This window comes from Catalinimonas locisalis (assembly GCF_038039535.1).
Classification (GTDB): Bacteria; Bacteroidota; Bacteroidia; order Cytophagales; family Cyclobacteriaceae; genus Catalinimonas.
Window position 1 is genome coordinate 1 of record NZ_JBBPHP010000006.1, and the last position, 57,671, is coordinate 57,671.

The 57,671-nt window shown below is 40.9% G+C and carries 35 protein-coding genes (1 of these 35 running past the window's edge); 20 read left to right on the plus strand and 15 right to left on the minus strand.

What is annotated here, in order from left to right:
* The 7 genes from WJR50_RS10015 to pta all read left to right on the plus strand — a co-directional run.
* On the plus strand, positions 1-459 hold a 459-nt coding region (locus WJR50_RS10015; RefSeq protein WP_341293126.1), incomplete at its 5' end, for a hypothetical protein.
* 260 nt (positions 460-719) lie between these two features.
* Positions 720-1,163, plus strand: coding sequence for a DUF6799 domain-containing protein (locus WJR50_RS10020; protein ID WP_341293127.1), 444 nt, complete (start codon positions 720-722; stop codon positions 1,161-1,163).
* A 48-nt stretch (positions 1,164-1,211) separates the two neighbouring features.
* The gene (locus WJR50_RS10025; protein ID WP_341293128.1) at positions 1,212-2,093 is read left to right on the plus strand and encodes a hypothetical protein; all 882 of its coding nucleotides are present in this window, start codon (positions 1,212-1,214) and stop codon (positions 2,091-2,093) included.
* A 205-nt stretch (positions 2,094-2,298) separates the two neighbouring features.
* Entirely contained in the window at positions 2,299-3,468 is a 1,170-nt protein-coding gene (locus WJR50_RS10030; RefSeq protein WP_341293129.1) for a hypothetical protein, read from the plus strand.
* Positions 3,469-3,602: 134 nt separating this feature from the next.
* Positions 3,603-4,304: a CHRD domain-containing protein gene (locus WJR50_RS10035; RefSeq protein ID WP_341293130.1), complete on the plus strand. Its 702-nt coding sequence runs from the start codon at positions 3,603-3,605 to the stop codon at positions 4,302-4,304.
* 604 nt (positions 4,305-4,908) lie between these two features.
* Entirely contained in the window at positions 4,909-5,274 is a 366-nt protein-coding gene (locus WJR50_RS10040) for an outer membrane lipoprotein-sorting protein (RefSeq protein WP_341293131.1), read from the plus strand.
* An 87-nt stretch (positions 5,275-5,361) separates the two neighbouring features.
* A complete protein-coding gene (gene pta, locus WJR50_RS10045) occupies positions 5,362-7,494 on the plus strand; it encodes a phosphate acetyltransferase (protein WP_341293132.1) in 2,133 nt (710 codons plus the stop codon).
* A 333-nt stretch (positions 7,495-7,827) separates the two neighbouring features.
* On the opposite strand, the gene WJR50_RS10050 is transcribed toward pta, so the two are convergent.
* On the minus strand, positions 7,828-9,441 hold the full coding sequence (locus WJR50_RS10050; protein WP_341293133.1) for a hypothetical protein: 1,614 nt from the start codon (positions 9,439-9,441) through the stop codon (positions 7,828-7,830).
* Between the two features lie 689 nt (positions 9,442-10,130).
* Between WJR50_RS10050 and WJR50_RS10055 the strand changes: the two genes are divergently transcribed.
* A complete protein-coding gene (locus tag WJR50_RS10055) occupies positions 10,131-10,778 on the plus strand; it encodes a PQLLE family protein (RefSeq protein ID WP_341293134.1) in 648 nt (215 codons plus the stop codon).
* 151 nt (positions 10,779-10,929) lie between these two features.
* Here WJR50_RS10055 and trxA read toward each other — a convergent pair whose 3' ends face one another.
* Together trxA and WJR50_RS10065 are read right to left on the minus strand one after the other, a co-directional pair.
* Positions 10,930-11,250, minus strand: a complete 321-nt coding sequence (trxA, locus tag WJR50_RS10060) for a thioredoxin (RefSeq protein ID WP_341293135.1) — start codon at positions 11,248-11,250, stop codon at positions 10,930-10,932.
* A 107-nt stretch (positions 11,251-11,357) separates the two neighbouring features.
* A complete protein-coding gene (locus WJR50_RS10065; protein ID WP_341293136.1) occupies positions 11,358-11,999 on the minus strand; it encodes a Crp/Fnr family transcriptional regulator in 642 nt (213 codons plus the stop codon).
* A gap of 114 nt (positions 12,000-12,113) precedes the next feature.
* Here WJR50_RS10065 and WJR50_RS10070 point away from each other — a divergent pair, with 114 nt between their 5' ends.
* From WJR50_RS10070 to WJR50_RS10080, 3 genes are read left to right on the plus strand one after another with little or no spacing between them, the layout of a single operon-like run.
* The gene (locus tag WJR50_RS10070; protein ID WP_341293137.1) at positions 12,114-12,323 is read left to right on the plus strand and encodes a YgaP family membrane protein; all 210 of its coding nucleotides are present in this window, start codon (positions 12,114-12,116) and stop codon (positions 12,321-12,323) included.
* Between the two features lie 21 nt (positions 12,324-12,344).
* The gene (locus tag WJR50_RS10075) at positions 12,345-13,541 is read left to right on the plus strand and encodes an NAD(P)/FAD-dependent oxidoreductase (protein ID WP_341293138.1); all 1,197 of its coding nucleotides are present in this window, start codon (positions 12,345-12,347) and stop codon (positions 13,539-13,541) included.
* Between the two features lie 5 nt (positions 13,542-13,546).
* Complete coding sequence (locus WJR50_RS10080) at positions 13,547-14,323, plus strand: DUF1641 domain-containing protein (protein ID WP_341293139.1); 777 nt, start codon at positions 13,547-13,549, stop codon at positions 14,321-14,323.
* Positions 14,324-14,376: 53 nt separating this feature from the next.
* Here WJR50_RS10080 and WJR50_RS10085 read toward each other — a convergent pair whose 3' ends face one another.
* Entirely contained in the window at positions 14,377-15,027 is a 651-nt protein-coding gene (locus WJR50_RS10085) for a bifunctional 4-hydroxy-2-oxoglutarate aldolase/2-dehydro-3-deoxy-phosphogluconate aldolase (RefSeq protein WP_341293140.1), read from the minus strand.
* Positions 15,020-15,955: a 2-dehydro-3-deoxygalactonokinase gene (locus WJR50_RS10090; RefSeq protein ID WP_341293141.1), complete on the minus strand. Its 936-nt coding sequence runs from the start codon at positions 15,953-15,955 to the stop codon at positions 15,020-15,022. The genes WJR50_RS10085 and WJR50_RS10090 overlap by 8 nt, the downstream gene beginning before the upstream one ends.
* Before the next feature lie 128 nt (positions 15,956-16,083).
* On the opposite strand from WJR50_RS10090, the gene WJR50_RS10095 reads away from it, so the two are divergent.
* Complete coding sequence (locus WJR50_RS10095; RefSeq protein ID WP_341293142.1) at positions 16,084-17,292, plus strand: acetate kinase; 1,209 nt, start codon at positions 16,084-16,086, stop codon at positions 17,290-17,292.
* A gap of 75 nt (positions 17,293-17,367) precedes the next feature.
* Here WJR50_RS10095 and WJR50_RS10100 read toward each other — a convergent pair whose 3' ends face one another.
* Complete coding sequence (locus WJR50_RS10100) at positions 17,368-18,930, minus strand: sulfatase family protein (protein WP_341293143.1); 1,563 nt, start codon at positions 18,928-18,930, stop codon at positions 17,368-17,370.
* A gap of 103 nt (positions 18,931-19,033) precedes the next feature.
* Here WJR50_RS10100 and WJR50_RS10105 point away from each other — a divergent pair, with 103 nt between their 5' ends.
* Positions 19,034-19,948, plus strand: coding sequence for a sugar phosphate isomerase/epimerase family protein (locus WJR50_RS10105; protein ID WP_341293144.1), 915 nt, complete (start codon positions 19,034-19,036; stop codon positions 19,946-19,948).
* 4 nt (positions 19,949-19,952) lie between these two features.
* Here WJR50_RS10105 and treF read toward each other — a convergent pair whose 3' ends face one another.
* Together treF and WJR50_RS10115 are read right to left on the minus strand one after the other, a co-directional pair.
* A complete protein-coding gene (gene treF / locus WJR50_RS10110) occupies positions 19,953-21,524 on the minus strand; it encodes an alpha,alpha-trehalase TreF (RefSeq protein ID WP_341293145.1) in 1,572 nt (523 codons plus the stop codon).
* A 150-nt stretch (positions 21,525-21,674) separates the two neighbouring features.
* Positions 21,675-32,246 carry a lectin-like domain-containing protein gene (locus WJR50_RS10115; protein ID WP_341293146.1) on the minus strand — a complete coding sequence of 3,524 codons (10,572 nt, stop codon included), beginning with the start codon at positions 32,244-32,246 and terminating at the stop codon, positions 21,675-21,677.
* A gap of 683 nt (positions 32,247-32,929) precedes the next feature.
* On the opposite strand from WJR50_RS10115, the gene WJR50_RS10120 reads away from it, so the two are divergent.
* Positions 32,930-33,859 (plus strand): PorP/SprF family type IX secretion system membrane protein, encoded by a 930-nt coding sequence (locus WJR50_RS10120; RefSeq protein ID WP_341293147.1) that lies wholly within the window; start codon positions 32,930-32,932, stop codon positions 33,857-33,859.
* A gap of 510 nt (positions 33,860-34,369) precedes the next feature.
* On the opposite strand, the gene WJR50_RS10125 is transcribed toward WJR50_RS10120, so the two are convergent.
* Complete coding sequence (locus WJR50_RS10125; RefSeq protein ID WP_341293148.1) at positions 34,370-42,784, minus strand: T9SS type B sorting domain-containing protein; 8,415 nt, start codon at positions 42,782-42,784, stop codon at positions 34,370-34,372.
* Between the two features lie 147 nt (positions 42,785-42,931).
* Positions 42,932-46,117, minus strand: a complete 3,186-nt coding sequence (locus WJR50_RS10130) for an FG-GAP-like repeat-containing protein (RefSeq protein ID WP_341293149.1) — start codon at positions 46,115-46,117, stop codon at positions 42,932-42,934.
* Positions 46,118-46,316: 199 nt separating this feature from the next.
* On the opposite strand from WJR50_RS10130, the gene WJR50_RS10135 reads away from it, so the two are divergent.
* Positions 46,317-47,114, plus strand: coding sequence for a porin family protein (locus WJR50_RS10135; protein ID WP_341293150.1), 798 nt, complete (start codon positions 46,317-46,319; stop codon positions 47,112-47,114).
* A gap of 16 nt (positions 47,115-47,130) precedes the next feature.
* Here WJR50_RS10135 and WJR50_RS10140 read toward each other — a convergent pair whose 3' ends face one another.
* Positions 47,131-48,426 carry a PorP/SprF family type IX secretion system membrane protein gene (locus tag WJR50_RS10140; protein ID WP_341293151.1) on the minus strand — a complete coding sequence of 432 codons (1,296 nt, stop codon included), beginning with the start codon at positions 48,424-48,426 and terminating at the stop codon, positions 47,131-47,133.
* 204 nt (positions 48,427-48,630) lie between these two features.
* On the opposite strand from WJR50_RS10140, the gene WJR50_RS10145 reads away from it, so the two are divergent.
* Positions 48,631-49,557: a sugar phosphate isomerase/epimerase family protein gene (locus WJR50_RS10145; protein WP_341293152.1), complete on the plus strand. Its 927-nt coding sequence runs from the start codon at positions 48,631-48,633 to the stop codon at positions 49,555-49,557.
* Positions 49,558-49,561: 4 nt separating this feature from the next.
* Here the strand turns inward: WJR50_RS10145 and WJR50_RS10150 are convergent, their stop codons facing one another.
* Complete coding sequence (locus tag WJR50_RS10150) at positions 49,562-50,446, minus strand: polyphosphate kinase 2 family protein (protein WP_341293153.1); 885 nt, start codon at positions 50,444-50,446, stop codon at positions 49,562-49,564.
* Between the two features lie 70 nt (positions 50,447-50,516).
* On the opposite strand from WJR50_RS10150, the gene WJR50_RS10155 reads away from it, so the two are divergent.
* The 3 genes from WJR50_RS10155 to WJR50_RS10165 all read left to right on the plus strand — a co-directional run bounded on the left by WJR50_RS10155 (position 50,517) and on the right by WJR50_RS10165 (position 52,905).
* Positions 50,517-51,608, plus strand: coding sequence for an oxygenase MpaB family protein (locus tag WJR50_RS10155; RefSeq protein ID WP_341293154.1), 1,092 nt, complete (start codon positions 50,517-50,519; stop codon positions 51,606-51,608).
* 176 nt (positions 51,609-51,784) lie between these two features.
* Positions 51,785-52,405 carry a hypothetical protein gene (locus WJR50_RS10160; protein WP_341293155.1) on the plus strand — a complete coding sequence of 207 codons (621 nt, stop codon included), beginning with the start codon at positions 51,785-51,787 and terminating at the stop codon, positions 52,403-52,405.
* Positions 52,406-52,689: 284 nt separating this feature from the next.
* A complete protein-coding gene (locus tag WJR50_RS10165; RefSeq protein WP_341293156.1) occupies positions 52,690-52,905 on the plus strand; it encodes a hypothetical protein in 216 nt (71 codons plus the stop codon).
* Between the two features lie 69 nt (positions 52,906-52,974).
* On the opposite strand, the gene fabD is transcribed toward WJR50_RS10165, so the two are convergent.
* Genes fabD through WJR50_RS10180 form a run of 3 tightly spaced genes read right to left on the minus strand, consistent with a single transcriptional unit; the run spans position 52,975 to position 57,107 of the window.
* Positions 52,975-53,850, minus strand: coding sequence for an ACP S-malonyltransferase (gene fabD, locus WJR50_RS10170; RefSeq protein ID WP_341293157.1), 876 nt, complete (start codon positions 53,848-53,850; stop codon positions 52,975-52,977).
* A gap of 16 nt (positions 53,851-53,866) precedes the next feature.
* The gene (locus tag WJR50_RS10175; protein WP_341293158.1) at positions 53,867-54,295 is read right to left on the minus strand and encodes a thiol-disulfide oxidoreductase DCC family protein; all 429 of its coding nucleotides are present in this window, start codon (positions 54,293-54,295) and stop codon (positions 53,867-53,869) included.
* On the minus strand, positions 54,276-57,107 hold the full coding sequence (locus WJR50_RS10180) for a T9SS type B sorting domain-containing protein (protein WP_341293159.1): 2,832 nt from the start codon (positions 57,105-57,107) through the stop codon (positions 54,276-54,278). The genes WJR50_RS10175 and WJR50_RS10180 overlap by 20 nt, the downstream gene beginning before the upstream one ends.
* Positions 57,108-57,554: 447 nt before the next feature.
* On the opposite strand from WJR50_RS10180, the gene WJR50_RS10185 reads away from it, so the two are divergent.
* On the plus strand, positions 57,555-57,671 hold the 5' portion of the coding sequence (locus WJR50_RS10185; protein ID WP_341293160.1) for a succinate dehydrogenase cytochrome b subunit. Its footprint extends 567 nt past the window's final position; 117 of the gene's 684 nt are visible here — the first part of the coding sequence; it begins with the start codon at positions 57,555-57,557; its stop codon lies off the right edge, out of view.

Consider the following 57,671-nt stretch of genomic DNA (forward strand, 5'->3'; position numbering starts at 1 on the left):
TATCAAGTTACCCACATTTCCACAACTCAACAACAACTGATTCTTCTAAGAATATTCATATGTAACAAACCTAAAGGTATTTCTATGGATGATATTGCTGGAAACTGGATTGCGACATACGCCAGATTTTCTAACAATCAACTCAACCCTCCGATCCAGATCAATGTAGTGGATGAAGGGGGGACAGTGAACCTTGTCATACAGTCCAATGGCAGGTTTACGTTTACTATTTCATTTCCTGGTGAGACCCCGGATGTATCAAAAGGTCAACTTGGGTTTGATGAGGACTATCTGGTAGTTCACTATGATGGTGATGCTGCAGATGATTATGAATATATGGGAATTCAGCTAAGTCAGGATCAGAATACATTAGTAATAAGCGGCCCTGCAGAGTATGATTTCAATGAGGATGGTACTGAGGAACCGGCACAGCTCCGGTTAGAGTTAGTGCGGAACTAGTAATTGCGATATAACTTCTTCTAAAATCCTGTTTGGATGATTTGTGAAAAGTATATGATTAGAGTGGTAAAATATGGAATAGCCAGCCTATGGAGCTTGACGAGGCAGAATATTAGTAAAGCTAACCTTTAAATGCTCAATGTATATTGTACTACTGATTGACTCAGATCATCAAGTACAGTGATATAGGTCAATGCTGTTCACCATTACTTCCTTTAGCTTTATAAAAGTTAACATCATTTCACTAAACAACAGGCATCATGAAAACAATTATGATAATATGTTTGATGGTTTTCTTAACCAGTAGTGTCTTAGTGGCACAAGACAGGCAACAGGATAGAACACAACAGCAAGATCAGGACCGTCTTCATCAGATGGATTATCTGATGCTTCAGGATGGTCAGATGCTGCACGTGCAGGATCAGGAACGGAGCCAATTACGTGAACAGTTAAGGCTATCCAATGGGATAGTGGTAAATCCTGATGGTACTTACCAGCTTAGAAATGGAAAACAAAAGCAACTGCGTGATGGTCAGTGTCTGGCCATGGACGGACAAAAATATCGTTCTCAAGAAAAAATCAGGCGAACCCTGGAGAACAGGGCACAGAGAGAACTACGGCGGCAGGATAGAAATAGGGACACTTCTGCCCAGCATGGACGTCAGCAATCTGGCAACAGGGCCAGGAGCGGAAGGAAAAACTAGGTTGTCATATTGACAACCTAGTTTTACATCATCTCTAAACTTAATGCCATGTTCAAACTAGCATTGTTTGGCATCTTCATTCTATGCTCATTTCCTCTTTCAGCTCAGATTGAGCCTGATAAGATAATTGATTCGACTTCAACTAAAGGAGTGTCATATGCCATACTCAGTATACGGTACGTCAGTGATGCCGTTTTTATGGGGAGAAAAGATTCAGTGGCAGCTCCCTATCTGATCCCTCAGCTCTCCTATTTTCATCGTACCGGATTGTATGTAAGTGGCTCTTTTTCTTATCTCACAGCTGAGGATGAAAGGCGTATTGATTTATACTTACTCAGTGCTGGTTATCAGTTGCAGAAAAGTTCATGGAGCGCTGGTTTGGCTGTAACTCAATATTTTTTCAATGATCAAAGCTATACAATAAAGTCACAGTTTAACACAGATTTATCAGCGTATCTGGGCTATGATCTGTATGTGCTTGAAGTATACGTAGATGGTAGCCTGTACTTTACAGCGAATGAAAGTCCTGACTTGATTCTTGGGACTGAGTTGAGCCGTACCTTTTATGCACTTGAAAGGCGTTTGCAGTTAACGCCTAAAGTATATTTGAATATGGGTACCCAATATTATTATGAGGCTTACTACCAAAATGTACGTCAGCAGAGAAGAGGGAATCAAAATGGTAAAGGACATGGAAGCGGTAATCCTAACTCATCAGTTGCCTCAATAGAAGAGACTAGCAGTTTTAAACTTCAGGATATAGAGTTTAGCATTCCCCTGCGATACACTATAGGTTCTTTTCGTTTCTCGTTTATTCCTACTTTAGCCATTCCTTTTGGAGAAATCACTATTACGGAAGGGCAGGAAACAATCAATGAGAAATTTGAGAATACCTTCTTCTGGTCAGTAGGAGTGGGATACTTATTTTAATACTTAAGCCTAAGGAATAGCTACCCAAGTAGTCGCTACTGGAAGTATTATTCTTCAAAAGAATGATTGTGATTTTGATCATTCTTCTCGCTGATCTAGATCACCTTATCTTTCAATACAAATTGATAGAATTGTCTAGATACTAATACATTCCTCTTAGTATATACCTATAATTAACAATTTATTCAACTTAAAGCTGTCAATCATGATTAGATCAAGATCAATGTTCAGTATGGCTATGGCTTTGACAGTTGTAGCTTTATTCACTCATTGTGAGGATGAATTGCTTACTTCCATTGACCAACCCATTAACATTAATGCCAAAGGTGGAGGTGGTAAAGGAGGGGGTGGCGGTCATGTTGAAGGTGCCGGCAACAACCTATCTTTTCCGGTCATCTGGTCAGAGGGAAGAGAATTAACCCTGAGAGAATTACCTGTTGGTACTACTGATCCGATACTTGATGGTGCATGGTGGTATGTCTGGGGACCAGAGCCGATAGATCCTAGCTCTCCAATTTACAGTTGCGATCCAACTATATCAGATCCATGTTATCCTGAAGGAACTCCTGATGTTTACCAAGCCTATCTACAAAAGGATCCAGACAATATCTGGCAGGCTTTCAATGAGCCAGCAACCAGTGAAGTATATGTGGATGCTATTGACTGGGGCGATAACCTTGAATCTGTGGATTGGAGTATTACCTCTAAAGTACGGACTGAAGTGGTACTGTATGAAAATTTACCCAGTGCAAGTCTTACTCTTCCTGATGTGACTTATCCGGTAACAGAATATGCCATGCAGCATGTGTCAGGATGGGGTACTGATGAAGTACATGGTCTTCAAACTGAACTAAATGGTGATATTGTGGAAGGGCCCGGCAATCGGGCTACAATTTTTTCTCCTCTTGCCAGGTTAACAATCCAGCAACTCACTTCCACAACACCAAACCTGACATGGGATGCTACTACACATTCCTGGACAGGAGATGCAAATTCACCCGTTTTTAATAGTGCAGTGCATGAAGCAGCTGATGGACCTGGTTACTACAATGCGGAAGTGAACGTAAAAGGAAAGATCATTTTCGGCTATACATGGGATGTGAAAAAACTCAGTACAGGACCAGGGGTGTATCGCATCACCTTTAGTTTTGACGAAAGTGGAGGTGGCATCAACCAACTAAATACGTTCTTTGATACTAATACCCAGATTGTTCCGCCTGCAGAAGAAGGAGAAATAGTCGTTGCTGAAGAACCAGGTGGAGGTGGTACAGCCGTTATAGATGTTGACTATAATCTGTCTTACATAGATGTGAGAATAACATCCAGTGGAGGCGGCGGTGGTAAAGGCGGTGGTAAAGGAAAGCCTGCTAGATAAGCCTTAATCACGCCTCATCAGTTACTGGAAAAACGGTTTTAATGGGAGAGTATAGTGTTTCCACTATACTCTCATCCGATTAGATAATCCAAATCTACTAGAATATATTTTTCATTCATCAACCTAAACAAGCCATGAAAAATCTTATGTTATTAGGCTTTTGCCTCACTTTACTGTTTGTTTTATCCTGTCAGGAGGAAGAATCTTTTGATAAAATGTTGGCAGCTCAGGTAGAAATCCAGGCCCATGAACCAGGACCTGGAGAAGGTCAGTGCCTGGATCATCCTCACAAAATGCAAAATCATATCTTTAAAACGCATCTGAATGGTCAGCAGGTAGCACCCCAGCCAGTAGATACCAAAGCCCAGGGGCAAGCAAATTTTAAACTCAGCGATGACTGTAATAAGTTATATTTCAAGCTGATAGTAGCAAATATAGAAAATATAACCGAAGCTCATGTGCATCTGATACCTGGTCCAGCGCATGGAGTAGGGCACGAGTCAGGAGGGGGACATGAAGAGGAAGATGGGCATGATGCTGGTCATTCCACGGGGGATGTGGTGCTTTGGCTTTATCCTGCTGCTGCTCCTGCACAGCTTATCCCAGGGCGTACGAATGGTGTACTGGCTGAAGGAGTACTGACCGAGAGTGATTTAGTAGGTGAACTGGCTGATGAACGCCTGCAGCGTCTGATCAGAGCAATGCATCAGGGCAGGCTTTATGTAGACGTGCATACTCACCAGCATCCTGCTGGAGAAATAAGAGGATCATTTTTATCCCAATCATCCAATGAGGAAGGTGAAAATACAGGTAGCAGTAACTTCAACCTTCAATAATTATTTTTTTATGAGGACTTAATTGTTCCTCTGCTTCTTTGGTGACCCTGATGCCAAACTTTCCATCAATTACAAAGCATTCAAGAATAGCTCAGTTGATTTTATCCTCTCTTAAAGCATGGAGTACCGATGATCACAATTCGCAGTGTTAATGACTTACATCACTATTTTTTTTATAAGAATTTTAAGTAGAGTAAAAAAATGGGCTGAATCGCTAATCCTGCTGACTTTTGAACTTTATGTACTCCACTTAGGAGGCTACTTCCTTATTTGAAATACGTTTAGCTTTAATAGAGACAGCGATAATATGCTTGCTTTAGCAAGCCTACTTGTTACTGTAGTAAAAAAATCTACTTTTCAATTGAAAAGTAATAAAAGATGAAAAGTTTACTGCATGTATTAAGCTCATAATTAACAGTGACTTAGATCATTCATATATTTTACTGCTTATTTTAACCTTACCAGAAGCAGGTTCTCATGTTACGTTTCTGGCTGATCATCTTATTACTGGTAATATTTCTTTTACTGCCTTCTTTTCAGAGTACTCCTTCAAATGCCAAGGTATCATACGTAGGACTGATGAAAGCGAAGAGGAGCTACCTCCATGGCAGAACTTACCATTTCCATTATCGGCCCTTCCTGGTCGCGTGATATGTCGGTTAAAACCTGGTCCAAAGGAACTGAAAACGCTCTCATCCTGATTACCTCGCCGGTACGGAACAAAGGTAAAGTGTTTCTGAAACGTAAAAAAGACATATGGAACTGGATCCCTTCCATTGACAGAAATATTAAACTACCCCCTTCTATGATGATGCAGTGGTGGATGGGTTCTGATTTTACCAATGATGACCTGATCAAGGAATCTTCACTACGTATCAAAAGATCACTAGGGCTGCAACGAGGTAAAGTGACAAGTGGTTCCCCGGGGACGAATTCAAATCTACCAGTCTTCAGCCGGCATGTAGTTTAATGAAAAAGTTTCCAGTCAAAAACTTTATTATCACAGTAAAGAACTTTATTATCACAGTTAACAACTTTTTTATCAACTGACAATACTATGGCAAGCTCAATATACCTGGCAACTTCTGAAGCTCATTGCGGAAAATCACTGATATGTCTGGGCATCATGGAAATGGTGCTGCGCAAAACCAAAAGGGTAGGAGTATTTCGCCCGATCATTAGTGGGAAAAGAAACCATAGAGATAAGAATATTGACCTGCTAATACGGCACTTCAACCTGGATGTATCCTACGAAGAGACTTTTTCTTTTACCAGAAAAGAAGCCAGAAACCTTATCCTGGATGGACAGTATAACAAGCTGCTAAATCAGGTGATTGAGAAGTATAAAGCCCTGGAGAAAAAGTGTGACTTTGTGCTTTGTGAGGGTACGGACTTCAGCGATGAAAGCTCCACTTTTGATTTTGATATTAATGTTGATATTGCCAAAAACCTGGGTTGCCCGGTATTGATACTGGGTAGGGGAGATATGGACCGTGAACTGGAGGAAGTGATCAGTCCGGTGCGCCTGTCTTATGAGCGCTTTGCCGAAAAAGAATGTGATATTCTTGGCGTTATCATTAACCGTGTCAGGTCAGCTTTTGCCCATGAGCTTCTGCTGGAAGTGCGCAATACCATCAAAGACAAAGAACTGCTGGTGTCGGTGATACCTGAAAACATTGTACTGCAAAGTCCCACTATACGGGAAGTAGCGGAGCATCTGGAAGCGGATGTGTTGTATGGTGAAGACCTGATGGAAAAGCAGGCTTACCGCTATTCGGTTGCCGCTATGCAACTGCAAAACTATCTGCCGCACATTACCGAAAACTGTCTGGTCATCACGCCGGGAGATAGGGGGGATATTATATTGAGTGCACTACAGGCCCATCAGTCGCAAAACTATCCACCCATCAGCGGTATACTGATGACCACCAAGCTTTTACCCGAAAACTCTATCAAACGACTGCTGGACGGATTACCCAATCTAGTACCCATTCTTTCTGTTGGGTATAATACCTACAATACAGTGGCTAAGCTGGGTACGCTGACCTCTTACATTACCCCGGATAACCATACTAAAATTACCATCAGTAAAAAGCTGTTTGAGAAGTATGTGGATACTTCTGCCCTTCAGCAGAAGATCAGCAGTGTACGAGCCCGAGGTATTACGCCAAAAATGTTTCAGTACAATCTGGTGCAAAAAGCCAGAGACGCCAAGAAACACATTGTACTGCCCGAAGGCAATGATGAGCGCATACTCAAAGCCGCAGAAATACTGGTGGAGCAGGACATTGTGAAGTTAACCATACTGGGTAAACCAGAGGAAGTCAAAAACCAGATTGCCCGACACGGTGTTCGGATTGATACCGAGCAGGTGCCTATCATCAATCCGGCAGAATCTGATTATCTGGAAGGCTTTATTGACCGTTATGTGGAGATCAGAAAAAGCAAAGGGGCTACTCGCGACAATGCGCGCGATGCCCTGGTAGATGTATCCTACTTTGGTACCATGATGGTGCTGGAAGGTCTGGCCGATGGTATGGTATCCGGTGCCGCCCACACGACTCAGCACACCATTCGCCCGGCATTTCAGCTGATCAAAACCAAGCCTGGTGTGTCTATCGTTTCTTCGGTTTTCTTTATGGCGCTGGAAGACAGGGTGCTGGTCTATGGTGACTGTGCAATTAACCCTAACCCTAATGCCGAGCAACTGGCGGAAATCGCCATATCCTCGGCTGATACCAGTCAGGCCTTTGACATTGAACCCAAAGTAGCGATGCTGTCTTACTCCTCGGGTGAGTCAGGCAAGGGTGAAGAAGTAGAAAAGGTACGCAAGGCTACCCATATCGTGAAAGATAAGCGTCCCGACCTGAAGGTAGAAGGTCCTATACAGTATGATGCTGCGGTAGATAAGGAGGTAGGGACCAAGAAGATGCCTGATTCGGAAGTAGCGGGTAATGCCAGCGTTCTGATCTTTCCTGATTTAAATACCGGAAACAATACATATAAAGCAGTACAAAGAGAAACCGGAGCACTGGCTATCGGCCCGATACTACAGGGCTTGCGTAAACCGGTCAATGACTTAAGCCGGGGCTGTACCGTAGCCGATATTGTGAATACGGTCGTCATCACCGCCATACAGGCACAAAAGATGAGCGTGCCGACCGAGAAGGAAGAGGAGAAGAAGGGATAAAATCTATTTTCTACGCTTTCTCTCCCATGGCCTGTGTCTTCACAGGCCTTTTGTAAAGGGAAGGGAAAATAATTCCTGTCCAGCCCAAACTGATACATGTTTTGCGCCTACAGATAGTGCCTCTTTACCTTATAGAAAATGCTAGGCCTTTCAGGTGGTAAAGATTCCTAACGAAATGACCGACTGTTTAGCTGTAGGATATTGACGTATACTTTTCAAATGAGTCTGATGAAAACGGCATGTTATGATACTAGCGGTAAGAATTAGGATGAATAACTGAAGCTTCCCATCATAAAGAAAGCTTCAGCCTTCAGCAATACTGGTCCGACATTTTTATCTCCTCTTATACTTTTTCCTAAAGAGCTTGATTTCACGCTCTAGATCAGCAAGTGCTTCAGAATAACCATATTTCATCCCTTCAACAAACAATTTATCTGCTTGATCAAGGAATCTCTCATCAGTATCTTCTTGCTTTTTCATAACTTCATCCCGCAACCTGATGAAGCCAGAGCCAATAGCAGTATGGAGAACCAGATCAGAATTGATCCAGTTTTCATAATAGGAATGCTCTTTTTTGCTACCTTTTTCATCAGGCTTCCAGATATTCAGGTCCTGAAACATAGAATCATCAAAATCACTTACAAAATCAATCAGTAATTCTCTCGCAAAAGATGGGCTGAACTTTGATGATAATATTTCTTCTGCTAAGGCACCAATGCTTTTCAAATCTGCTAAATCTATTTCCTCAATTTTTTGAGTTGGGTGATTAAGACTTGCTTCAACCAATTGAGAATTTTGCAGCAGGTCTACCAAAACCCATCTTCTCCAGCACAGTATAAATTTCCGGCGAGTCATCCAGGTTGCGATATTCATATAATACTGACGTATGACTTCAAAGTCTGCCGAATCTAATCCTCCTGGTGCGGCATCTTCACCGTTAAGGTTGATGTTAACAAAATGATGCCAGGTAGAGTCAATTACTATTCTACCTGCATTTGCCTGTCTTCCATCCCATACGGATATGGAAGGAAAACAATGAGGATCAGTTGCATCTTTCCCGCCGGATGTATTGCCTCCTGGTACAAATGATGTGGCAATAATTTGTGTCTTCACACTTGTTCCGTTGACAGTAAAGGAGGTTTCCGGTGAACACTCGCCTTCGTGTGGGTGGTCTGGCATTATGTCAATAATACCTGAGGGTCTTAGACTTTTTTTGATTGATAACAGCGGATGAGGAAGTCCGCTTCCAAAAGTTCTTACCGCGATGGTCTGGGGTACATTATCAGATTGATGATCAAATGTATCTGCACTTGAGTTGCCCGGGCGAGGTTTATTGGTATCGTTTCGCCTTCTTCCACCCATACTTACTTCATTGGCATCATTGGAAGCACCCACTGGGGTGTTATCCCAATGCCTCATATCTTTTACTCTGGGGATTTGATCACAAATAGCCCTACCGAGAGAGCCATGGTCGCCAGTAGCAAATAAACCTCCCCCTCCATTCATATACGCTTCAATCGCCTGGACTTCATCATTACCAATACCACCGAAGCTTGAAATAGCAAATAGCCATATCTGGTCAAAATCATCAAGGTTTACGCTTGTTGCAAAGTTGAAGTTGCTTATGTGGTTGACCACCACTGGGTTAGGGCTCATTGTGATTAATCCTCGGTGGGCAAGTGTTACTTCATAGTCAACAAATGACTGGGCTTCAAGTGCATTAAATGTTGTGAGGAATTCAGATAGGTCAAATCCCTCTGTGCCGAAATTCAAGCCACCATCACATACTATCAGTACTTTTGTTTTACACTTTCGCCACCACCACCATTTTGGAACATATGGTTTCAAAAAATCAGGCTTCAATTGCCTTAATTCCTGAGTTAGCTGAATCCTCTCTTCTCTGCTAAGAAGATGCATTTTTTTAAATTTTTCTTCTAATGATTCCATCTTTCATAGTCTTGTTTAGGGTTAATAATAGGGTTGTTATCATTAGTGAAGAAAACAGTAATAATGTAACCTGCTGACCCATAGCATTATGCAGCGTAATGAACCAGATGAAGCATATTATCGCCACGGATTTATCTGTAAAGGCCAAATCAGGTATGATTTTGTATCTATTTACCGATACTTACACATCTACACTACTATTACGTTTGGGGAGGATACTGAACAGATAGTCTTACCATCAATATCACAAACTGTCATGTGTCTGCTATGCGCTTTGAAGGTGGCTTTCCAAAGCTGACATGTGACCTTAGCAGGGTATTACATAGGCTTGTCAAGCCTGACAATTGGGCTTAAGCTATGCTTACACCCACTTTTCATCTCTTACCAGCCACCTTATTGATGCTTATGCCCCTTTTTCATAACTGACAAATGACCTTCATGTAAGATATGCTGGCTTGTGCATATGGACATGTAATGTTAATGTACGCTATACTCATTTGTTGAATGTGCTTTTACAAACTGTATCCTCTTCAAAGATAGTTTTTAGCGTTATTTACACTGCTTTACTAAATATTGCAGGTGTATTGAATAAGCATAAGTGTACTTATCTTTCGCAATTTGTGGAGGTTAAATTGTTCATAAGCCTTTGCGAATAGAAGGTGTTAATCTACAGTTAAAATTTAAGCAAGATGAATCTGAGATCAGTACAAAATTTAACCCAGGCATCATGGCTGGCCATCCATAATACGGCTAAGGATGCAGATACCGCCAAAAAATTAAGTGCCATTGGCTTTAATGATAAACGATTGCGTGAGATAGAAAATCTTACGAAGATGGTAGAGGATTTGGAAAATACGAAAATCGCCTCTTTCCATGAAGGATTGCGCGTGTCTGAGCAAATAGAAAAAGAAGTGCATGACCTTCGTCCGCTATTTATGGACCATGTGGCGAGCGTTCGTTATGCTTTTCGTCACGAACCAGCATTGTTGCGTACCTTCCTTCCCAAGCCGGTTGCACCTAATAAATGGGGATGGCTGCCCCAGGCCAGGCACATGTATATCCACATTGTACCCTATGCGGAGCAACTGGCTATGTACGGTATTGCATTAGAAGATTTGGAACAGGCCAAAGCCTCGGTAGAAGCCATCATCAGGCTGCGTGAAGACCGTATGCTGAAAAAAGGTATTGCTGAAGACTGTACCGACAGCAGAAACCAGATGGTCAAACAATTGAAAAGTCTATTGAAGGAGTTTCATGCCGCAGCTAAGCTGGCGTTGAAAGACAATCCTCAGAAGCTGGAAGCTTTTGGTATCAGAGTGCGCTCCTTGCAGAAGTGAGTGGCCAATTGAAAATTGGAGATTAAAGGTTGCCAATTACATAGTAAGGAAAGGGGGGAGGTGATCATCCCTCCATTCCATCACAGCCGCATGCTGTAGGTTGACAGTCGCATCAAAGTAGAAACTTGCCGAATACAAACTCAATAATAGCTTAGACCGCTGCTTTCTTCACATGGGTATTGATGATGTGGGCGAGCTGCTGAGCCTGCACCACACCGGATTGCCGCCAGAGGATCTTCCCACTCTGGAATAACATCAGAGTGGGCACTCCCTGTATGCGCAGGTCTCCAGCTATCCTGGGGTTCTTCTCTACATCTACTTTAATGATTTTGACCTGATCTCCCATCATGGAAGACAGCTCTTTCAGAATAGGCTGCATCATTTTGCAGGGACCACACCAGCTGGCATAGAAATCTACCAAAACAGCTTTCTCTCCCTTTATCAGATCTTTAAATTTTATAGGCGTTTCCATAGTATGATCAATTTTTTGGGTACAAGTATACCCATTGGAATACCTTAAGTCAGTGATCTTTGTCACATTGGAGGAAAATATTCATCATAGGCTTTTACGATAAAAAATCAAACTGCCTTTTTGAGCGTTACTTTGTTTCTGCCAAGTGCAATCTTACCATTTCTTTCCAACTGTTTCAGCAGCCGGGAGATTACTTCCCGGGAAGTACCCAGTTCATTGGCAATTTCCTGATGGGTTACATTGAGCTGTCGGGTATTGAGATGGGTAAACTTATCCTCCAGATAGGTGAGTAGCCTCTCGTCCATTCTCCGGAATGCGATATTTTCAATGGTATTCAGTAGTTCCTGAAAACGGTTGGCGTAAGTCCTGCCTACCAGCTCTTTCCACTCACGGTAGGTGTTCGTCCACTCCTCGTGTTTATTCACTGGAATCGCAATCAGCTCGGTAGCATCTTCCGCAATCGCCTTGATCTGGCTGGGCTGGTAGGTACTGCAACAGGTCAGTGACATGGCACAGGTTTCGCCACTTTTGAGGTAATAGAGAAAGACCTCTTTCCCTTCCTCATCTTCTTTAATCACCTTGACCGTACCACTGATGATAAGGGGAACGCTTTTGATATAATTTCCATAATTGATGATGGTGTCGCCGGGGGCAAACTGCATCCTTTTCCCGTACTGTTGTATTTCCCTGAGCAGTTCAGGGTGACTGATATGAAAGACTTGTTTGAACTGCATCAGGTCTATCTCCATAATAAAAATCTGTTGTGTGACTTATGTCACTGTTTTTCATTTTAGGTACTGCTAAATTTAATCAATCCTACAAGGATAAGCAGTTAATGTATCATCAAATAAAAAACAATCGCCATGAAACGCAATATGGGAATTTCTGACAGAGCCATAAGAGTAATAGTCGCATTGTTAATTGTGGTATTAATCTACAGCGGAACGCTTAGCGGAGCCTGGGCCATCGTACTGGGTGCTGTAGGGGGTATTTTCGTACTGACCAGCATCATGGGTTTTTGCCCATTGTATGTACTATTCGGCGTTAATACCTGCCCCGCCAAGAAATCATGACCACCTTAAAAACCTGAAAACATGAGCCATTATCAAATTCTGATCGTAGGAGGAGGAAATGCCGGTATTTCGGTAGCTTCCCAACTGCTACTCAAAGATCAAAACCTCAACATAGGCATCATTGAACCCTCCGAAAAGCACTATTACCAACCAGCCTGGACGCTGGTAGGAGGGGGAGATTATGATGTGATGGATACCGAAAAGACCGAAGCAGAAGTGATGCCGGAGAAAGTAAGCTGGCTGAAAGAAGCAGCCGACAGCTTTGATCCGGAAAACAATAGTGTAACTACCGCTGAGGGTAACACATATACTTATGACTATCTGGTCGTCTGCCCCGGCATACAACTGGACTGGCATAAAGTAGAGGGGCTAAAAGAAACGTTAGGTAAAAATGGTGTATGCAGCAATTACGGTTTTGACAAAGCGCCTTATACCTGGGAATGTGTCAGAAACTTTAAGGAGGGAGGCACTGCATTATTTACCCAACCTTCCACGCCGGTAAAGTGTGGTGGAGCCCCTCAGAAGATCATGTATATGGCCAGTGATCACTTTCAGCGAAGGGGAATACTGAGCAAATCCCATGTGGAGTTCTTCTCCCCGGGAGCTGTTATTTTCGGCGTACAGAAGTATGCCAAAGTATTGCAGGAAGTGGTGGATAACTATGGTATTAAGCTAAACTTCAAGCACGACCTGATCAAAGTAGACGGGCCTAATCAGCAGGCCACTTTTAAGGTCACCGATAAGGATGGTAATGTCACAGAAGAAGTAAGGTCCTTTGATATGATTCACATTACCCCTCCGCAGAGTGCGCCTGATTTTATCAAGAAAAGTCGTCTGGCCAATGAAGCCGGCTGGTTGGACCTTGACAAGTATACTTTGCAGCATGCGAAATACGCCAACATTTTCGGTCTTGGTGATGCCTCCGGTACACCCAATGCCAAAACCGGGGCAGCAGTGCGTAAGCAGGCACCGGTACTGGTGGAGAACTTACTGGCGGTGATGGCCCATAAGAGTCCACAGGGGCATTATAATGGTTATGGCTCCTGTCCGCTGGTCACTGGTAAAGGCAGGTTGGTACTGGCCGAGTTTGATTACAACAACGAGCCTATGGAAAGCTTTCCTTTTGACCAGGCGAAGGAAAGGTTTAGCATGTACCAGCTCAAGAGATACGTTCTGCCCTGGTTGTATTGGAACAAAATTCTAAAAGGCACGGCCTGATTGATATGGAAAGTTCTCATAAAATACAGACAGAAAAGAATGGCAACGCAGCTACTCAAAAACTTAATGAGGAACAAAACGCTAAGGTGCTGAATAATATCTTGCTTCAGTTGGATGCCATACGTGGCAGTATAGAACAGCTTTCTACTGGTATGAAGCAGGCTCCCGGGGTGATGGAAATGGCTACCGATGCTATTGACAATTTAGCTATAAAAGCAAGAGCGAGGGGGATAGATATAGAACAGAGAGGAGAGATGACATTGCAATTAATGGAAAGACTCAGTCAGCCCAAAACCATTGAAAAATTGAATGCCCTGCTTGACCTGAGCGAACAGCTTCCTGACTTTGTAAGTGATGCGGTAAATGTAGTAGATGAAACGATGGCTGAAGCCCATCGCAATGGCATTGATGTGACTCAGCGGAGTAAAGATATGTTGCACTTACTCAGCCGATTATCTTCTCCTAAGATGGTGGAGCAACTTAACGCTATGCTAGACTTTGCTGAACAGGGTACAGATATGCTGGGTATGGGAGCAGATGCGATTGATGATACCATGAACAAGCTACATCAGCAGGGCTTTGATCTTTATACTGCGCTTGAAAATGGACAAAAGATGTTGGTAGCCGCCAACACTGCTTTGCATGAAACCCTGGAAGAATCACCTAAAAAGATAGGAGGAGTATTTGCACTGCTGCGGCAGTTGAATGATAAGGACTTTCAGAAAGTGCTGGCCTTCCTCGCTACTTTTGGAAAGTATTTTGGGAAGCAATTAGGAAAGTAAGACGCTACTTTTTTCGTGGATATCCATATGTAGCCCTATGGCTCTGCCCAGGGCTACATTTTTTTCTGCAGATAGTTTTTATGCTTATCCACAAAAGCATTAAAGTGCTTCTTCAGAGCATCCCAATCATCCTTTGCAATAGCCTCTTTCAGGAAAAGCTGGCTGCCCAAGCCTAATCCGGAGGCACCGGCATCCAGAAAATCAGTGAAGTTGTGTAAATCCACACCTCCCACAGGAATCAGTTTGATCTGATCTAGGGGTGCAAGTACATCTTTGATATATTTTGGTCCCAATAGTCCGGCAGGAAAGAGTTTGACCATTGGGGCACCGGCACTCCAGGCCCGGTAAATTTCGGAAGGAGTAAAAGCACCGGGAAAGATAGGGATGTCGGCTTCATTGCAAGTATGAATTAGTCGCTCATCCAGTATGGGGGTAACAATGAAGGAAGCACCGGCTTGTAGAGCGAGCTGTAAATCTTTGTTGTTGCAAACGGTTCCTGCCCCTACATTTAAGTCAGGAAAAGCTTTACGGATTTGCTTTATCAATTCATCAGCACCTTCGGTATTCATGGTAATCTCCAGAGTTGTGAGGCCACTTTTCTGATAAAGATTTACCACTTTATCAAGCTTAGCAGGAGGCAGCTTACGCAGAATACCCACGATGGGTATATCGTGATATTTTTCCCAGGAAAAAGGCTTACTCATCTGAATGAATTTGTTGTAAAAGTGTATAATGCCCTAATATCGTGGCTTCCTCTGTACTCACCAAAAGTAATTTCTTCTCCGGTAGCAAAGTTTGTATGGCATGCTGGTAATAATCTGCCAGCGGCTGATCTGCACAAAGTACCAGCAGTTCTGTTTTGGTACCTTGTAAGGAAAGCAATTCATTGCCTATCAACAGACCACTCAGAAAAGCATAGTTCTCCTGTGGGTTGGTGTGCTGGAGTATCTGCCGTGCACGGATGGTAAACAGCTCATTGAGCAAAGCAGCAGCAGATTTCTGTACGCCCAGTACAAATGCCTGTTGATGATTTGGGTCTTGAATGTCAACCCCTTCCTTCTGTATAGAATGTCGCAGTATACTGTGCTGCTGAAGCAGAGAAAACAATTCTCCGGTCATAAAGGTATTGAAAGTTATGAGTTGACTATCTTTCAAAAAAACATGCTTGGAATGTGTTCCAGGTAGGATAAAGATGGCTTCTTTTTCGGTAGAAAGTGTTTTTTGTGCTGCACCAATTACCTGAATTTCTTCCCCTCTCATCACATCCTTATCGGTAGCTAATCCGGAAATCAGATAAGTCTCGGTATCCATCCCTGTTAAGCTTTCATAAGGTATCTGTAAATCAGCCAGAGGTAAAGGAAGTTTACCGTATGACAGGTTTCTTATTCCTATGGAGGAGGAGGCCATGCCTGAAATGATACTTACAGGAATAGTTTGCAATCCGGCAGCACTACTAAGCTCATGACAGTGGTGGTTGAACAGTTGTAAATATTCATCCTGCGTCAGTGACTGCTGACCAAAGCCAAGTTTTGGATCGTCAATAGATTGCATGATTTCCAGTGAACTTGTTTTTATCAGCCTCATTCTAAATGCTGAGGTACCCCAATCACAGCTTATAAAAGTGTCAGTCATATTAATTTCTTAGTTAGACTTTTGTTACTTCCTAAATTATGCTTTTTTCATGCACATTACCTTACCATAACATTTCATCATCAGTTTAGATATAATTATACCCAATACTAAAGTTTAAATCATTCATTATGAAACTACTTGTGATCAATACCGGAAGCTCATCCATAAAATACAAACTGTTTGATATGGAAGGGAAAAAAGTGGTGAGTGCCGGATTGGTAGAAAAAATAGGGGAAGAGCAGGGGCATATCAGGCACCAGCGCTTTCTTACGAATAGCAATGCAGAAGAAAAAACGGAAGACTTAGCTATTAAAGATCATCGTGCCGGACTTAAAAGAGTGAGCGAGCTTTTGCAGGATGAACAGGTGGGTGTGATCAGAAATCCAGATGAGATCAAGGCGGTAGGACACAGAGTGGTTCATGGGGGAAGCCGTTTCAGTGAAGCCGTTATCATCAGTGCTGAAGTGAAAGAAGCTATCAAAAGATTAATTCCTCTTGCTCCTTTACACAATCCACCCAATCTGGAAGGCATAGCTGTAGCTGAAGAAGTATTTCCGCAGGCAAAACAAGTTGCAGTATTTGATACGGCTTTTCACCAGAGCATGCCTGACTACGCCTTTCGTTATGCCATTCCTCAGAAATATTATCTGGAGCACCGGATCAGAGTCTATGGTATGCATGGCACCTCCCATCAGTATGTAGCACATCAGGCGGCAACCCATCTGGGAGTGCTTCCTTATAAACTGAATGCTATCAGCATACATCTTGGGAATGGCTGTAGCATGACAGCAATCAAAGCGGGTAAAAGCGTAGATACTTCTATGGGGCTGAGCCCTCTGCCCGGCCTGATGATGGGTACGCGTTCCGGTGACATAGATCCGGCTATTATTTTTTATATGGGTACTAAGCTCAATATGAGTTTTGAAGAAATTGACCGGGAACTCAATAAACAAAGCGGACTCAAAGGTATTGCGGGTGAAAACGATATGAGAACTATCATTGAAAGAGTAGAACAAGGTGATAAAGATGCCTCACTGGCATTGGAAATGTATGCTTACCGTATCAGAAAATATATCGGAGCTTATCTGGCTGTTACCGGACCTCTTGATGCGCTCATCTTTACAGCAGGCGTAGGAGAAAATAGTGCTGTGGTCAGAGAAAAGGCTTGTGAAGGTTTAGAACATCTGGGTATTCGTCTTAATAAAGCCAAAAATCTGCAAAGACAAAAAGGCATACAGGAAATACAGGATGAAGAAAGCACAGTCAAAATACTGGTAGTGCCCACTGATGAAGAACTGTCTATTGCCGAGCAGACGTATCAATTGGTTAGTGAATAGTTAGGGGCGGAAGTCAGAAGCGTGAAGCACGAAGTAGGAAGTAAAAACCCACTTCAGTCTTCCCACTTCCACTTTCTACCTCGCGCTAAGGTTTGCCTGTTTATCAGGAGGCTCGCAGAAAGCGATCAAGCGCCTTTCCACTTCCCAGTCATCCTGAATACTATCGGCTTTGGGATGGGTATTTTCAAACCATTGCAGCATGACTTCCTGCATCTTCCTGAGTTCCTCAGTATATTCAGGATCAGTGTATAGATTAGTAGTTTCATCAGGGTCGTTGACTACATCATACAGCCGGTGAGTAATCCCAGGAGCGGGATACCCGGTTTCATACCCTTGACCTAAATCTCTTTTGCCCGTGGTAAATATATACTTAAAACGCTCTCCTCTCACCATTGCTTTGTTATCTGCCAGAAACTCCGAAAATATATACTCTTTATGCCGATTGGTGTCACCTTTTATGATAGGCATCAGTGATTTACCTTGTAGACCTTCAATAAGAGGGTTTTGCGTAGCTTCCAGGAGGGTAGGCACAAGGTCTACATACTCTGCCATAGCGTCAATTTTCTTTCCTGCTTCCAGTTGGCTGCCTCCCTGCACAATCAAAGGGGCTCGGATGGCCGGTTCCCACATCATATGTTTTTCAAAACGTTTGTGGTCATTGAGCAAGTAACCATGATCTCCGATGTAAATGACCAGTGTGTTTTCACCAAGTCCCAGTGACTCTATTTTATCCAGAATCAAACCTACATTTTTGTCCAGATATTCAACCGAAGTATAGTAAGATGCAATAATACCTTTGCGTTCTTCTTCGGTCAGATCACGAAAAACATCTGGTATCCAGCGGTCATCTTCAGCACTACCCTCTGGAAAAGGGACTTCATCGGGCTTGTATCGGTTTTGGTATTCTACCGGAAAGTTAAAAGGAGAGTGGGGTTCATGGAAGCCAACCCAAAGCAGAAAAGAAGAATCCTGATGTTGTTCTAAAAAATCATTAGCCTGATCCGCATACCAGGTGCCAATGTCATACTCATCATACCGATCACCGGGTAGCATCTCCGAGTTGAGCCAGACCCGAGCAGGATCACGAAAGGGTTTCCAGGGCGGACGTGTGGGGATAGAATCAGGAACTTTAGCCACATCAGCAGTTTCCATATATGCATTGTAATCACTGCGCTCAATTTTGATGTTAAAGCCATGATTCAGCTGGTTATTGAAATGATTTTTGCCGATGATGGCGGAAGTATATCCGTAGTTCTGCAGGTGATCTGCCAGAGTGATCTTTTCTTCCGGAAAAGGCGTAGTAAGCAAAGTAACTCCTGCTGCGTGAGGATAAAGTCCGGTGAGAATTGATTGCCTTGAGGCGCTGCACAAGGGAGCATTGGCATAAGCGCGATTGAATTGCACGCCTCTGCTGGCCATCCTGTCCAGGTTGGGAGTTTTGATAATATCATTGCCATAAGTGCCTAGTACATTCGCAGAATGATCATCCCCAATAATCACCACAATGTTTTGATACTGAATTTCAGCTTGTGCAGGCTGGTTTTCTGCTTGTTGGGTTTGGCAGCTAATCAGAAAAATGCTTATCAGACAAGATATAAAAATGTAGAATAGGGGGCGTAGTCTTAAGGTTGTTTGCATAAATAGCAGAATTTAGTATTTCATTCTGAATCAAAATTTATTAATATACTTAAAAATAAGCATCCTGTACTGTAAGGAGAACTCACAACCTAAAATAACGAGCATGAACAGAAGAGAATTTGTTAAATTAATGCAGGCCGGAACGGGTATTGCATTGATGCCCGATTTTTCAACCCTCATCAAAAAACCTCTTTTCTTTGATATTTCATTGGCCGAATGGTCACTGAGGCAGCCTATCTGGAATGGAGATATGAGCAACCTTGACTTTCCACAGATTGCCAAAGAAAAATACGGAATTTCAGCAGTGGAATATGTAAGCAGTTTTTTTGATGGGCAAGAAGAAGACCAGAATTATCTCAAGGAATTAAATCAAAGAGCTGACGATCAGGGAGTAAAAAATGTACTGATTATGGTGGATTTGTGGGATTATAAAACTGCCAGTCCTGATGTTCAGGAAAGACAAACTGCCATTGATAAACACAAACCCTGGATAGATGCTGCTCAAACGTTGGGTTGTCATGCTATTCGTGTCAATGCCAATGGATACGAAGGCTTGGAACCGGAAGAAGCCGCAGATGTGTTTGCCGATACGCTTGTCAAATTGTCCAATTACGGAAAGCAGGCTGATGTCAAAATTATTGTTGAAAACCACGGAGGCCTTTCTTCCAACGGAAAATGGCTGGCGGGGGTAATGAAAAAGGTTAATCGTGATAATGTTGGTACGCTTCCGGATTTCGGAAATATCAATATATCCGACGATGAGCAGTACGATCGTTATCTGCTGCTTGAAGAACTGATGCCTTATGCCAAAGGAGTAAGCGCTAAAACACTGGATTTTGATAGTAATGGAGAGGAGAGCAATATGGATATCAGCAGGCTGATGCGAATTGTAAAAGACGCAGGTTTTAAGGGGTATGTAGGCATAGAGTTTGGCGGTAAACTGGAAAAAATCGGCAACAAAGACGGGGTGGTCTCTACCAAAAAGTTACTGGAAAAAGTAGGTAGTTCGCTTTCCTAGCGGACTACTCAACCTCCTGCACTGACATCATTTTGAGCAGTACCCCATTGGACCAACCGAAACCGTCCTGTACGGGATATTCCCCTCCTCCGGCTTCCAGGCTGATGTCAGTGACGACATATTTCTCCACCATTTTACCGGTATTCTGATATACCCTGATATTGTTGTCAATCCATCGCTCCGCCAGCATCTGCGCCAGCTTATCCTGATCATAATGAAGTAATCCCTGATAGGCCATCCATTGTAACGGCGCCCAGCCATTGGGTGCGTCCCATTGTTGTTCAGTATTGACTAAAGTGGTTAGTAAACCTCCGGGAGCCATAAAGTCCTTGCCAAGTTTTCTTCCCACTCTAACTGCCTCCTGCTTGCTGGCAATCTCAAAGAACAGGGGATATACTGCGGCGAGTGAAGGCTGATCAATGGTAGATTTTGCCACGAAATCATAATCTAGAAAAAATCTTTGTTGTTTGTCCCAGCAATAGCGACGTATAGCTTCTGCTCTTTGCTCAGCCTTTTGGTTAAAGTCTCTCTGCTTTTGCAGTTGCCCGTCTTCAGCATAGGCTGCTGCCAGCGTTCTTTCCAGATGGTACATCAGACTGTTCAGATCTACCGGAATAATTTCGGTGGTGTGAATTGTTGCAAGGTCTTTTCCATCACGAAGCCAGCGGCTGCTGAAATCCCATCCTGACTCACAGGCAGCCCGTATATTTCTGTACAAATCTTCATTATTACGCTCAATGCTATGGGCCAGTTCATAATCTTCTTTGTATGACTCAGGCCTCGGAGCAGGATTGTCATCCCAATAACGGTTCAGAATGGTGCCATCTTCCAGCCGTACCACTCTGCGATAAGCAGGGGAGCTTTCACTAAGCTCTTCCGCACCATTCATCCAAAATGCATATTCTTTCTCCAGCTGAGGTAAGTACCTTACCAAGGTACTCTCTCCTTCAATATCAGCGAGTAATCTGACCATGAGGGAATAAAAGGGAGGTTGAGAACGGCTGGTGTAGTAAGTCCGGTTGCCGTTGGGAATAAAACCAAGTGTCTCAATCAGAAAAGAAAAATTATCTACCATATTGCGGATCAGAGCATATTCTTCCGACACCTCTAAGCCAAGCATGGTAAAGTAAGAGTCCCAGTAGTAGATTTCCCGGAAGCGTCCGCCGGGCACTACATAAGATTCAGGTAGTAAGATCAATGATCCTTTGATTCTATCCGATGGACTGCGGGTAAGCACCGGCCAGAGCGCATTGATATGTTCTACAATATTATTGGTGGTATCCGTCTGAAAATCTACGGATGGGCTTTTAGGCAATTGAAAGTGTTCCAATACAAAATCTTCCAAATCAAAACCTGCCTTATCTTTCTTTTGCTGATAATCTTCCAGTATTGTTTGTGGCTCATGGAGGGGAATACAATCCGGAAATGTTTTGGAATCCGGAAAGATACCTGCCAGTTGCACATCTTTGAACAACTCACCATACTGCTCAGCCGGATTAACCTGAGCCAATAGGGCAGAGGCAGAGAGTAAGGAAATGAAAAGGAGCCTGATACAGCTTAAAAAAATAGTTTTCATGCTTAGGTAACCCTTAAATTTACATCAAGTTAAAAAAAATATCAATTTCTATGACTATCCCTCATATATCAATAAAAAAGGCTTTCCCATGCTGAGAAAACCTTTTTGAATTGAGTGATATTAATATTGATTTATTATGATTTGAGCAACTTACCAGGTTAATTCAAGATAACCTGTTTTAGGTTTGGAGATATTATCTCTCTTGTCAATAACATAGAAGTAGGTTCCGGTAGGTAAATCTTTACCACCAATATAGAGTCCTCGGTTGCCACGTCCTTCAAAGAAAGTGCTGGTATTATCATAATAGTCAGCTTCATACACCAATGCTCCCGCACGATTGAAAATCTTCACATTATTTGATAGAAAATACTCTAAACAATCAACATGAAAATAGTCGTTATCGCCATCACCATTGGGTGAAACTCCGTTGTATACTTTGATATCAGCTTCTACAGTGACATCTCCCTCTACGATACAACCGTTGGTGCCAAATACAGTATATTTGTAATTCCCTGCATAAAGTTCAGTAAGCTCAAAGCCATTGCCTAAAGATGACTGCATGTTGGAGGCCTGCCATTCTACTCTGTCAATACTTGTGACATCATGGGGAATAATTCTGATTAGTCCGGTATGATCATCACAGACAGATGGTTCAGTCATGACTTCAAATGTAGGAGGAACTGTTTCGTCCCTTATTTCAAAGCTTACCATTGTCGTTTCGCAGCCTGATCTTTTCTCTAAAAGCTTTAAACTATACTCTCCGGCTTCCAGATTTGATAATCTAGTGGCAGGTTCAGGAACTGGCAGGAGGTTTCCTGAAGCATCGTACCAGAAAAACTCAAAATCCTCAATAATACCGGGAATGGTGGCGGTGGCAATACCATCAGGCTGATCGCAGCGCGTTTGATGCGCATTGATAGTAATCTGAGGAGCTTCTACCAGCTTTATTTCTTCTGTAAGCCTATAGCTTGCGGTAGATGTACATCCGGTGACCAGGTTCACCACCTCCACTGTATAAGTTTGTACAGAAAGATTGCTGGCCTGATATGCTTCGCTCACAATCTCTCCCACTTCATCATACCAGGTATACTGGTAAACAGAAGTAGAATCATTCACATAAGCGGACAATTTACCATTGACAAGCTCAGGATCGCAATTGCTCTGAGGTGCATCCTCAATAATAGTGATCTCAGGTTCAGCAGCTTTGTCTAAAAGAGTTACTGTGACAGGCTCCGAAAAACAACTAGGGCTCCAAAGGTCAGTTACCATCACCGTATAATCTCCCGGAGGTACATCTTCCCAGGTCTTTCCAACAAATTCAGGTTTAGGCTTTGCTTGGCTTCCTCTGTACCAGGTAAAGCGGTATCTTTCTCCACTTCTGCCCGTATTCAACTGCCGGCTACTGGCATTGATGACAAATGCTGAAACTGACCCATTATAATCTGCCGGATCACAGTAGATGTTGAGAGAAGTAGAAGCTGAAACTATCGGTATTGATATATTTTCTTCCAGATACAAGGTTTGTATTTTAACACATTGTGTTTCCTGATTGATAACTTCAATGGTGTAGAAACCTGACTCTAAATTCCTGATCACAGGCTCAGTAGCTCCAGCTATCATTGCACTGGCTAAGGCTTCTCTACCATTGTACCATTGATACGTATAGTTGCCTATTGAATAATCAGCTTCGTATACCTCTACTGCCAGGACTCCGTTGGGGGTAGCAGGGTCACAACTGGATTGTACCTGGTAATTAGTAACATCAAGCTGCACATAAGGAAGGCTTGTGCTTTTCTCAATTTTGACCTCTTTAAGTTCTCCTTCAATGTTTAAAGTAACATTCCTGATGCTAATCAGGTATGAACCTTCAGCCAGATTTGAGAAAATCGTATCATTTGCCGGAGCGGTAATGCTGCGGATCACATCATCAGGATATGAGCTGTACAGGATAAATTCAAAATCATCAAGATTAGCAGGATTACCATTTTGCATAAGCCCATCCAGGAAGATTTTTCCATCTGAAAGACAAGATGTAGGGTCAGTGTCCATTGCATAATTTACTTCAGGTGCCTGAATGATTTTATTGATGTAGGCAGAAGCAACCGAAGCACAACCGGTGACTGTATTGGTTACGACCACATAATAATTACCTTCAGCAAGCTGGTCAACCTGAGCAGCATTACTAAATGCAGTGCCGGAAGGATAAGTAGCCGCTGTATACCATGCATATGTATAAGCAAAATTATCAGTAAGAGAATCTAAAGGATTCAATGGATTGACATTTACAGTGGCAGACAAGCTACCAGTCCAAGTGGAAGGATCAGGATTATTGCTAAACTGTTCACTTTGCTTCTGAACAGAAACAATTGGGTTTTTGCTTAGGTCATTGATAGTAAATCCTTTAAGCTGTGATAAGCAATTATTACCGCTGGTACTTACTGCTTGAATAAAGTAATTTCCTTCAGCAAGATTGGTAAATGGATCACTAGGCTTTCCTCTTCCACTGGCGGTAATCAGATTTCTGCCTTCATCATATAGTTGATAGTCGTACACTTCAGGATCGCCAATATTTATCGTACCATTGGAAAGAGTCTCAGTAACGGAATTGACATATACCTGTCCGCCATCACTACAGATCAGTTGATCTGAAGCAATAGCAGTGACCACTATGTTGGTCGTAACTCTAGGAACGTTAAAAGTTAGAATGCTGCTACAGTTGACAGCACGACCATTAAGGTCAATTACTTCAACAGTGTAAACTCCGGCTAAAAGACCTGTTGCTCTAGCTGGATTGGAAGTGTCAATATTAGCAATTGTCAGCTGGTTGGCACCATCCACTATATTTCCTCTGTACCAGATGTAATCAAAGTGCGTAGGGTCAGTATCGTTATCATTCGGACCTCGTGCACTTATGGAGATTGCCCCTGTAGGATTTCCTCCGGCACAGCTAAAATCTTCTTCAACGGCAAGCAGGTTAACTTCAGGTTCTTCGTTCAGGTCAATAATCGTTTCAGCATTTGGATTAGATATCCAGCAGTTGAATGACTTATGACGAGCAACAATTTGATACGAAGCTTCGGTCAAATTCACAAAGGTAGTTTCCACCGCACCATCAATGGTGCTGATATCAGTTCCGCTTGCATCCTGCAACACCAGCATATAATCGCTTAGATTGGCTGGCTGATCTCCATTGATCGGATCATAAACACTTACTGAATTCACTTCAATATTTCCCAGGCCAGAACATGCCAAAGGATCAATCACATTGGTTTGTACGTTAATTTCTTTGACACGGGTAGGCACTTCCATAGTGGTAATATCCGAACAGGCATTCCCATTGCCATTGATATCGGTAACCACAACAGTGTAATATCCGGCAGCTAAGTTTACAGCTTCTGAATTATTCACTCCTGATAAATTGGCGGGCAGAAGAGCATCTGCTGGATTGGTGTTGTTCTGTCCGCTGAACCACTGAAAGCTGAAGTTATTCACGTCAGTATCCCCATCAAAGGGACCATAGCCAGAGGCAATAAGGTGACCAGTAGCCTTGCTGGCATCCCCACAGCTAAAGTCCGGTTGAGACATGCTTAATACGGCAACTGGTGGCACATTCAGGTCGTCAATAGTTTTATTGATAGGCGTAGAAGTCCAACAGTTGAAAGTCTTATGCCTTGCGAGTACCCGATAATTACCTAATGGAATATTGGTAAATGTAGTGCTGATATTACCATCAAGGGTAGTAATTTCAACACCATTTTCATCCTGAAGCACAAGTGTATAATCTGTGAGCACATCAGCTTGTGTACCATTAAAATTGTCAAACACACTGACTGAGTTTACTTCTATATCTCCTTCTCCTCCACAGGCAAAGGGAGGAATAACGGTTGCTGTAAGCTCAATATCTTTGGACTGTGCTGGTACTTCAAAACTTTTTGTTTCTGTACAGCCATTGCCATTTCCATTGAGGTCAGTAACCAATACAGTGTAGTAACCAGCAGGAAGGTTAATCGCCTGCTCACCATAGCTACCATTGATCTGGGAAGGGAGCAATGCATCAGCAGGATTAGTGTTGTCTTGTCCACTAAACCACTGAAAAGAGAAATGACTCTGGTCGGCATCTCCATCAGATGCCCCATAAGCTGAAGCTGTAAGCTGACCGATGGCCTGACTGCTGATACCACAACTGAAATCAGCCTGATTGAGTGCTAATGAAGGGACAGGAGGGAGGCCATTATTGAATATCTCAATTCGCTGAGAAGTTGACAAGCAAGATGTTGTATTGTTTTCTGCCACTAAGAAATAAACTCCATTGTCCAATTCCCGAAAGGGCGTTGCAACTGTACCGTTTCCGGGCCTGCTAAGCGGGTTAAGGTTTTCATCATACAATAAAACAGTGTAGTTACTAAGGCTTACTGTACTGCCGTCTTCAGTGATCTCAACTATATGCGCTGTTCCAAAGTTATTGACATCACAACCATCCCTATCAGTTTTAGCATAGTTGCTGATCTGAATATTTTTAGGAATATTATTCAAAGTGATGGTAGTATCGTAAGTACAGCCTAGTCCTAATCCACTGTTATCAATCACTTCCAAAGTGTAAGTACCGGCGCTGAGTGATGCGGGAGTGCTGCTTCCGGTAAAGAAAGGGGTGCCTGATACAGTGCTTCCGTTATACCAGTTAAGGGTAAAATCGCTGGTTGGGCTACCATCAGAACCAGTAATCGTAGCACTCAATCTGCCTGTTCCACTACTATTGCAGCTATAATCAACATCTTTGGTAATATTCACAGTTGGATCAGCATAATCCTGTCCTATTACTACTAATGAATCTGAAATATAACAATAAGGGCTTATGCCAATTTGCAGCGCGACCAGATATTCTCCAGGCTCCAGATTGTTGAAAGTATGGTTATTACCTAAAAGAGGTATCCACGTAGCATCAGGTATTACTTTAATGGCATTACCTCTGAATAAATTGACACGGTAACTTGTAAGCGGTAAACTTGTAGCCGAAGCGGTAAGGGTAACATCAATGCTGCCATCTTCACTCGCACACTGCGTACTATTATCAGTATCATCAACGGTTAGTATAGGTGGGTCTGCCATTTTCAAGAGAAATCTTTCAGTATATCTACATCCAGTTTCAAGGTCCTCAATTTCAACCACATAGTATCCCGGGCCTAGTAAAGTTCTGCTGGAAGAAAAAGAGCCATCACTTCCATTGGTCACTGCTACGCCAGTAATTTCATAAGTCCAACTGAAAGAGAAGCCGGGACTACCCCCAATGGAGGGGCTGTTGGTATCCGTTTCTACGGAAATAGAAGCGTCTCCATTACCAATTCCTAATAGACCGCAATTGGTAGGTCTAGTATAACTTATATTGATTTCCTTAAGCGGCTTCTGTATCAATGTGATATCAATTGGTGCAGAAGTACACCCGGTCAATTCATCGGTAACAATCGCCTGATAATCCCCAGGACCTAGGTTGGTAAAGGTGACATTTGAAGTGCTGCTTATGCTATTATCATAGCCGCTTAGACCAGTCAATCTGAAAGTATAATTCCGTGTGGCACTCAGATCAGGAGGAATCATTTTAAACCCATTACGCAACGTGAGTTCAATCTCACCATCATAATCCGCCGGTGTACAGGAAGTAACGATGGTTGTACGAACTGTATCTACAATAGGAACTGGGTCAGGGTTGTTATTAAGTGAAATAGTGGAAGTGGTGATACACTGATTGGCATTATCTGTCATCCTCAGCATATAAGTCCCAGATGAAAGACTGCTAACCCTGGTGCCATTATTAGAAATTTTGGCTGCGGGTACGCTGGCTCCTGAGGTATTATTGATAAACCATTCAAAAGTATAGTCAGTAGCGGCACCTGTAAATCCACTGGCCGTAATTGTTCCTGAGGGCAATGATGGACTACAGGATATATTATCCGTTGCACTCAGGTTTACAGTTGGCTTAATACTATGATCTTCAATTGTAAAATTCCTGGGAGCAGACTGACAACCGAAAGGAGAGGTTACGGTGACTCTATAGTTACCGGGAGGGATGTTGTTTAAAGTATTAGAAGTCTCACTTAAGTTCGTGCCGGTAGAAGTATTTCTCCAACGGAAGGTGTAACCCTCAGCATGGGTTAGTCCACCATCTACCGTTACAGCAATAGAGCTTCCCCAGGGGTCTGAGCATCTGTCAGCATGGATGAGAGTAGCAGGGGCATCAATGATAGGCGTTACCTGATTGGAAGTTACATTTCTGTAGGCCACCACGCTACAGGCAGTCGTATTATCGGTGACTAGTACAGTATAAGCTCCGGCAGCTAATCCTTTGGCCGTAGCACCAAAAGTCAGGGGCGTTGCCGTTGAAGCAGCGGCTTTACTCAGGTTACCGCTGAACCATACAAAAGTATAGTCTGCTGAATCCCCATCTGCCAGCGCTCTGAGCTGTCCATTGGGAGGGACAGGTGCACAGGCTCTCTGAGGTTGAAGCTGTGCAGTAGTGACTACAAAAGGATTGGTTACCGGATTGATGGTAAAATTCCTGGGAGCAGACTGACAACCGAAAGGAGAGGTTACGGTGACTCTATAGTTACCGGGAGGGATGTTGTTTAAAGTATTAGAAGTCTCACTTAAGTTCGTGCCGGTAGAAGTATTTCTCCAACGGAAGGTGTAACCCTCAGCATGGGTTAGTCCACCATCTACCGTTACAGCAATAGAGCTTCCCCAGGGGTCTGAGCATCTGTCAGCATGGATGAGAGTAGCAGGGGCATCAATGATAGGCGTTACCTGATTGGAAGTTACATTTCTGTAGGCCACCACGCTACAGGCAGTCGTATTATCGGTAACGAGTACGGTATAAGCTCCGGCAGCTAATCCTTTGGCGGTAGCACCAAAAGTCAGGGGCGTTGCTGTTGAAGCAGCGGCTTTACTCAGGTTACCGCTGAACCATACAAAAGTATAGTCTGCTGAATCCCCATCTGCCAGCGCTCTGAGCTGTCCATTGGGAGGGACAGGTGCACAGGCTCTCTGAGGTTGAAGCTGTGCAGTAGTGACTACAAAAGGATTGGTTACCGGATTGATGGTAAAATTCCTGGGAGCAGACTGACAACCGAAAGGAGAGGTTACGGTGACTCTATAGTTACCGGGAGGGATGTTGTTTAAAGTATTAGAAGTCTCACTTAAGTTCGTGCCGGTAGAAGTATTTCTCCAACGGAAAGTATAACCATCAGCCGTAGTTTTTCCTCCATCAGTGATAACGCTTGCAGAACTGCCCCAGGGGGCTTCGCATCTGTTAGCATGATTAACAGTAAGTGTTTCAATATTTGGGTAAGTCAAATTCTCTACAAGGGTGATATAGGCGAGATTAACACAATTTGTAGAGGTATTTATCGCTCTAACAGTATAATCTCCTGCTGCCATATTATTGGCCGTTGCACCTGTAGCATCAGCAGTAGCAGGTAAATTTGTCAAATTATAATTGCCTAGATACCATTCAAAAGTATAGCCAATTGTATCACGTGCTGTACCTCCCTGGGCAGTTTCATCTACTGAAGCAAAGAGGATTCCATTTGGTAGAGATGTACAGGAAGTCTGAATGTTTAGAACTTCTGCATTGAGTTGAGGGGTATAAGTATTGTCTTGAATTTGAAACGTAATCCCGTTGGACAGACAGCGTGTATTTTTGTGTGCAGCAAATACAGTATAGGTTCCGGCATCAAGCGAGCTTACATTTGCTACATCTCCAATTCCGGCAAGGCTGGTGGTTGTATCAGGGGCACTGACAGTACCACTGTACCAGTAAAAATTATAGTTGGAGGTATTACCAGCAACAGAAAAAGCTGCATTACCACTAGTTCCACACTGGTTGATATCATTTTTACTATCTAAGTTTAGGGAAGGAATCACCTTATTTTCACTAATGTTGGTGTCAACAGTAGTACTGCAACCCGTAACATTATCTGTAACCACTAATCTGTAATTCCCTGTTTCCAAACCATTCACATTCGGCCCGCCGGTATAGGACGGTTTTGCTGGAATTGAATTGTTATGGCCTTTGTACCACCGGAAAGTATAACCGGAAGTAGTTGTACCACCTGCTGTATTTACTAATGCGCTTAAATTACCATTAGGGTTATTAACATCACATGATGACTGGGGGGTAATTGTAAAGCTGACATTTGGTGCGGTAGAGAAATCATTAATTTCAACAGTAACAGGACTGGAACTACAACCCGTTGCCAGATCAGTTGCTATTACACTATATCTACCTGTTCCTAATCCTCCCAAAAGTGCTGTGTTACCGATAGAAATGTTGCTGCCTTCTTCATACCATGTAAAGGAGTAATTTGTAGTGTCTCCGCCCACTGAGGCCTCAACGACTCCTGCATTTGGTGCATTGCAACTGTTTATATGTTGATTCACCTGGGCATTTGCGAGTGGGGCGGATACATTTGAAGTAACCGACATACTTACAAGTGTATCGCAATTGGTTAGTTGATTTCTTATTAAAACAGAATATGAACGTGAAGATAAATTAGTGGCAGTATTGGATATTGAAATTGTATCTCCCGTCAACACGTAATCACTTTCATACCAAACAAAATCGTAACCCGCAGAAATTGTATCTGAACCAGAAATAATTCCTGCCTGTAATGCTCCATTAGGGGTACTACAGGATGTAAAAGGTGCTACCTGCCATATCACAGGTTCAAAAGTAGGAATGACTCTGGTGATAGTGACTTGTATGGGGTCTGTCAAACAACCAGTGATCTTATTTTCTGCCACTACCGTATAGACTCCATCAGCCAGACCCGTTACCAATTGCCCTGTTGCAATAGTAACTCCCGGGTAGTTTGTACCCTCAAACCAATAGAAGTTAAAATCACTGGCGGTAAGTGGAGGATAAGGTGTAGCTGATATATATAGATCATTTATTTCACCGGGAGTTAAAGATTTATCGTATAATCGTGTATCTTCTATAGTACCCTGAAAAAACTCATTAGCCGGGTCATTGCTTCCATTTACAGAATTAGCTTCTGAACCCACCCCAATTCGCCCATAGCGAGTAGCACCGGTACCATATTGCGTACCCAAAGACATTTGAGTGTTCGCTTCCCCATCAATGAATATTCTTAATGTGCCATTATCAAAAACTGCAGTGACAAAGTGCCATTGACCGTCATTGACTGATGTGTTGCTAAGTAAGCTTGCTGGTCCGGCATCAGTTTGCACCGTCCAGTTTAACACACCTGTACCAGCTTCAATACTCAGTTCCCAATACTGCTGATCATCATAGGAAATAATAACTTGTTTAGTGTTAGCACTTGTTCTGATCCACGATGAAGTGGTGACATTGGTATAATTATTAAGGCTATACTTAGGACCTGTCATTGCCAAGTAATCATCAATTCCATCTAGTTGTACTCCCTGGCCCATTTCTGTACTCACAAAAGCAGGATTTCCATAGTCTTTTAATATGCTATTTCCTCCTGCAGGGCTAGAGTCCTGGAAATCGCTATCGTATTCCCAGAGCCCGATTAGCTCATCTGTGGTTGCTGTAGCTGTAGGAGGGTTAATGTCAGCAAAGGCAGAACCGGTGTTAGTTCCTCCATCACAACTTTCATTTGGACTTGTAGCATTTGCGGTAATTTCATAAGGTTGTTGACATAGTACATCAATGGTTACCGTAGCCATATCACATTTTGCATAACATTTTTCTGAAGGCACATCACAGGTTTTGTACATAAATGTATCGGTACCTTCAAAACCTGGATTTGGAGTATATAAAACCTGATCTTGATTGATTACGGATATAGTTCCGTGGGTTGGGTTTTGTGTGATGACTGTTCTGAGCAGATCATCACCATCCGGATCGTTATCATTAGCTGTTACCAGGATGTTTACCGGAGTATCAATCGTAGTTACTACATGATCATCTTGCGCATAGGGTTCTGTATTTCCGCCTAGTAGACAAATAGTTTGTTCGTTTCTGGCACCTCCGGTGGATCCGGTAAAGCCATACCTTACCATATGCTGACCATTGAAGATATCATTAAGGATATCTCCGGTATGCGTGAATACGCGAACTCCTTCAATGAATAGCTTTAGTTCATGATTAATAGGATCCCACGTAATCGTATAATGATAACATTCATCATTCTCAACATTTTGTACTGCATAATGCGAAGCGGGTTTGATAGGCGTACTTCTTACTGTATTCCCCAAATAATCAATAATAGGGCGGTGATTATTCACCAGGTCACCATTATAGACCACGGCAGTATGGTCTTCATTAGGATCATTTGACCCACTGTTTCTCCACGTATCAAATTCAATAGCTACTGAAGGAGTAATTTTGTCTGTGCCTTGCGAGTAATGTTCACTAAATCCAAGGCCACCGCCTTCTTCACCATAGGCACCATCTCCAAGCGTATCTCGGGGGTCGGTATGTATCACGAAAGCAATACCATCAGCACCATTAGAGTCTTTATCTCCCATGTAAATGACAAAATCCAATTGGAAGGGCTTGCTGATATCTTGCTTTTCAGCCCACCAGATGGAGCCGAATTGATTGTTCTGATCAGGAGTGATGGAAAAGCAACGCTGAGATAACTTGATCGCATCTTTTTTAATCAAGAAGGTTTCCTGAGCAAAAGATGCTGTACTAAGTAATAAAACAATACTTAGTAACAGTAATGGTTTGTTCTGCGACATGTTCCTTTGTGGCTTACTTATACTGGGAGTTAATCATACTCCACCACTAAATTGAACATTGGCCTTATTTATTAATAATCACATCATTTACAAATGATACAATGTAAGAATTAACTACAATAAATGATACAAATACTCAAGTGTATAGCTTTTAAACTGAATACATTGATGATAATGGGTCTGGATCAACTATACTATAGAGAGGGGATAGGCATACTCTTACTATTAGAAGAATAATACATCACACTTATTTATAGACCAAAATCAAGGGAGCGGGCGTGTATTTTAATTAATCTATATAGTATAAATATAATTTTTTTTAGGTTTTAGGAGCTTTTTATGTTTTCATACTAATTGTGTAAGTATTTAGCCTTTCCGATAAAAATAACATTCATTTAAATATCTGATAATAAGCATTTTAAATAATTATAGGGTGGTTTTACTAGTAAAAAAAATAGCTATTACTGAGTAATTTTTGAATCATAAAGTAAATTTTTTTGACATTATAATATTAATTCTAGTATTTTATCTATAATTTCTTACATATAACTAATCCAAGATAATATTTGACTTTAATAATATTTTTTTCGTACATTTATCTAAAATTAGTACATAAGTCATATTTATTGTTGTTTGTGTACAAATAAAGATTGTTAAGCAGTAAGAAATTAAAAGCAGAAGCCATGAAGGCAATAATTAAAAATCGTCAGGCAAACAAGTTTATATTAATAGGACTTTTTTTATTAATAGTAATTCATGCAAATGCTCAGCAGAGTCCTATTTATTCTCATTTTATGTTTAACAGATTGGCTATTAACCCAGCATATGCTGGAAGTCAAGACCAGTTAAATATTACTGCACTACACAGAAGACAGTGGGAAAACTTTGATGGTGCTCCTACTACAAGTGCTTTAAGCGCTCATACTTATCTGAAAGAGAAAAATATTGGTATTGGTCTACTTGCCAGCAATGATCAGGTGGGTATCCATACAGATAACAGACTTTATTTAGTGTACGCTTATAAGATTAAAACCAAAATGGGAACTCTTTCCATGGGGTTGCAGGGAGGATTTAGTCGTTTAAGCTCTGATTTTAACAAATTAAATCTGAAAAGTGAGAAGGACGCATTAATGACTGGTTTCAAAAGCGATTTTAACCCCAATTTTGGTACAGGCGTTTACTTCAGTAACCAGAAGTTTTTTGCTGGATTCTCTATTCCCTATTTACTAAATAACAAATTGTCAAGCGCCGATGAAGCCCTTTCTCAGGCTCAAGAATCACGTTATTATTTACTCAGCACTGGAGTAGTACTTGATATTAATCGTGAAATCAAAGTTGTACCCTCAGCACTTTTCAGAGTTCAGGAAGGCAATGCTGTTGGTATGGATATCAATGCTAATGTGGTATTAAGTGACATTCTGACAATCGGAGCTACTTACAGAACAGAGTATGCAGCTTCAGTATTAATGGGGTTAAAAATGAGTGAAAATCTAAGTATGGGTTATTCATACGACTTAAACACCTCAGACATTGGAAAATATTCTGATGGTACGCATGAGTTTATGGTAAACTATCGTATTCCATACTCTAAGCGTTGCCATGCTTACTTTTAGAAAAAGAAATTTGCTTAACAATAATAGAAAAATACCGGCTTCTGGCTGGTATTTTTTTTTGTGAGGTATGAAATGTGTTATCCTTCACAATTGGAGACTTAAATATAGTCTATTATTAACTTATGTGTTTGTGCTGCGATAAATCCTAATCTATTTGAAATAGTTTCTTCAAAAGGAAGATAAGGCTTTGGGGTTACTACTACTTTATTGTATGCTGCATAAAGCTTTAGCTAAGCTCTTCAATAGTGTTTGTATTGCCTAGGTTTCCACTGTTCTAGCTATCAAGCAATTAACTAAAACAGCTTCTGAGTTGACTTTAAAATAATAGTATGAAGAGGCATAGAAATGGTCCCCAGTATACACGATAAATAGTGAAATTATACTGACGACATAGTTGAGTTAATCACTATTAAAATTGTAGTAGTTTTGTATTAAGTATCCTTACTTTTTTTTATAAAACAAAAGAGGAGTGCTATAAACACTCCTCTCAAAAAGAATAAATTGATGACTCTATCGGAATAGCTCTAGATATCCAGTCACAGGTTTTTGACCATTGTTCTTCTCAATTACATAAAAATAAGTGCCATCAGGCAGTTCTTTATTTCCAATGTAGAGCCCTCTGTTGCCGTAACCATCAAAAAAGATAGCACGGTTGTCATATCCTTTGGCTTCGTATATTAAAGCGCCGGACCGATTGAAAATTTTAACCGAGTTATTAGGGAACTGATCTATGCAATCAATGTGAAAAACATCATTATCTCCATCACCATTGGGTGAAACACCGTTGAATACATTAATAGTGGCAGGAAGCAGAGCATTACCGTAAGAGGTACAGCCATTTTCCCATGTAATCTCATAGGTATATTCTCCGGCAGGGGCTTCACTAAGCTGATAGTTACTCTCAAAAGTTTGACCAGTGTTAAGGTTTGACCAGTTTACATTAAGTATAGTCATACTTTCCTGGGGAATTACTTTTAATTTGCCATCTGTAAGTTCGCATGTTGCTGGAGAAGCTTCAATCTGATGTTGAGCGGCATAAGAATGGTCTTCTATCTCAACAATTGCCTGAGGAATAGTGCAACCAGTGATCAGATCAAATGCTTCAACGAAATATGTGCCCGCTGATAAATTAATTGCAGTGGAAGATAAGTCATTTTCGTTAATTACAATTTGATCATCGGTTAAGGCATTACCAGCCTCATCAAACCACGAGAATAAGACAGTTTCATTATTCTCATACATATAGGCTGTGGCTGATCCATCCGGAAATGCACAATTAGTCATGTGCGCATGAATAGAAACAGTAGGAGGTGCATATTGAATTGGGGAAAGCTCAACTTCTGTTTCTGTGGTGTTTATACAACCTGTAGGTAGATATTTCACTTCTAATGTATACCTGCCTTCTGCTAAACTTCCTATTCTGGACTCTTCTCCTATCAGGTTTCCTGCGGTATCAAACCATTTGTATTCGTAGTCAGATACCGGAAAAGGGACATTAGCAGCGAGAGATCCATTGACTAATTCCGGATCACAAGCAGTATTATCTGCTAGTTTTTCTATTGCAACTTGAGGTATTTCCGATGCATCCTCAACAGCTACACTAACAGGTAAAGAAGAACAGGTACCAGTAATCATATCAGTAGCCACAACTGTATACGAGCCTGGTGTCAAACCACCCCAGGTAGAACCTATATGCTCAGGTAAACCGGAAGTACCCTCACCTCTGTACCATTCAAAAGTATAATTACCGTTTTGAATAACTTTGGCTCTTACTAATCCATTTGCTAATGTAGGATCACAAACGGTGGAAGGTTCACTTTCCACCTCCACCAGAGGAAGCTCAAATCTGTCTTCTACATAAAATGTTCGGGTAGCGATACATCTGGTCTGTACATTCTGCACTTCCACTGTATAAAAGCCTGAAGGTATGCTATCAAGTATGGCAGCTGTAGCTCCTGGAATAATATTTTCTGCAACAGTTGTATTTCCTCTATACCACTGATATTGATACTCATCCGATGTTCCATCAACTTCCAGGGCAATTACTGCAAGTCTTCCGGTAGCGATAACCTCGGGTTGACAGCTGATTTGAGGAAATAAATTATTTATGTCCAAATCAATGCGAGGAGGTTGAGAAGTATTCGTAATTTTTACCTCAAAAATCTCAGAATAAAGCCAATAAGCATCATGTCTTATCTGCACATAATAAGAACCTTGAGCAATATCTTCAAAAAGTGTATCGCCATTTTGAGCTACCTGTGCGGAATCAGCAATGGTAGTTAAGCTACTATTTTCGTAAAGGTAGTAGGTGTATTTTGCCGGATCGTCCTGAGTATCATTAAAAGTTACTTCCTGCAAGCTGATGCTACCATCAGGGAAACAGACTGTCTGAGGATGACCTTGGGCAATAAATTCAGGTTCTATATCAACTTTAGGAAGGTTAAAGGATGAGGTAGTTACTGCCCCGGTTTCATTGTTCCTAACTATAATGACGTAGTTACCTGAATTTAATCCGGTAACTGTGGTATTGTTCTCCGGATTAAGGTTAGGAGCTCCCATAATAGGGTTACCGACCGGATCAGCTTCATAAACTTCATACGAGTAAGTAAAATTGTTTGTGGCTGAATCTACCGGATTATCAGGTGACTCCATCACATCTATAGAGATTGTCCCCGTCCAGGTAGAAGGATCAGGGTTATTGCTATATTGTGGGCTTTCTAAATTCACTGTGACTTCAGGGGGAGTACATTGACTTATCAGGGAGACTCCCACCAGATCAGAGAGACAGTTGTCCGTGTTGATATTTTGTGCCTGAACAAAGTACTCACCTTCATCTAGTCCGTCAAACTCACCATCAGGATCATTGCTTACCATTACGTTGAGGTCTGCGTCCAGCAGCGTATATGCATAGTCAGTCACATTGGTTGAGGTAACTACTGTAGAACCATTATGTACATAGCTTTCTTCAATGGTTTGGACATTGATCTCACCATTGGCAGGCACACAATATGTAGGGTCAATGCCGCTTACGGTAAAATTAATATCTCTTGTGCCGGGAAGTACCTCAAAGATGGAAGTCTGATCACAACCGTTACTGAGACCATTCATATCTGTAACCACTACTGAATATTGTCCGGCAGCTAAATTGTTGAGGGTTGTACCGCTACCAATTGATGGAGTAGTGGTATCTGTGCCTGCGTACCATACAAACTGAAAGTTACTGGCATCAGTATCACCGTCAGCGTCGCTACGGACTGATACTTCCAACATACCAGTAAAATCTCCACCAGCACAACTAAAGTCGGGGTATTCATCTTCCAAACTAATAACCGGCTCATAGGTATCCGTATCAATAGTAATGGGAGGAGAAAGTATACTACAACCTGTATTATTATTTTCAGCCAGCACATAATAAGTTCCTGCTGCCAATCCTGTAAAAGGAGTAGCGGCATGTCCATCACCACCAGTTGAGGTAGCAGGGTTACCGGCATCGTCCTGTAAGCTAAATAAGTAGTCGTCGGTATTTGGTAGTGCTATACCATCTTCGCTGATTTCAGTGATGCTGATTTGTCCATTCACACCCGTACACAAAGTGTTGGGATCAGTTTGAAAATCACTAATCGCTAATACTTTAGGGACATTGTTTAGAAATACAGTTTTGGTATAAGTACAACCCAGTCCGTCACCGTCGTTGTCTGTAATTACTACTGTGTAATTATCTGAAGAAAGTGTATCCAGAGTAGTTCTTACATCAGCCACTTCCTCACCTGAAGTACCGATGCCTCTGTACCAGATATAGCTAAAGTCACTCAAGCTCTCTGAGGTGCCATTTTGCTTTACATCAGTAACTGTCAGACTACCCGTTCCGGTAGTATTACAACTGAAGTCCGGAGAAGAAGAAGTTGTAATTTCAAGAGTAGGGGTGATATCAGGTACTGTAAAGGTTTGCACAGTACTAAAGCAGCCTCCACCAAATACTTCTCTGAACGCAATAGTATAATTTCCAGCTGTTAAATCTTCATACGTATGATCATCAGTGGGAAGTGCCAGAGGTGTCCAAACCTGTATATGATTTCCCGGATCTATAGTGTTTCCTTCGTACAAAAATACCTGAAATAGATTTAATAAAATACTGGGCGAAGTAACTTCAATATAAATAGAACCATCACCTGGTGAGCATTGAGTAGCACTCACTACATTTTGACTGGTAACCTGGGGCGGATCAGCATTGGGTAAGAAGAATTCAGCAGTTTCTATACAATTGCTGAAGTTGTCATAAATCTCAATAGTATAGTAACCAGAAGGTAAATCAATGCGCTCAGAAGTAAAGCCGGTTTCAGCAGTTAACGTGCCAGGATTAGGTGTTCCAGGAAGAGGATCACCAGCATTCCTATAGTACCATAGGAAGGTGTAACCTGCACCCGCAGGTGAACTATTGTTTGTAGAAGATACACTGATTCCTAATGCCCCATCACTGGATGCGCAAGCAGATGAAGGGGTGAAAGTATCCAGATTAACCGTGATTCCCGGTGCTTTGGGGATTTCTATTGTCATAGGCGGTGATTGGCAATGGTTGTAATCATCAATCACAACAGCGGTATAAGGACCAGCATTGAGCCCGCTGAAAACACCATTATTGTTGGTTTGAACAGGAGAGCCAGAAGCAGTCGTACCGCTGTAAATTTCAAAAGTATACGTTCTGTCTTCTGTAAAGTCGGGCGGTAATTGAGCAATACCTGCAGGAAGATAGAATGCAGCTTCCCCATCAGCAAAAGCCGGTCTACAGTCAGCAGTTGCGGTGGTGTACAAAGTATCAAGGGTAGGTAATATGCCTGGTTGGGTACCCACATTGGCATAGGCTACCTGAAAACACTGTGTAGTATTACTGGTAATCCTAAGGGCATATTGACCGGCAGCCACTTGAATAACTGTATCATTCGCGCTAGCAAGTTGCGTTCCACTCAGGTTAGTCGTAAACCACTCGAAAGTATAGTCAGTAGCATTACCGGCAAAATCTTTGGCAATCAGTATTCCATTCGGCTGAGCAGGGTCACAACTTGAATTAGGTACAGTTTGTAAACTGACCACCGGCTTAGGCCCTTCGTCCTTAATGGTAACTTTTACTTCATTCAGTGAAGTACAACCCAGTGGGTTGGTCACTCTTATTCCATATTCACCGGGAGGAATGTTGCTGAGCGTTTCAGAGGTTTCTGCCAAAATGGTATTATCACTAATTCTTCTCCACTGAAAAGTATAGCCATCTGCTGATGTCAGACCACCATCTGCTGAGACCACAATTTCACTACCCCAGGGATCTGTACAGTTATCAGTATGCGTAACTGAAGGAGTATCTAATACAGGTTTTGTTTTCTGTGCAGGAAGGGATATATAAGATATGGTTTGACATCCGGTAGCAATGCTGCGGGTTACTAATGTATAAGGACCCTCTACCAAACCACTAACCAAACTTCCACTAGCGGTCGGTGTCGCAGGTAGGCTTGAAGCCCCAAAATTACCGAAATACCATTCAAATGCATATCCTGTAGTAACATTAGCGCTTCCACCTTTCGTACTTTCATCCACAGAGGCACGAAGAGATCCGTTGGCTAAGCTCAAATCACAGGCTTGCTGAGGATTTACAACTTCGGTTACCACAACTGGCTTCCAGGTTTTGTCTTTGATTTTAACCGTCAAAGGATCAGATAGACAGCGTGTATATTTGTCAGCTGCAAACACAGTGTAAGTGCCTTTTCTCAGGCCATTGATCGTGTTACTATTGACGATTACACTACTGGAAGTTGTATCCGGACTGGAAACATTTCCATTGAACCAGTAAAAATCATAATCACTGACATTTCCATTAACGTCTACACTAGCCTGACCATCATAATTTGCCGGGTCACAAACAGTTTGGTCATTTTTGGAAATCAAAGAAATCTGTGGATCGGTGATGGATTCCTGAATCTCAACATCCATGGTAGCTGTACAGCCGGTAGATGTTTGTTCTACCACCAGTCTGTATATTCCTGCTGATAGCTGATCTACATTTGCTCCACCGGTATAGCCAGTTCTCGCAGGCACTACGGTGTTTTGTCCTTTGTACCAGAAAAAATTATATCCGGCAGTTATTTTATTACTTCCCTGCAACACATAAGCAGTTAGCTCTCCTGATGGATTGTTAGGGTCACAGGAACGTTGTAGCGATAGTACTTCAGCATCTATTACTGGAGGGGCTGATAAATCTCTGACATCCACAGTAGAGGAATTTCCAGTACAATTGGCAAGGGTGTGCGTGGCTACAACCGTGTATTTTCCACCTGTTAAACCTTTTTGAGTGGCGCCAATAAATTCCGGGCTTCCTGTGACAGAACTTCCTTTGAACCATCTGAATACATATCCTAAAGTGTCGCCAGCCACATGTGCAGTAATGGCTCCGTTACTGTTATATGATCCGGGGCAGTTATCGTTGTCTTTAAGGAGTACGGCAGTAGTATTGAAAGGGTAGGGGTTAACGTCTATATTAACGATGGTAGGTGTGCCATCGCATTCTCTAATGATTCCATTCAGTGAGTCCATTGGATAAAATGTCTCATTGGATAATGAGCTTCCACTCAAATCATATGGACCAATATCGTTCAAAGAAGCAAACAATGTAAAATCACCTGCTTTTCCATTTACCCAGATTGTAGTGTCCAGCAGCTGATCAACTTTTAATCCTCCGGGTATATTGATATAGACGGTTTCTAAAAATGGATTGGGTACCGAATTGCTATAACTCTGGCTCGGGTCATCTGCATAAAATGATACAGGAATGTCTTTGAAAGCAACCTGATCTCCGGTATTGATAAATCTTAACCTTACCTGAAATCTATCATCAGGGCAGGTTGGGGGATTAACCTGGATTGGATTATCTGCAAACTCAAGATTAGGTGAAGGGAAAGTAAGGTTACCACAATAGTTAATTACCGGTGACTGATTATAAAATTTATTTAAAGAGAATTTGGGGCCGTTACCTCCTAACAAATTGCATTTCTGGGCAAAACTCAGGTGATGAGGTTGTTGATATCGCGGAATGGTCAGGTTATCGTTGATGTTGACGTTAAAGTAAACAAACTGATTCCAAAGTTTTCTGGAGGGTACCCAGTAGTTATTATTTGCTGCTTTGTAGGCTCTCACAAAACCATATTTTTGATTTCCCCCCCCTGTTTTGGTGCCTTTAAACTTTTCATTTTTATCTCGTCCACAAACGACAATAATTTCTGTCTCTCCATCTCCATCCACATCAGCCACTATTGGATATTCTGCATGCGTGTTGGAGCTGCAAAAATCCACACTCACAAATTGATTGAGAGGTTTTCCGGTAGTACCATCAACGATGTATAGATTGATCTCATCACGATATACGATCTCAGACGCACCATTACCATCAAAGTCAAAAACAGCGGTACTGGTAAACCCAGACGAGCCTTCCCAGTAATCATCGTAGTTGGCCCACTCAAGACTCCAGCTTTCATCTAATGCGTATAGGGTAGAGCCAGACATAAAGCTACACTCCAGTTCCGGATCACTATCAATATTGGCTATGTTAAGTGCTCCAACCCCTTTTGACCAAACATATTCTCCATTGTATACCTGGTATTGATTAACAAACCCAGCAGGAATAGTAGCTAATGGTCGGGAAGGAATGTACGTCTTCACCTCATCATTATGCAAATCCCAGAAGAAGATAGTGGTTGGTCCGCTTAGGGAACCAGTTGTACCGCTACTAATCACATCCAGATAACCATCCTGATTATAGTCAACCACTGAAGTAGAACTCCACATATGTTCGTTACTATGTCTTTTAGGACGGTAACCGTTAGCGTGATAATCAGCAGATTTTAATGCTGCATCATCCATGCTCTTCACCTGATACATGGTTTTGCCAGGAATGTCAACCGCATAAATTACATGGCCCAGCACAAGTTCTAACCCCTGACAAGCACCGCATGCTCCATCTGGTAGAATATCAACCGCTACCGGAACGCCTGCAAGTTCATTATTCCAGTCATTCCCACTGCTGTATTTACTTGTTCCATGACTACCTTCAATAATCATATCGCCGGTTACGGCATTACGAATTTCATTTACATAGTACAGCTCTGAAACGCCATCATAATCAAAGTCAGCAAGAAGAGGAACTCTGGGCCTATCTACATCAGCGTCTTTAGGAGACCAGAATTCGTTCAAGTCATGCGTATACGCTCGTATTTTTCCCTTCCTGTCAATATGAAAGATTTCTGCATACCCATCCTTATTAACATCACCTACTGTCGGGTAAGATGAAAACTGCTCATTATTGGTTATTTTTCTTTGTTGCTCTATTGATCCGTTTTTTCCATCAAGTACGTATAGGTAACCTGTTTCATCATTAAAAGAAACAACTTCTGGAGTTCCATCATTATCCACATCTGCTAAAGCAAACATACCTCGGGTAGCGCTAGTTTGCATGGGTGAGTCCCATTCTTTCTCAATATCAAATATATTTCCTTGAGGTTTTACCTCACAATCAGCAACATTTGTTATGTAAGAATTAGGGTTGGAGGGAGATTCTAGGCAGTCCCCATCGTAGAAGTCAAAAAAACCGTCACCATCGTCGTCAATACCATTGGTACAATCTGTCTCTACAGGGCAAGCCCCTGAATATAAACAATCTGAATCGAGGCAGTCAGGAAGACCATCACCATCATTATCCACTCCATCTGTACAGTTAGTTTCAAAGCTTTGACAAAATGGAGATGAGTTACAATTTGAGTCAAAACAGTCTATCTTACCGTCACCATCGTCATCTACACCATTGTTACAGTTTTCAAATTGAGCATAAAGGGTAGTTGAAAAAGTAAAAAAAAATATAAAAGCTACGAACCACTTTATCTTGTTCAGCATGTTTTTTACTTATGGTTATTCTGAAATCTTATAAGCAAAAAAAAGCAGTGTTGCTGAATATTATTTGTTGAAAAGGTTCGTACTATTACTATGTACAAAAAACTAAAAAAGGAAATAAGTTTTATTGAATAATTATACTTAAGTGATTTAGCGAAGAATGGTTACGCTTCCACTGCCTTTATTTTCTTTACCCCCACATCTTACTACATAATAATAAGTGCCCTCCGGTAGACGACTTCCATAAAAATCTTCCCCTTCCCAATCATTTTGATAAGGCATACTAGAGCGGTATACTTCTTTTCCTTGTAGATCAAAAATCAAAAAATAGCAGTCAGGATATTGATCAAAGTTACTGATTATCCATCTATCTTCTATGCCATCTCCATTCGGTGAATAAATGTCTAATGCATCTAATTTGATCTGGTCTATATCTACAAATATGGTTACTTCGCTGAAAGTACTACATCCATCTTCAGAAACTCCTTGCAGCAGATATGTTGTCGTTTGCGCAGGTTTTACAAAGGGATTAGCTATTGTACTGTCCTCAATTCCGGCCGTACTAGTCCAAAAGTACTGATCAGCACCTGAAGCTGATAATTGAACAGAGTCTCCCCGGGCGATACGATTATTGCCGATGACATCTATATTTATTTCAGGAGCTGAGCCTCGTCTAATGGTAATAGACTTAGTAATGCTACATCCAAACGCATTGCTGACTGTAGCACTATAAGTCCCTTCTTCGGTAATTAATCTTGGATTGTCAGTGCTGCCATTTTCCCACTCTAAGGCATTTGAAACCCCTTCAATACTTAAAGTGATGGTGTCGCTTTCACAGATAATCTCAGCGCTGGCGTTAATCTCAAACGTAGGAGACGGGTGTACGGTGAGTATTTTAGATTCGTAATTAGAACAGCTTCCATCACCAAATATTACTGTATGGGTAATAGTATATGTTCCTGGAGTATTGTATACATAGTTTAAGGCCTTACCACTCTTGCGAATACCATCACCAAATTCCCATTGATAAGTTAGGTCGGTATCACTGTTCATATTATTGCTAAAATCAATAGTATCACCGACACAGATAGCAGTAGCACTCATATTAAAGTTGGCAACTAGAATGTTTTTTTCTATTTCAAGTGTGCTGCTTGTGGTTGAGCATCCACTGGCATTTGTAGCTTTTACATAAAAATTACCAGATTCATTTATCCGTATAAATCTGTTTGTAGCGCCATTTATCGCTTGATCATCCTTAAACCATTGAAAATTGCTTAAACCGGTATCTTCAATAGTCAAAGTGACTGTATCCTGCGGACATAAGTGTAGTGGTCCATTGGCTGATACACTGATTTCCTGTTGTTGAGTGACATTAATAAACACAGATTTCACATTACTATTGCACAGCCCCTTTCTCACTTCCAGAAGATACTCACCAGCCTGCTGCTTACCTGCATTTTGGATCACCGGATTAATCTCAGTGGATGAGAATCCATTGGGACCACTCCACTGATAAGTTAGTGCGGGATCATTTGGAACTGACAAACTAATGTTGTCTCCTTCACATACCTGTGCGGGAGCAGTGATCTCTGGCACATCGGGTATTTCTCCACTATCTTCAGTGATGACGATATCATCTGAACTCGTTACGCAGGAACTGTAAATATCACTTATTTCTAATGTGTAAGTACCTGCCTGACTTACAATTAATGAGGCATTTATTTCTCCGGTAATTGGGCTTCCGTCTTTATACCATTGATAGCTCAAACTTGGATTCTGGTAGGTGTACAAAGTAAGTGGACTTGCTTCACAAATGGCCGGAGGGTTTTTCGGGAACACAGTAGCTTCCGTACAACTGGTATTCTTGATATAGTCAACATAGTAGTTGCCAAAGGCATCTTTTTCAGTGACTAGGATATCAGGTTTAGCGTCATTGTTTATGTCGGCTACATTGATATTTCTATAAGCTGCCGGATAGCCCGCCTGTATCAATTCAAAATTTGGATCATTAGGTACAGAGTTGTTTTTTAAGATAAGTACTTTGTCAGTAGAGGCTTGTGTGGATACTATAATATCCGTTTGCTGATTACCAGCAATATCGGCTAAGGTGATACCCCAGGGTTGAAATGCAGCATTCATTCTTATGGGAGAGGCAAAGACTATATCCAAGGAGGTGCTTTGATTCAATAATAAAATGATAGCACCGTCATCAAAATCGGTAAGAACGATATCCTGCTTTCCATCTCCATCAATATCTCCTGACACTAAGTTGACTAATTGACCACTTATACTGATTACCTCTGGTGGTGAAAATGAAAAGGTGCCGGGAGTACTGGTATTTTTTACAATATATAAATCACTGCCTAAATTATTAGAAGCAATAATATCAACTTTATTATCTCCGTCAATATCGTTAATTGCTAAGCCTAAAGTATTGGTAGGTATGTTGATAAAGTGTCTTTTGTCAGATGGAAATTTTATAACACCTTCACTACTTTCATTTTTAAAAACAAGTAAAACTTTAGCCGTTTGATTGCTTACTACAATTTCCGGTTTATGGTCACCATCCAGGTCATGAATTTCTACTCTGCGTGTGCCATTGGTAAGACCTTCAAAATTTGTGTTAAGTACAATAGGTGATCCGAACCGGAGAATGGAAGGTGAAATAGAACTTAAATTTTGAAATACGTAAATATTTTCTGCCACTGTACCACCCTGGCTTACAATCAGTTCGGGTTTGCCATCACCATTAAGGTCACTACAATTTACGTTTCTAGCTGGCTGATTAATATTAAAATATGAGCCCGGAACTTTTGCAAAAGTAACATTATCCGGACTTGCAGTAGTATTGTTAAAAACATTGACGGAACTGAGTTTAGCAGCTTCGTCATTGTTTACTGTCGCAATATCAATATCTCCATCCAAGTCAAAATCACAACTACATAGGTCATAAAGCCCTGCCTCTTCATTGATGATTTTGTTGTTTAAACTAAGATTAGAATTATCAAAGCTTGAGGATTGATAAGTTGGACTGAAGGGTACAGAAAAGGATAAATTTTCTTTTTTAATGAGATCATTGACCACCACCCTTCCAAAGGTAGCAGTGTTGGGAATAATTACTTTCAACAGCTGGTCACTAATACTCGCGATCTTGGCTTTGCCCGCTCCAATATGTACTGATATTTGATTAGCATCATTTCCAAAGCCTCTACCTACTATATAAAGTGTGTCGTGGTAATTTGCAGCATTGGGATAATAGTTTGTAAGCTGAACTTGCGCCTGGCCAAATGTGGCAGAAAATATAAAGAACAGAAGTAAGCTGTAAAATTGCGCCATTGTGGTATTTGTAGCTACAAATTATCTATGGCAAACTTTGAACATTATTGGTGCATTTTAAAATGTTTTCATATGCTATTTCTTACACTGTGGTGATTGTAACGATTTAAGACATAGCTGAAAAACACTATTTCGTAGCTTCGTTACATGATTCTTTTCCTTACGATACTAAAATTATTCCTTATTAGCATTTTCAATTATGAGTAAGCAAATCAAAACTTTAGGTTATGTGCTGATACTTATCATATTTATGAGTAATGAGGCCTCATCCCAAATACTTTTTGGACCCAAAGCAGGCTATCAAACCAACTGGATTCGTTATGCCAAGCTTTATGAGGGAGCTGATTACACCAGCGGAAACGCTTTCGCTCCTCAGCTCGGTGCTTTATATAGTTTTAAGTTGAGCGATAAGGTTTCTTTTTACAGTGAATTATATTACTCGCAAAGAGGAAAAAGAGAGAAAACCAATGATTTAGTTACATTGAAAAGAAGACACGAGGCTAAGTATAGTTTTTTAGAAATTCCCTTAATGCTGAGATTAGCCATTCCCGTAAAGAAGGACCCTAAGTCCCCCCGGGTATATCTGAATGCCGGGCCACATGTCGCTTATTGGTTAGCGGGCAAAGGTAGCTTGACCAGTCTTGAAACATATGGTTCAACAAATTTGGTAGAAACTGACTACAAAATCTTATTTTCAGAGCCAGAAGCCCAGGAAGAAGTAGTATTTGCTGAAGATGCCAACCGTCTGCAATTTGGACTCAGTACTGGTACTGGCGTTGAAGTTCCCATCAACAGAAGAGGTGATATTTTTCAATTTGATATTCGTTATACCTGGGGAAGTACTTTTATGGGAAGCAATCTTGATTTGCCTGTGAGTACCAGCGGAGTTGAAGAAAATTTTAGCTTTGGTCATTCGCAACTTAGTGTTTCTGTTGCCTACGCATTCTATCTGGATATCTGGGGAATGCGCCGTGGAAAGAGCATTAAAAGAAGATAAACGAGTTTAAGAATCTTTATTTGTCTCTGATTTCAAGTAACCAGGCATCTTTCAAAGATGCCTTTTTTATGAACCCATCTCTGGCGATTTTAGCTTTTTCCAGATACTCCGAACGGTAGATAAATACCATATACAACTTGCTTTCTGAGTTATAAGCATTTGCAGCAAACAAATTCTGCTTACTCAATTCCATTGTTTTCTTATCAGCACTCTCTTCGTTGCTGTATGCGCCAGCAATTACATAAAAACCGATTGGTAACTCATCATCTGCATTACCTCTATGATAAATGGTATGGGCTGGATTATTATCCAGTAAGGTGTATTCTTTTTCTTTGGTTGGCTCGTCCTTAGCCAATACATCTTCCTCCTGAATTATTTTTTCTGGTTTTTCTACGATTGTTGGTTTTTCTTTCTCCTTTTTCTCTTTCTTGACAGGAGCACTTTTTCCAAAGCGAAAGCTCAGCTGGAGTTCATGAGAACCCTGACCTATGCTATTCACCAAGTTTGAAGCAAGCTCATAAGCATATCCAAAGCTGAACCGCTCAGCTTCAAGACCAGTGAGTATACTTGCTCCATAATCCTGACGAAATGATCCGCCAAGATAAACCAGATCTTGATAATTGATCAAGCTTCCTGCTTCAAAAAAGGAGCCCATGATGACATCTGTAGTATAGAGTAAAAAGGGTTGTAAGCTAAGTTTTGAAGGGGAAAACTTAAATTTGTAATCTAAATTTACAATGTAATTTTCATAAAATTTTATGTTCGCATTTTCAGCAAGCGGTGAGTCATAAATGTTTGAATTTATCATTTCGGTGAATGAAACCCCGAAATTCAATTGCTTAAAATGATAACTTAAACCAAACTTCAAATCCGGATGAATAGGCTTGTCCGCAAAAGCTAAGACAGCAGGATCGGAGGGGTTGTAAGCGCTTTTTTTGTTAATTCCGATTGTTTTAATACCTCCGGCTAAGCCAAAGGTAAGACCGGTATTTACCCCGAAAGGAACATGATAAGAGAACAGGGCATTTAGGGTATTTGAATTGATAGCACCTCGTTGAAAACGTTGTGCACTAACTCCTATACTTATGGGATACACGATAGGAGAGCTTAACTGGAAAGTAGAAATGGAGGGAGCATTATTAATTCCAATCCACTGTTGCTTGTGGTTGAGTATGACCTCGGCATTGCTCTTATTTCCTATGTAAGCTGGATTAAATAATGAGGGGCTAAGAGGATAATGACTTAAAGAAGGGTTTTGTGCATAGACGCTATGAGTCAACAAGACACATATTATTAATTTAATTATTCTCATGGTTTGAGCACTTTGACTATTCAAAATTGACAAATTTTTTAGTAACTACCACCTTTTGTAAATGCTCAGCTGACTGCTATTGAAAAAACTATGTAAGCATTACAGTTCAATTGTCAATTCAAACCTTTTTTTATATTTGGTAGGGCTATTTATGGTTTTGTATGTTATTTGGTAGTTAAAAAGCAGCGTCTAAATTTTTTATTTATGGAATATGTATCGCGAAGGAGTTTCTTATCCTCTCTTGCTTCTGTGTTTCCTCTACATTTTGCAGCGAAAAATATGCCCTTGAAGGAAAGTTTTGAGCAGAAAAATATCATGAATAAGCTGGGGTTACACTTAGGATGTATTCAAAATGAACTTGTAGAGCGTCCCCAACAGATCCTGGAGTTTATCCAGAACATTGGTATTAAGTATTTGGAACTACCTGATCCAATATTGCTGAAGCGCTTAAATCCTATTTTATTAGGAATGGGTTTTCAGGTGCCAGCTACTCATTTTCCCAGCCCCTACATCACTGATAATTGGCAGCCCTATACCGCTTTTGGAAACACTAAACCATCAGATATTGAAAATTTTGAACAACTCATTGATAAAGCTGCTCAGCAAAATATTACTTATTTAATTTTCCCTAATATTTTTCCCCAGGATAGGGGAGACCTCCTGTGGTATGCGAATTTTGCAAAAAAACTCAATGAGGCAGGGGCTGCATGCAAACGTAAAAGTATTCAACTCTGTTATCATAACCATTCTTTTGAATTTCAACCTACTGAAAACACTTCTCCCATTGAAGTGATGCTAGGTATTCTTGACCCGGAGTTAGTGAAAATAGAACTTAATCTTTTTTGGTGTGGATTGGCCGGTATTGATATTGAAGATTTTATAGCAAAGTATCAGGCTTTTATTGCCTTGCTACATTTGGGAGATTTAGGTGCTGATACAGCCCAAACTTACCGTGCAGTGACCTTACCTCAGGATACCTATAAAGCCATAGGTAAAGGGAAAATAAATTTTGGTGCAATTTTAAATTCCAGTGCATTAGAAAAAGTACCTTACTATTTTATTAATTTACAGCAATCAGAAAACATATTAGATGACGTAAAAAGCAGTGTTGATTATCTGAAAAACTTATAAGAATCTAATTTTCCTCAGAGGATAATATTTCTTTAGCCTTGTTAATATTTTCCTGTTGAATTTTAGTTACCCTGGGATAATGTAAGTCCATTTTTTCTAGTGTATCTACTAGTATTTGACTCACTGCGGTACGCATAAACCATTTATGATCAGCAGGAATGATGTACCAGGGAGCATAATCCGTTGAAGTATGATTTATGGTTTCCTGATAAGCTTCCTGATATTTATCCCAATTCTTTCTTGCTTCAATGTCGCTCATTTCAAACTTCCAATGCTTATCTTCTCTTAATATCCTCTTCATAAATCTTTTCTTCTGCTCCCTGCGAGACACATGTAGAAAAAACTTAAGGATGATCGTTCCATTTCGGCGCAAATGACGTTCCATTTCATTGATTGAGCGGTAACGGTCTTCCCAAAAGCCAGAATTGATATTGTTGAGTGTTCTAATGCCCGGTATGTTTTGCTTAAGGATATATTGGGGCATAACTTTAGTCACCAGGACTTCTTCATAGTAGGAGCGATTAAAAATACCGATTTTACCTCTTTCAGGTAACCTCCTGTAGGTACGCCACAAAAAATCATGTTCAAGCTCATTGGTGCTGGGTGCCTTAAAACTTACCACTTCACAGCCCTGAGGATTTACACCAGACATCACATGCTTGATGGTGCTATCTTTACCTGCAGCATCCATTGCCTGAAATATTATTAATATGGAATGCTTATCAAATGCATAGAGAATATCCTGCAACTGAGTCAGTCTTTCAAGGTTCTTTTTTCTAATAGGTTTAGATTCAGCTTTATTTTGAAACGTGCCTGTATAATGAGTTGAATAATCATTTAAGTTGATCTGGTTGTGGGGATGAGCAATGAGCTTATCAATATCAAACATAATATCTTATTTATTTACCTGAGAGATAAAACCCTGACTAACAATGTTTGTTAATGAATAAAGTAAACAGATGCAGAAAATAAAATTTTATCAGAATGAGTTTTTAGATAGCATGAGGATTAAGACTGACCCACTGGCAGATAAAGCTGTGGGCGCTATTTTTGACTCAAAAAATGCGCATATATTCCGTGAACTGGTGAATAGCCTTTCTCACAATAACTATCAGGTTCCTGAACGCTTACCAGAAGAAGTAAAATTATTTTTGAAGACTAGCAGGAAATTACCTGATTGGACTGATTACAAATTATTAGATCAAGGGCAGCAATTTTTCAAAAAACATGCTTCTACGCTCAGTCTAATGCTAGCCTTGATGTCTCTTCCTTATGACTACGCAGCAGCAAATGGCGCTCAGGTTTTGCTACTATCCGAACGAATGCAACATGATACTGCCAAGCGTTTACTGGAAACAGGCAAATTCGTATTTGATGTGGCTAGCTTAGGAAGTTTTAACGAAAGTGGAAAAGCAATCGCAAGTACACAGAAAGTCAGGCTAATTCATGCCTCAATAAGATATCATATCAACAATAAGGCTGATTGGGATGAGCAGTGGGGGAAACCTATCAATCAGGAAGACATGGCGGGGACGAATTTGTCTTTTTCTTTAATTCCTGTGCGTGGTATGAGAAAATTAGGATTTAGCGTTACAAAAGCTGAAAGTGAGGCTTACATTCATATGTGGAATGTAGCCAGCCATATCATGGGGGTAGATGAAAGGTTACTACCTGATACCTCCAAAGAAGCTTTTGTGTTGGATAAAATGATTACCGAACGTCAATTTGTTCAGTCAGAAGCAGGAGTTACTCTGACAAAAGCCCTTCTGGATTATATCAATGAAAATACAGATACTACCCTTCAGTGGCTAGCACCAAAGTATATGCGTTACCTGCTAGGGGATAAAATTGCTGATTTGCTGGAGGTTCCAAAAGCCACTCTTCCAGACCCCTACATTATGAGTCCTCTAAGGCATTGGAATCAGCTAAGGAATATATTTGGCAATTATTCTGATACTTACAGACAAGCTAAGGGGCAAATGAACAGTCAGGTAAAAATGAATGAGTTAAAAAAAGTAAGTATCAACCTGCCTTCCGAATTAAAAAAATAAACGTATTAGTTTGAATTAATATACGTAAATATTGACTATTTACGCATGTGGGTTTTATTTCAAAATTGTTCCTTAAAAAGACTATTAACACCATATATTGGAGAAATTAAAGCAAAGTTCTTATAAATGCTTTTAATTGATCTTAAAAATAGTCTTATCACTAAATCAAACCCTCTATGAAAGGAACTAAAATTACTTTAAGCCTATCGCTTTCACTGATTGCCCTGGTATTTTTCTCTTCCTGCGAATCCAGTAAAATTGCTTTTGGAAATTCGTATTATTTTAAGCAGACACCTAAGCCAGTAACTCAGGCAGAAGAAAACTCAGCTTCTGAAGCAACAAGTACCCTTGCTGAAGAGCAAGTTAAAAGTGTTGAAGTACCAGATAAAACTAAAGTATATGCCTCAACAGAAGCCATTGCTGCTGAAAAATCTATCAAGGAAAAGATTGAAAAGGTGGAAAAAAGAATTGAGAGAGTAAAAGCCTTGAATGAACTTGAGCAGAAGAATGAAGAAAGTAAGGTGACTTTAAGCAAAGCTTATAAGAAAGAACTCAGAAAAGAACAGAGAGTTGAGAAGAGAGAGTTAAAAAAAGAGATTAAGGCTTTAGCAAAAGAATACAAAAAGGCTCCCGAGGAAGTAAAAGAACAAATGGCTGTCTCTGGCAACACCAGGACGGGAATAATTCTTGGAGCAGCGGGATTGATACTTTTAATTATCGGTGGGCCCATCTTATGGACGCTTGGTACAATTCTGGTTGTAGTTGGTCTTGTTCTAATATTATTAGATGTGCTTTAAATAATTATATTATAAAAGTAGAACAAAAGCCTGGTATTACAGGCTTTTTTCATTTTAAGCGAATTTTTTTGTTTTTTCTTAAGCTCTATTAGAGGCATTCTTCATAAAAAACATAAGCATTTGATTATCTGCATATTAAGAAAATAAAAAACAAATGAGAGTACTTTTCATTCATAAAATGAATATCATTTTGTACACTTCTAATAAATAAATTCTTAATATTATTTGTAATAATGCCTATGTAATGTTTATCTTAGAAAGTAATTTTTTTGAACGTCTAAACTATGAAAAATAACAAAACTAGTGACCTCATTGAGGCTTTAAAAGAATATAATAAGACCTTAGCTGAGCAGATCAAACGCATGAAGTCTTTTATTGAGGATATTGATAAGCAACTGGTACAGCACAGGAAGGTTGAAAAAACAATTAATGCGAGTAAGGTGAATCAGTGCTTTTCCAGAAAGTATCTCGTTGATAGGACTAATAAATATCTCAACTAGTTTTTACAATTCTAATTATATTAAACTTACTGGAAAGTGAATAATAGCAATCCAGTAAGTTTCTGTTCATTATATACTCTCTGTATTCACAGAACGATCAATTTTTTTGATAAGGCCTTGGAGTACTTTTCCTGGTCCACATTCAATAAAATGATCATGTCCTTCATTAATCATGTTTGCTACTGACTGGGCCCATTTTACAGGAGCAGTTAGTTGTGCGATGATATTTTTCTTGATAGCCTCTACATCACTGTAGGGCATTGCATCTACATTTTGATATACCGGGCATTTAGGGTCATTGAACTTTGTAGCATGGATTGCTTCTTCCAATTCATCATGAGCAGGCTGCATTAAGGGTGAGTGAAAAGCCCCACCAACTGCTAGGGGTACTACTCGCTTAGCTCCTTGTTCTTTGAGTTTTTCACCTGCAATTTCTAAACCTTTATGTGAACCAGAAATTACGATTTGCCCGGGACAGTTATAGTTTGCAGGAGTTACCACTTCATCAGAAATACTTCTACATACATCTTCAACGATAGCGTCTTCCAAACCCAGCACTGCTGCCATTGAAGAAGGATTAATTTCACAGGCATGCTGCATAGCCATTGCTCTTTTTAATACAAGTGAAAGCCCATCTTCAAATGCCAGTGTACCATTAGCAACCAATGCAGAAAATTCTCCAAGCGAATGCCCGGCTACTGCTTTAGGGTCAAATTCCTCAGCAGTAAGTGCTAGAATAACTGAATGCAAGAAGATAGCAGGTTGAGTAATTTTCGTTTGCTTGAGTTCCTCTTCGCTTCCTTCAAACATGACATCCGTGATCTTAAAGCCAAGTACATCATTAGCTCTTGTAAAGTACTCTTTCGCCTTCAAATTATTTTCATAAAGATCTTTACCCATACCGGGAAACTGGGCACCTTGGCCGGGAAATACATAAGCCTTCATATAAAAAATAGGTTGGTTAATATTCTAAGAACCTCGTTTTGAGTTCGTCCGAAGGATAGCGACAGCTTTCGGATTTTCCAAATATTTTGTAGCGGTAATGAGCAACAAGCTCGTAAATACGATCCCGTATAGGTGCTGGTATTAGGATAAAGATATAGAGCGTGGACCATAAACCATCCAGGTCCCGGGCTATTTTCAGGGCAGCAGTACTTTTGATGAAAGCTTTATTTTTCCTGATAAGTACTAAGCTATCTATGGATCGGGTAGAAATGTGATGCTTTTTTAGTAACTCTATTCCACTTTGAGACTGTAGAGAAGCGAATTTGAATCTTTTATGCTGATCTCGAACTATAATAAAATTAACGGCGTGATTGCATAGGTTGCACACGCCGTCAAATAGCACAATGTCAAAATCAGGGGAACTTTCAGAGTTGTTCTCTACCATATACAATATTCACCCATCCTTTGATAGTTTGCTTGCTTTGCGCAGGGTCAAGGGTAACAAATGTGATTTCTGCTACATAATAATATACTCCTGCTGCCAGCAATTCGCCGCTATCGGTTTTTCCATTCCAATCAATGTATATGCTATTCTCATTTCCCGACTGGTATGCATATACTTCCTTGCCCCAGCGATTATGGACTCTAAGGGTTATGCTTTCTACAAATCTAGGGCATCTGCTAAAGTCACCATCTGATCCATCCATTGGCCTGAAAGTATCATTCACACCATCATCATTAGGAGTGAATACATTGGGCAGCTCGTAGTAAGTACAGTTATCGTTACAAATAGGGTCACTTAAACCACTTTCATTTCCTGAGCGATCAACTGCAGAAATCCGATAACATCCAGCGAGAGAAGAGATCGGTCCATGAACGAAGCGAGGCTCATTCGCTGTTCCGATGATGTTGAAAGTACCTTCTTCACCACTTTCGGAGAAATATATGTTGTAGAAGCGAATATCATCGTCACAGGAAGCCTCAGTATCTTCTTCCCAAACCAATACATTTTCAAAGTTCTGAAACTCACAGGAGTTTTCAGCTACTATGGCTTCACAGCTTTCTAATGAACCATTGGGAATACTCAGTGCGAGAGGAGTACAAGGCGGTATGGTATCGTTGGGTTGCGCACAGGCTATCTGAGATAAGTTGATAAGTGGGGGAGGGTTGATCTGATCATTACCATAACTTCCCTGGGCTACAATATAATAACAGTATTCTTCCTCGTCAGATAATTCTGAACCGTTGAAGCTTCCATCATCAAGATAAGAAAAATTGCCATCGCTTACATTTACACTATCAATCAGTACGAATTGACTTTCATTATCTGCGTTCACATTATTCCTGTAAATATAGTGATAAGGGTATTCAGGTGAATTATTTGACCAGGGCACATCCGCTGACCATTGTAATTCTACACTTCCTACCAATGGTGTGGGTTCAAGCCTGACAGAAAAAGCTACTGCCGAAGAATCAATCAAATCTTCACTGGCATCGTACAAGTATATTTTATAACCATACACATCATCTAAAGTATTGATACCTGTGTCTACAAAAGTAGTATCTGATATCCTTGGAGAAATTACTTCACCAGCAGCATCAGGGTTTTGCGCACTCACCCTCACTACTTCATAGGTAAAAGGAGGAGGGAAAAGAGCTTCATCAATTTCAAATGGAGAACGCCACCCGATAGTTATTGCACCATTATCCATATCCGTTTGGTCAACACTAACTTTAGTGATGATAGGCGCATCAGCCAGCATTTGAGCACAAGCTTCTTGTGAAGCATAACTTGTGCCTCCGCCAGGTTGAGGATAAACGGCAACCAATCGATAACAGTAATTAGCTCCGGGGTTTAGCCCTTCATCTCTAAAGGAGACTACATTGGCATCTACTTCTGCTACTAGTTCGTAGCCTAGACCATCAGGAATACCAACCTGACAATTAGCAGGCTCAAAATCAGTACTATCAGTCTTTCTCCAAATCTGAATGATTTCTGCCTGAGCAGCACATTGATAATTATCCCAGCTCAAATCAACTGCTTTTCCGGGTGCTGCTTCAGCTACTAATCCGGTAGGTGCCGGAGCCACTACTGTAACATTCCATATCTTAAAATCAGCGAGGGATGGACCTGTTGCGGGCTCAAAATCAGCTGCTCTGAAGTTGATTTGATAAGGCTTTTCCCTTACATGAGAACAATCAGTCTGCCAGCTGAAATTACCAGTAGCAGGGCTGTTTTGAGGCACTGCAGGATCAGGTAAAAATTGCGCAGGAGAACTTAACTGTTCAAATACACCTCCGAAGGCAGTCAGCACTACCTGGTCTCCATCGGGATCTGTACCTACAATTTCAGCAAGTAATTCAGATCCGGCCTCTATACAGGTATCCGCCGGAATAGCAAGTTCAGGTGGGTCATTTTCAGCATCATCTACTAAAATCTGCATATCTCTGGTAACATAGCCTAAAAGCCGCCACTCTCCATTAATAAGTCTCCATTCTTCTACTATAAAAGCTACATTATATTCCCCGGCGTTTGCAGGTGAATCCCAGAGCAATTCTCCTGTAAGCGGATCAAGGGTTATTTCGGTAGGCTGAGATCCATCCTGTTTGATGGGGTTGGAGTTCAACCCGGCAGTCTGGTCATATTCGTCAGGGTAAAGATATCCATCTACAGACTCATCAACATCTTGCTTGGGTACAACAAATTTGTAGGCTAAGCTATCACCATCAGGGTCATAAGCACCGGGATTGTGCAAAAATTGTTTTCCAATTACCGCACCGTCTACTGGAGGGTTAAGAAGCACGGGTGAGTTGTTACAAGCAATAAAAGGGTCTATGAAAAGCTTGGTTTCAACATAAAATGGCGTCTGAACTGAGTTGGTCATGTTGAGAATATCAGCATTACGGTTAAACTCCCGAAAAGTGATCGTATATTCTCCAGCACCAGGAAATGTATGTTCAATTACAAATTCGCTAACCCTGATAAGCTTTTCATTATCAATCACCTCACGAACAAAAAAGTCATTTTCTGTACTGAGGTCTACAGGGTCACCATGGCCAAAGTAAATTTCACCATTACCAAACTCTACGTCTGAGCCGGTATCTTCATACCCAATAATTCTGAACCGGTAGGTATTCGTCTGGCAATTAATCAGTTCGGCGATAATTTCACCAGCTCGTATATGTGTAGCTTCTGCTGTATAAGTAGTTGTAAGCAATATTACAGCAGCTAGTAATTTTAGTATAGGATGTTTCAAAACAGTATGACTTATAATGGTACAGACCCTAGATTTTTAGGCAATTTACGCCAGATATTAGAAGAATCATAAAATCCACGTAATATACAAAATATAAATTTGCAAATAAAGTTTATAATTTTTTTGCACAAGCACATTATTATTAAAATAACGTTTATATACATTAAAAATTACGTCTTGTAATAAGAGAAATCATTGTGATAATTCTGTATAATTTTTATGTATAAATCTGTTTAAAATATTAGTAAAAATTATTAAACAAAATAGTGATGTTTAGTAAACTTCTTTTAAGATTCATTGGTTAAAATATGAACAAAATATAAAAAAAATTGAATTATTTAGAAGCAATTAAAATAGTGTTGACCTCTTTGGATGCTAAACATTCCTACTATATTTTTGATGCCAGTCAATTATCAACAATTTCAAATTTTATAGCATTACAATAATATGAGTTGGTTTACTAAAGCATTGTCCAGTACAATTGGCAGAAAAGTAATCATGTCCTTAACGGGACTTTTTCTTATTACTTTTTTAATTGTACACGTCTCAGGAAATATGTTATTG

What these genes read in the sequence shown, in the direction of transcription:
- WJR50_RS10140 (WP_341293151.1), bottom strand. Translation starts at nt 48,426, where the DNA reads ATGAGAATAATTAAATTAATAATATGTGTCTTGTTGACTCATAGCGTC.
- WJR50_RS10125 (WP_341293148.1), bottom strand. Translation starts at nt 42,784, where the DNA reads ATGCTGAACAAGATAAAGTGGTTCGTAGCTTTTATATTTTTTTTTACT.
- WJR50_RS10035 (WP_341293130.1), top strand. Translation starts at nt 3,603, where the DNA reads ATGAAAAATCTTATGTTATTAGGCTTTTGCCTCACTTTACTGTTTGTT.
- WJR50_RS10130 (WP_341293149.1), bottom strand. Translation starts at nt 46,117, where the DNA reads ATGGCGCAATTTTACAGCTTACTTCTGTTCTTTATATTTTCTGCCACA.
- WJR50_RS10030 (WP_341293129.1), top strand. Translation starts at nt 2,299, where the DNA reads ATGATTAGATCAAGATCAATGTTCAGTATGGCTATGGCTTTGACAGTT.
- WJR50_RS10055 (WP_341293134.1), top strand. Translation starts at nt 10,131, where the DNA reads ATGAATCTGAGATCAGTACAAAATTTAACCCAGGCATCATGGCTGGCC.
- trxA (WP_341293135.1), bottom strand. Translation starts at nt 11,250, where the DNA reads ATGGAAACGCCTATAAAATTTAAAGATCTGATAAAGGGAGAGAAAGCT.
- WJR50_RS10165 (WP_341293156.1), top strand. Translation starts at nt 52,690, where the DNA reads ATGAAAAATAACAAAACTAGTGACCTCATTGAGGCTTTAAAAGAATAT.
- WJR50_RS10115 (WP_341293146.1), bottom strand. Translation starts at nt 32,246, where the DNA reads ATGTCGCAGAACAAACCATTACTGTTACTAAGTATTGTTTTATTACTT.
- WJR50_RS10150 (WP_341293153.1), bottom strand. Translation starts at nt 50,446, where the DNA reads ATGTTTGATATTGATAAGCTCATTGCTCATCCCCACAACCAGATCAAC.
- WJR50_RS10160 (WP_341293155.1), top strand. Translation starts at nt 51,785, where the DNA reads ATGAAAGGAACTAAAATTACTTTAAGCCTATCGCTTTCACTGATTGCC.
- WJR50_RS10085 (WP_341293140.1), bottom strand. Translation starts at nt 15,027, where the DNA reads ATGAGTAAGCCTTTTTCCTGGGAAAAATATCACGATATACCCATCGTG.
- WJR50_RS10095 (WP_341293142.1), top strand. Translation starts at nt 16,084, where the DNA reads ATGAAACTACTTGTGATCAATACCGGAAGCTCATCCATAAAATACAAA.
- WJR50_RS10105 (WP_341293144.1), top strand. Translation starts at nt 19,034, where the DNA reads ATGAACAGAAGAGAATTTGTTAAATTAATGCAGGCCGGAACGGGTATT.
- WJR50_RS10075 (WP_341293138.1), top strand. Translation starts at nt 12,345, where the DNA reads ATGAGCCATTATCAAATTCTGATCGTAGGAGGAGGAAATGCCGGTATT.
- WJR50_RS10065 (WP_341293136.1), bottom strand. Translation starts at nt 11,999, where the DNA reads ATGGAGATAGACCTGATGCAGTTCAAACAAGTCTTTCATATCAGTCAC.
- WJR50_RS10020 (WP_341293127.1), top strand. Translation starts at nt 720, where the DNA reads ATGAAAACAATTATGATAATATGTTTGATGGTTTTCTTAACCAGTAGT.
- WJR50_RS10025 (WP_341293128.1), top strand. Translation starts at nt 1,212, where the DNA reads ATGTTCAAACTAGCATTGTTTGGCATCTTCATTCTATGCTCATTTCCT.
- WJR50_RS10090 (WP_341293141.1), bottom strand. Translation starts at nt 15,955, where the DNA reads ATGACTGACACTTTTATAAGCTGTGATTGGGGTACCTCAGCATTTAGA.
- WJR50_RS10175 (WP_341293158.1), bottom strand. Translation starts at nt 54,295, where the DNA reads ATGGTAGAGAACAACTCTGAAAGTTCCCCTGATTTTGACATTGTGCTA.
- WJR50_RS10100 (WP_341293143.1), bottom strand. Translation starts at nt 18,930, where the DNA reads ATGCAAACAACCTTAAGACTACGCCCCCTATTCTACATTTTTATATCT.
- treF (WP_341293145.1), bottom strand. Translation starts at nt 21,524, where the DNA reads ATGAAAACTATTTTTTTAAGCTGTATCAGGCTCCTTTTCATTTCCTTA.
- WJR50_RS10070 (WP_341293137.1), top strand. Translation starts at nt 12,114, where the DNA reads ATGAAACGCAATATGGGAATTTCTGACAGAGCCATAAGAGTAATAGTC.
- WJR50_RS10135 (WP_341293150.1), top strand. Translation starts at nt 46,317, where the DNA reads ATGAGTAAGCAAATCAAAACTTTAGGTTATGTGCTGATACTTATCATA.
- pta (WP_341293132.1), top strand. Translation starts at nt 5,362, where the DNA reads ATGGCAAGCTCAATATACCTGGCAACTTCTGAAGCTCATTGCGGAAAA.
- fabD (WP_341293157.1), bottom strand. Translation starts at nt 53,850, where the DNA reads ATGAAGGCTTATGTATTTCCCGGCCAAGGTGCCCAGTTTCCCGGTATG.
- WJR50_RS10040 (WP_341293131.1), top strand. Translation starts at nt 4,909, where the DNA reads ATGGCAGAACTTACCATTTCCATTATCGGCCCTTCCTGGTCGCGTGAT.
- WJR50_RS10120 (WP_341293147.1), top strand. Translation starts at nt 32,930, where the DNA reads ATGAAGGCAATAATTAAAAATCGTCAGGCAAACAAGTTTATATTAATA.
- WJR50_RS10050 (WP_341293133.1), bottom strand. Translation starts at nt 9,441, where the DNA reads ATGGAATCATTAGAAGAAAAATTTAAAAAAATGCATCTTCTTAGCAGA.
- WJR50_RS10080 (WP_341293139.1), top strand. Translation starts at nt 13,547, where the DNA reads ATGGAAAGTTCTCATAAAATACAGACAGAAAAGAATGGCAACGCAGCT.
- WJR50_RS10145 (WP_341293152.1), top strand. Translation starts at nt 48,631, where the DNA reads ATGGAATATGTATCGCGAAGGAGTTTCTTATCCTCTCTTGCTTCTGTG.
- WJR50_RS10155 (WP_341293154.1), top strand. Translation starts at nt 50,517, where the DNA reads ATGCAGAAAATAAAATTTTATCAGAATGAGTTTTTAGATAGCATGAGG.